Origin of the sequence: Paraburkholderia sp. J8-2, from assembly GCF_905220195.1 — a bacterium.
Lineage (GTDB): Bacteria > Pseudomonadota > Gammaproteobacteria > Burkholderiales > Burkholderiaceae > Paraburkholderia.
In genome coordinates this window covers 1-50476 of sequence record NZ_CAJMZA010000043.1, presented here as the reverse complement: position 1 = coordinate 50476, position 50476 = coordinate 1, and the positions used below count along the sequence as shown (strand labels likewise).

Genomic DNA, 50476 nt, shown 5'->3' with positions numbered 1-50476 from the left:
GGCGTAGTACTGGCGCCAGACGTCGTCGGCCTGATTGGCGAAAAGCGAAAGGCTCCCGTCCTTGCTGTAGCCCATTATCGCGGCTATCCCAGCGACCGGCGGCGCCCACAGATGCCCACGAGCGCCGGTCTCGCCGATGGCGCGCGGCTGCGTTGCCAGCCCTCACGTCTAAGCACCACACTCGCGTCGATATTGCCTGCGCCGAGGCGATTTATTGCAATTGCGCATCCGCCCATCGGGTGCGAGCTTCCTGTGTCAGCCGGATCCGGTTGGTGCGAAAACCAGCGAGGGGAGGCCGCGTGGCGGGGCGGGCAAATCGCACAACGGAACGGCTTTGAGGAAGTGAGTGTGGCATTTCCTGCCATCCGGAGGGCGCTTGTCGACCCTGAGCAGCCGCTCGACCTGAGTAGCTCAAGTGACTGCTGCTCGCCCGATATCAGCCATTCGACATCCGTGCGCCCAACGCTCCGATCCATTCATATCTGCGCTAATGCCGGCGGGCTGAATCTGCGGCGAGATCGCGGATGCAGGATAGCCGAATAAGTGCCGACGCCATAAGCTGCTCCAACTTCAGCCTGTCGAGGTACGACGTGAATCCGATTGCTGATGCCCGATGCCATTTGCCCGGTGAACCATAGAGCGCGCGGGTGGTGTACTTTCGTCCAGTCAAGTCGTATGCGTAAAGCGCAACTGAGTCTTCAAGTAGCGCAGGAACGCTTGCAGCTTCGGGGACGGCACGCGCTCCCTCGGAAACAGGGCGTTGAGATCCTGTTGCGGACCGACCCATTCGGGTCTTTCGACATTCCCCATTCACGCCACCTTTCAACGTCTCCGGGCTCCCTGCCATGTCCGTACCGCTTGAAACGCACCCGGAAACCGGCTTGCCGATTGGCACGCAGTTCGCGGCAGGATTCGGCCGGGAAGACACGTTGCTGCAACTTGCCGGGCAACTCGAGCGGGCCCGGCCGTGGGTCGATCGCCGCCCGATATTGTGGGCGGGATGCCAGTCGAAGTGACAACGACTCGGGGCGTGCGAGCGTGGCCATCTAGATGACAGAGGGCCGCGCGTATCACGCAAAAGTTGGTGCTGCTGCGGCAGCGCCGTCGCGAGCAGCTACATCTGCGTCGACGCTCGTTTGGTCGATGGAAAGACTTGGGCCGTGCCTCTGAAGGCTGGCAGCAAAGTCGATCTTCTGCGCCGTGCCCGGCGTGACAAGCAGTCCTGTGCAATGTGATTGTCCGCTCGTTCCCTCATCGTTATCGTGACACAGCTCCCGGTGTCTGATTGAGCGCGTCTCCCGGGCCTTGTGTGGCGAACGCGCACTGCGACGCCTTGATCGCATCACGATTCTCGTCCACCCATTGCAACAGCGCCCGCAAATGCGGTTCCAAGGAACGACCCAGCGGCGAAATCTCGTACATCACCGCGACGGGCGCGGTGCAGACCACCGATCGCTTGACGAATCCACTGGCTTCGAGGCGACGCAGGCATTGTGTCAAGGCCCTTGTGTGATGCCGTCGTTGGCGCGCCGTAAAGCGTTGAAGCGCATCGGGCCTCCGCACAAATGTCTTAGCACGAGCAGTGTCCACTTGCTCGTTATCTCCTCGAGCACGAGGCGGTTCAGTTCAAGCGCTTCCTGGGATAACGCGGGCATGGTCGAGGAGGCAAGTCCATTACCTATCAACGCTTCCCCGACAGTCTGCTGCGAGAAAATGCTTTCCTCGGACGCCTCGCCGATCTGTTTGACGATGGCCGGCTGGCCGGCAATGCGGATATCGCGTCATTGACGAGCACGTTCGGGCCACTGCTGAGCTTCGACGCGTGGTTGGCGGGCCCGGGCAAGTCTCTGTTCGAAGCAGCGCTCAACGCGAACGACACGACGATCGCGCTACGCTAATGACCGTCGACTGGACATCAGGGCGCCGCCACTGCCGCCGCCCGAGCTGTTGCCATAGACCACCCTCCGCGTGCAAAGGGCCGGTATCAAAGCGAAGCGGTCGTTCCAACGACTCCGTAACAGCGAAAGTACACGGCGCTTGCTGGCGGACTATAGCCCGATGCAGTGGCCCAAAGTCGTCGACCCCCAAGCGCCGTTCTCTGGGCCTATAAGCGGACGTCGACGAGCGCGGTTAGCAGGACTCCAATTGCTCCAGTCGTTCGATGTAAGCGTCGCCCCATTGCTCCATTGCCTCAAGCACGGGCGCGAGCGTTTTTCCGAACTCGGTCAACGAGTATTCGACACGCGGCGGAACCTCCGCGAAAACCTTACGTGTCACGATCCCGTTCAATTCAAGTTCACGAAGCTGCAGCGTCAAAGAGCGCTGCGTGACTGTTCCGATCAAGCGTCGCAATTCGCCGAACCGTTTCGTGCCGTTCATCAGATAGTGGACGATCAGCGGTTTCCATTTTCCGCCGGCGACGTCGACCGTTGCAGCAACGGAGCACTGATACGTAGTAACCGAAGAGGCCATGCAGACTCCCAATAGGATACTTTCTATCCCTATATATCAAAGATGTGCCTTCTTGTACAAAAACAGTCGACCGCCGATAGTCTCCGCTCTATTGCGCTGACCAACGCTCAGCGGACGACCGTGTTATTCAAGGAGGGAGATAGATGAAGGCCGCATACTACGAAAGGCAGGGCAGAGCTTCGGAAGTACTGAGGCTTGGTGATTTTCCGGTTCCGCAACCAGGTCCCGGCGAAGTTCGCGTGCGAATCCATGCGTCCGGTCTGAATCCGAGCGATATCAAGGCGCGCACCGGTTTCTCCGGTCCTGCCGCTTTCCCCATGGTCATTCCGCATCAAGATGGCGCCGGAGTGATCGACGCGGTCGGGGTCGGCGTTGCGCCGACACGCATCGGCGAACGGGTATGGCTGTTCGAAGCGCAATATCGTCGCCCATTCGGCACGGCTGCGGACTGCGCAGTCGTGCCGGCATCACAAGCCGTTTTTTTACCCGACAACGTTTCGTTTGAGGTCGGAGCCTGTTTGGGCATTCCAGCACTCACGGCTCATCGCTGCCTCTTCGCAGATGGCGTTATCAACGGGCATAGCATACTCGTCCATGGGGGCGCGGGGGCAGTCGGAACCGCAGCAATCCTGCTTGCAAAATGGGCGGGCGCGTGGGTCGCGACGACCGTCTCAACGCCTGAACAGGCGGACGCTGCGCGACGTGCGGGTGCAGACCTTGTCATCAATCGACTGTCGCAAGATGTGTCGGCGATCGTGAATTCGGCTACTGGGCAGCGAGGGGTCGGCCGGATCGTGGATGTCAGTCTGCAAGACAACCTCGAAACCGATATGAGCTGTCTGGCCGACGGCGGCATCATCAGCGCCTATGCTGTGGAGTCCGCTGCCGACCACCTGGCCCTTCCGCTGCTAAAGGCGATGATCGCAGGCTGCACGTTCCGGTTCATCTACATCTACACTGTCCCGGCGGCCGCAAAGTCCGCAGCGGTCTCAGCGATCAGCCAATGCCTCGTGCACGGAGCGTATGCACCCACGATAGGGATGCAAGTATCACTCGACGCTATCGTCGAAGCACACGAAGCTCAAGAAACGGGCCGGGTTATCGGCAAGATCATCGTGAAGCCGAATTCATAAGCACGAGCCCCACACGCCTGACTTATACGATTTCCTCAAGGCTGCCATTCAACGCGTGCAGTGGTTTACGATGACGCTCCAACGTCCTGTTCCCATACCGCCATGGAACTCCGGCATCTTCGCTATTTCATCGCTGTCGCAGAATTGCGCAGTGTGCGCTCGGCTTCCGAACAACTGCACGTGACGCAGCCGGCGATATCCCGGCAAATCCAGGATCTCGAACAGGCCATCGGCGCGGCTTTGTTCGAACGTACGCCACGAGGTCTGCTGCTCACGGCTGCGGGCGAGGCCTACTTGTCCGAGGCGCGAGAGATTCTGGCCCGCGTAGACGCCGCCAATCGCCTCGCCCGCCAGATCGCCTCCGGTTTGCGCGGTCATTTGCGCGTCGGGTTTGTCGAAAACGCGGCATGGAGTGGCATTGTCTCCAGGGCGTTGCGCGAATTCGAACAGGCAGTGCCGGAAGTCGCGCTCGAATTGCAGCCGATGAACACTCCGGAGCAACTTGAAGCGATTGCAGCGGGACGGCTCGACGGCGGTTTCTGCTATCGAGTCGGTGTGCTCCCCGAAGGCATCGCGAGCGTGCCTGTGCTCGAACAGAACGTCCTGTTGGCCGTGCCTGAAGCGTGGCCGCTCGGCAAAGCGGGGGCCGTTTCGACGGCAGACCTTCGGGAAACCCCATTTATCGCCTTTCCTCGACGCGTCTACCCGGCGTACTACGACCGCCTCCTGTCCGCGTGCGCCGAGCGCGGCCTGACGCTCGACATCCGACAGGAGGCCAGCACCGAAACGGCCATCCTTTCGCTCGTGTCCGCGGGCATGGGGGCCGCGATCGTGAACGCGGCGAATCGCGATCGTCCACCGGCACGCGTGCGTTTCGTCGATATTCAGGATTTGTCGGTGCCGTTGCCACTCGAATTCTGCTACGTAACAAACGGCGCAAACATGGCATTGGCTCGGTTCGTCGACCAGCTGAAGTAGGCGGCGCGTGGCTGCGGCGCGACGGTGGAGGAACGCGTAGCCGGTGATGCCTTCAAAGCATCACCGGCTGCAGAAAACGGCATTGGTCAGGCACTTTGTCTTCGGCGATAGTAAGACAACCGGGGCGTCGCCTCGCTGCTTACGGATCGCACCATGTCCCATCTTCCTTCGCTTATCGCCACTGACGTGGACTTCGAGCGCACCGGTTTCCAGACCGGCACGCTCAGGCTGCCCTGGTCGCACGATCGCTCGGCTTACGGGCACATTCCCATCCCGCTCGCCGTGCTCAACGCCGGAGCGGGGACAGGGCCGACCGTTCTACTCACAGGCGGCAACCACGGCGACGAATACGAAGGCCCAGTCGCACTGTTCAAGCTGCTCCAGCGGCTGCCGTCGATGGCGATCCGTGGCCGCATCATCGTGATTCCAGCGCTGAACTTCCCGGCCTTCATCAACGGCTCCCGCACTTCCCCGATTGACCACGGCAATCTGAACCGGCTTTTTCCGGGCGCACGCAACGGGCAGCCGACGGAGATGATCGCGCACTACGTCGAAACGGTATTGCTTCCACGCGCCGACGTCGTCATCGATCTTCACGCCGGCGGTGCATCTTTCGAACATGCTCCCACGCTTCTCGCGTCGCCACCCGCCGAAGGCGAGCGGCGTGCGCTCTATCTGGACCTCGTTCGCGCGTTTGGAGCACCAAACACGATGATCATGGATCTGCTCGGCGAAGATCGCACTTTCGCGGCGGCCGCCGAACGCCACGGGAAGCTATTCCTGTGCGGCGAATTCGGCGGCCACGCAGGGTGTGACGCGGCCAACCTCGCGATCGTCGAGAGCGGCCTGCTTCGCGTCCTGCACCGACTCGGCATGACGCCGGAGGCTGATCCCTCGCCGGCGGGTGAGACGCAATTTCTTCGTGTGGAAGGCGCACGCCACTATGTGTATTCGCCGATTGCGGGCGTGTTCGAGCCCGCTTTCGCACTCGGCGATCGCGTTCGCGAAGGTCAGATCGCGGGACGTCTCTTCGATCCGCACCGGCCCTGGCAAGCGCCGCTGGAGATTCGCTTCCGCGCCGACGCCACGGTGATGTGCATCCGTACTTTCGCGCGCGTGGAACCCGGCGACTGCATTGCATTGCTGGCCGCGGATACCGTTGTGGACTGAACACGGAACAACAAGAACGAGTGTGACGGACGACTCACCTACTCATCCTCCGGAGATCGTGCATGAGCGCTTATCCCCCTTCGATTCAGGCGACTGAGCACGTCGGCCGGCCGTCATCCAGCGATGTTCGACACCCGGTCTACATCGTGCTGCTGTTCTTCATCTGCTTCGCGTTCTCGTATCTGGATCGGCAGATCGTCAGCGTACTCGTGCAGCCGATCAAGCAGTCGCTCGCGCTCACCGATACTCAAATCGGCCTGCTGCAGGGTCTATCGTTCACGATGTGCTACGCAACGGCGGGCGTTTTCGTCGCGCGGCTCGTCGATCGAGCGAACCGGGTGAAGCTGATCGCCGCTTGCATTGCGATCTGGGCAATCTCGACGATGGCTTGCGGATTCGCATCGAACTTTTCCGAACTGCTCATCGCTCGTGCAGGGACCGCGATCGCAGAGGCCGCGCTGAGCCCCGCTGCATTGTCGATCTTCAGCGACATCTTCACGCCGCGTCGCGTGGCGCGCGCGAGCAGTGTCTTCATGCTTGGGCCATACGTGGGGGGCGGCGTTGCGTTGTTCGGCGGCGGCATGTTGTTGTCTGTCGCGCATGGCGACAGCAGCGCGCTACTTGCGGCGCATGGCTTCGAGCCGTGGCAAATGGTGTTCGTCGCGGTCGGGCTGCCCGGGCTCGTGTTGGCCGCGCTGGTGGCATTCACGGTTCGCGAACCGGTCCGCCAGGAGACCTTCGCTCGTGCTACGCAAGCAGGAGACGCCATGCCATCGCTGCGCGAAGTCGTGGTCGAACTGTTCGTGCGCAATCGCTTCTGCCTGCCGTACTTCGCGGCCTACGTCGCGTTGATCACGTTGTTCTACTCGCACGCCGCGTGGTTCCCGACTTTGCTGATGCGCCATTTTCATCTCGCGCCGAAGGCGGTGGGCCAGATGGCCGCACCCGCTTACGTGATCGGTGGGACACTTGGTATCGCGTGCGCGGGCATGCTTGCGACGCGAATCACTGACGAAAACACGTTGCGCAGGGTGCTGGGCTTCTCCGCCGGCGCGGTTGCTACACTGGTGCCAGCCGCGATTGCGATGCCGCTCGTCGCCGACAGCACAGTCGCGGTTCTGCTGTATGGCAGCTGTGCGTTCACCGCGAGCATCGCGATGGGCCTCGCGCCCGTACCGCTGCAAATCGCGGTGCCGAACCGCATGCGTGGTCGTTCGCTCGCTTTGCTCGTCTTCATGACCAACGCGATCAGCGGAGGCGTTGGGCCGCTGGCCGTCGGTTACCTGAACGAGCACCTCGGGCACATGGGCAACAGTCTGGGCGTCGCGCTGGCCTTGACCGGTGGGTTGTCCTCACTGATTGGCGCCGCGCTCTACATACTGGCCATGCGGCGCGTGCCGGTCGCGCATGCGCCTGCCGTAGAGCGAGGAACTCCATGACTTACTACGAACCAACGTTGCTATGAAAAACGCTTCCAATACTCATCTCGTGGGCGATGCAACCATCACTCGGGTGGATGAAACGGCCTTCGCACTCGCTCCCGATGTCTTGTTCCCGGACTGGGATCCCGCTAGCGGTCGTGTTCTGGAAGAACACTGTTCGACCGCCAGCCTCGACCTGACGAATCGACGCGTATCGATGAGAACGCATTTGTGGGTCGTTGAATTCCGCGGACTGACTATTGTCGTCGACACGGGAATCGGCAATGGGAAAACGCGGCCGTTCAGTGCACTGTTCGACCAACTCGACAATCCCGTGCTCGAGCGCTTCGAGGCGGCAGGCTTCCTGCGCGAGCGCGTCGACTATGTGCTGCTCACACATTTGCACGTCGATCATGTCGGATGGAACACGCATTGGCAAAACGACCGCTGGATGCCCGTCTTTCCGAACGCCACCTATGTATTCGGCCAGCGCGAGTGCGACTATTTCGCAAAGCCGGAAGGAGAGCCGCGGCGCATGGTATTCGAGGACAGCGTACTGCCGGTCATCGAGGCCCAACAGGCCCGCATCGTGCCGGATGAAGGGGCGGAGATTGTCGACGGCATTCGCTTTCTGCCGACGCCGGGCCACAGCATCGGGCATATGGCTATCGAAATTCGCTCACAGGGACAGACAGCATTGTTCTCCGGGGACGTGATGCACAGTCCATTGCAAGTCTATCGTCCTCAGTGGAATTCGACGTTCTGCCTCGATCAGCCACAGGCGCGAGCATCGAGACAATCGTTGCTCGAACGCGCGGCGAAAACGGGGGCGATCGTATTCCCCGCGCACTTTCCGGAAACATCAGCCGGTACGGTGCATGAAGGTCCGCACGGATTCGAATGGCGCTACTTGAGGGCGCCTCGCTCACCAGGCTGATGTCGGCGATGGTCGTGCTCGACAGCGCGCAGTCGTTGAGAGACACGGGGAGCGTCGACAACGACGACATCGATCGACTCAAGCACTCGGGGTCCCGCTTCCCGGCCGGCGCGTCGCTCGAACGGGCATCACGCCGGCAAGCGGGAACACCACCGCCTGTTGCCGCCTGAGCTAAACGACGTCCGCGTCGACCGGCGTGTAGATCGCGAGCTTAAGCGCCGGATCGTCGTTCGCCTGAAACGTTGCGTACTCGTAGCGCTGTACACCGTGCCTCGCGTGCGCAAAGACCTTCTGACCCGACGCGCCGCTGCGCACGTCGTGTGCACTCCACCATTTCGCGAACTCCTCGCTGCTCGAACCAAGGCGTCCTACCAGTTCGACGAACGCAGGATCGCCCGCATGGAGGTCGTGGCTTGTACGAAACAGCGCGATCATGCGCCGGGCTTCATTCGACCAGCTCGCGCCAAAGAGCCGCCGTGCTTCGGGTTCGAGGAACATGTAAATCATGATGTTGCGGTCTTGCGCAGCGAGACGATCGAAGCCGAGCAGTTCGGTGGCGGCCTCGTTGCACGCAAGGATGTCCCAGCGCCGACCAGTCACGTAAGCCGGAAGAGCGAGACTGGCTACCACCCGCGCGACGGCGGGCGGCACATTCTCGCGGGCGAAGGCGCGCGGTTCACTGCGCTGCGCGAGCGTGCGCAAATGGGCCACTTCGGCATTGTCGAGCTGCAATGCCCGCGCAAGCGCATCCAGCGTCGCATCCGAAGGGCTGACCGCGCGCCCTTGCTCGAGGCGGATATACCAGTCCACGCCGATGCCCGCGAGTTCCGCGACTTCCTCACGCCGGAGGCCGGGCGTGCGGCGGCGCCGGCCATCGTTGAGGCCGACGTCGCCGGGTCTCAGCTTCTTGCGCCGGGAGCGCAGAAAGTCGCCGAATGGGGTTCGCGTCGTGGCGGTCATCGTGTTCGCTTCATATCGGGTAGGACGGCAGGGTGGGACTGCGCAATCCTGGGATCGCAGCGGGCCTTGTTGCCTATTCTAAGCCTGCCAGAATCGGCCCATCCCCCTTTCTGGAAGAGTCATGAAAGCTGCCGTCCTGAAGACGCTCAACGCGCCGCTCACGATCGAACAGATACCGGATCCTTCTGCAGGCACCGGCGAAGTTATCGTAGACGTCGTTGCGGCGCCGGTGTTGTCCTATGCGCAGGAAGTGTTCAGCGGCGAACGCCGCTATCCAATCGAGTTGCCTATCGTGCCGGGCTGCGGCGCGATCGGTCGGGTCCGCACAATCGGTCCCGATGCGACGCATCTGAAACTGGGCGACTGGGTGTTCTGCGATCCGACCGTGCGCTCTCGCGACGATGCGCTCATGCCTGATATCGTGCTGCAGGGCTGGAGCGCGCGAGGCGAGGGCGGCAGGCGGTTGCAGCGGTATTTTCACGACGGCCCGTTTGCCGAGCAGCTACGGTTGCCGACAGAAAACGCGGTGCGCATCGGCGAGATCGATCCGGCTGACGCCGCGCGTTGGTGCGCGCTCAATACGTTGCTCGTACCATACGGCGGGCTGCTCGCGTCTGATCTGCGGGCCGGTGAGATCCTGCTCGTCAGCGGAGCGACTGGCAACTTCGGCAGCGCGTGCGTCGCGGTCGCGCTCGCAATGGGCGCGCGCTGCGTCGTCGCACCCGGCCGCAACGCGCAGGCACTCGAAGACCTGGAGCGCAGATTCGGCGATCGCGTGCGAACCATTTTACTGTCCGGCGACGAAGCAACGGATCGCGAACGCATGCAACGGGCGGCGCCGGGACCGATCGACTGCGTGATGGACCTGATGCCGCCGTCTGTTCCGGCGACGACGGTGCGTGCCGCGGTGATGGCGGTCCGCCCGTATGGGCGCGTGGTCCTGATGGGCGGTGTTGGCATGCTGGGCGGCGCGGGCCTCGAGCTTCCCTATCCGTGGATCATGCGCAACGACATTACGTTGCGCGGCAAGTGGATGTATCCAACGCAAGCCGTGACGTTGATGACAGGTTTGATTCGAGGTGGGCTGCTGCATCTGGGCCATTTCGATGTGACAACGTTCGCGCTCGACGATGCGAACGAGGCAGTCGCTCATGCAGCGGCGAACGGCGGCCCATTCCGGATGACGGTGATCAGCACGGCGCGTTGACGAGTGTGGTTCTTCGCAGACAATCACACAATGGGCGACCTGCCTTTGTGCCTGACAAACGCTTGTCCTGTGCTCAAGTCCACGACCCCGTCCTCAAGTTCATTCAGGAAATGTCCGCTGACGACAAAAGGAATTCGCTCCCGGCGTCATGTTGCGGCCATCTACGCCCGAGATTCGTCATCCTTGTATCGCAGGGGCGCGAAGCAGTCGACCGGTCCAGGTACCCTTGGGATAGGACTGCTCGCAACGAAACCTCGCAGCCGATACTACGCGCCGCTATGAACGCTTTGGACAGGCGGTAATGCGCTGAACTGCAGCCATTCGAACACACATCCCGAGCGTCGCTTCATGGCCGAGCCCGGAAGTCCGTCAGAAGAAGATGCGCAGCGGATCGCCCTGGCAGACGAACTTCCGTAGCCGACGGAGGCGGCGCTCGTTGGTGGTCGTGACCATGTTGATAAGTCACGCCCCGGGCTGGTAGGCTGCGAGTTGAGCCGAGATGCCGCCACCACTGTAGTCACCCATGCGTGACATCACCGACGGCGCGTAGGACAGCGTTTGCATCGGAGCCAGGCTGAGACCTTTGCGGTCGAGGTTGCCTTCTCCCCAGTTGTAGGCGCGTAACGCTGACGTGAGATCTCCCCCATAGTGGCGAATCAGCCCGGAAAGCTTTCGTGCGGCCGCCCACGCGGATTGCGAAGGGTTCATTGGGTCGACGTGATATTCCCTTGCCGTCGTCGGCATTAGCTGGAACAAGCCCCGGGCGCCGGCGTAACTGACCGCGTGGGCGTTGCCCGATGATTCCTGCTGGGCAAGTGCCCCGAGTAATCCAGTTGGCAGTCCGAATCTCCGTTCCGTGGCAGCAAAGTTCAGCTTTGAAGCCCAGACTTGAACGGCGGCGTTGAGCCTGCCGGGCCGGCGAGACTGCACGGCGACTTCAGTCGCGCTCGCCAAACTTTGCGCATCGGGCGGTGGCTTCCAGCCCGCCACCTGTCCGACGAAGATGACTCGCCTCGAACGCTCCTGTTCGCCACTGAGGTAGTCCTCGCTGTACGCGAGCAACGCGACTCCCGCCAGAACGGGACTCAGAAGTATCATCGTCAGCGCACCGGCGCCGCGCCGCAGCAGTGTGGTGAGGCGACCCAGATGCGGATGAGGATCTGGAATCCGGGTAGGGCTGCTCGGAAGGAGGGACATGTTGCCTCCGCAATAAAGCCGCACAGAGAGCAACAGGCGGATTGTTGACGCAGCTTGGAGTGTGCGCCGTGCCGGTTGCCTGGACATGTGTCCCGGTGTCGCCAGTGAGTTTTCCCTCTATTTTGAAGAGCGCGCAATTGGCCGGCGGAAACAGCGCGCGATGGCGCTCCCGGGTCAATGTGCAATCAGGGCCGGGTGAGGCGCACTCTCGGCTGGAATGTCAGGCGCGCTGCGAGGACGCCGCCGATCGCGCCGCCGAGATGGCTTTGCCATGAGATGCCGGGATAGACAGGCAGCACGCCGGACAGCAGGCTGATGCCATAGGCGACCACGACGAAGAGCGCGACCAGCATGGCGAGGAAGTGACGTGTGTAGATGCCGCGTGCGACCAGATAGCCCGCGTAGCCGAAAACGAGTCCGCTCGCGCCGATATGGACGCTATATGGGGCGCCAAGCAGCCAGGCGCAGCACCCCGCGCCAAGCATGCCCCCCGCGGTCGCCACGACAAAATTCCCGATGCGAGGCCACATTGCGAGCCACCCGAGAACCACGAGGCCGCCTGTGTTCGCCATGATGTGGCCGAGGCTAGCGTGAAGCCACGGCGCGAACAGGATCCCCTGGAGGCCGGAGACGGTGCGCGGGACGACGCCGTGGTGTGTGAGGCGCAGCGACGGGAAGGCGGCGGACAGAAAGAAGACCGCCCACATCGAGCCGATAAAGAGTGCGAGCACCACGATCCGGCTCTCGATCTGCGCGGCGAAGCTTCGATTTTTCGCTGTGTTCGGCATGGTCTGGTTGTCGGAGCGCCCGCATGGCACGCCGCAAAGGCTACAGGTACCCTGTAATGGGTTACGCGACAAGCGCTTCTTCGAAATCCGTGTTCTGCGCCGCCCCATGATGCGCCAGAATGAAGCTGCGGACCTGCGGGTACACGACGGAATGCCAGCGCTTGCCCGAGAAAATCCCATAGTGTCCGCACTTCTCGGCCGTGAAGTGGCGCCTGTCATGTGCGGCGATACCCGTGCAGAGGTCGTGCGCGGCGCGCGTCTGGCCGTCGCCGCTGATGTCGTCGAGTTCTCCTTCAACCGTCATGAGCGCCGTCGTGCTGATTGCCTGCGGCAGCACCGGTTCGCCGCGGACCGTCCAGGTGCCTTGCGCCAGGCGGAATTTCTGAAATACGGTCTGGATCGTTTCATGTCGAGCACCGCGTTGTATTCATCGTAGAAGCGGCGATGCGACTCGGCGCTCTCCTCATCGCCGCGTACCAGATTCAGGTAGTAGTCGTAGTGCGACTGCATAGGTTTTGTCGTAGTAAGGCTCGATGAGCAAACGAGATCGATATGCAAAGTACTGCTTATATAACTAGATTGTAGAATTGATCAGCCGTTGACGGATGGGTTCCGCGGGCGCACTTCATCTGTCCTTTCGCGATCGTATGCATAAGTTCAATGCCGGCCAGAAGGATCCGGGCACAGCGAAAATACTTGAAGCCCAGCATGGGCCGGGTGCGCCGCTTGATCGCCCAGTGGTCCTGTTCGACGAGGTTGTTGAGATATTTGGACCGACGGATCTTGATGGGCACCTCACGATCGGCGTTGCTCGCTTCGAGCGCGGCGAGATTGGCGCCGCTTTTGTCGATGGTCACCGTCTCGGGCGCGCCATTCTGAGCGATCGACATCTCAAAGTAACGCCCGGGCTACAGTCTTGTCCCGATGAGCGCGTAGTAGAAAGTCGATGGTGTTGCCGTCCTTGTCGACGGCCCGATAAAGATATCGCCAATCGCCCTTGACACGGATGTACGTCTCGTCCATGCGCCAGCTCTTGCTGCCCGGAAGTTTCAGTCGCGCGACCTGGTGCTGGTCGTCAAAGAAATCCTCGAGGAAACACGGTGCCGGCCCCAGTGGCTGGAATTCGAAATTACCGAAATCCTGCTGCTTGCGGAGAACGATTCGGTCATGAGTGCGCTTTTGGCATTCGAGGACATGGGGTTGTCGATCGCTCCGCGTTATCTCAGCGTCTCGTGCGGCGGAAAATCGTAAGGACGCACAAGAAATGCATCTGTTTTGCCGCGGGTTTTCAGCATTCAGGATTGCTCATCGGCCATTCTCCTGACGATCGACGCAAAACGTACCTCCAATATCGGCAAACCGTTCGCCGTGATATAGCGGCGCGCCCGTTTTTGCGGGATCATCCGGCCCTCCAGGCTGCGGGATCTCACGCTATTCACTACCCATGGAAAATGGCCTTCTACTCTTCCCGGTCGCGGCGCTTCACGTTGAGGCGTCCGGCGAGCCGCTGTGGTTTCGCCGGGCGCCCAACTCGCACGCAGCGGTCATTTCCGACTTCGGGGACGTTCCCGACGTGCTCATGCGTCTGCCCGAATGCTGGTGCGTCGTCCCCGGCGCCAGGCTCGAAGGGTTGCACGATGACGAGGACATTGCCGATGCCGACCCGCGCTTCAACGGCGCGCTCCCCGATCATCACTTCGCGGTCGTCCGCCACACCGACCGGCGCCTGAACGTCGCGCTCCTGTTGATGAACGCAGCGGAAGCCGTGCTCTTGCCCACGCGCATTTACGGTGCGCGCGAGCCGTTCGAAGGCTGTGTGCCAGGTGTTGAAGCGACCCTCGTCGAAGCAGCTGTCCAAGGCGTCTGAGCCACGGCGCGGGCCTACGGGTGATCCCTGCTAGCCAGCGCAGCGGGAAGATGCATCGCGCCGTTTTGTAAGCCCATTATTGGCATCGCAAGGCATACGTAATAATTCTACGGAACGTTTGCCGATTTGGGAGCTGTTTCAAAAACTGACTAAAGCTAATTTTCCGCAAGGCCAAAACGAATGTTCTTGCGGAGAAAAAATGCTACGAAATTGGAGACGGGCGCTGCTGATGGCGGGCGGCGCCGCGATAGCCGCCCACGCGGCCCATGTCCTCGCAACCGAGAAGGCCGAGGACCTGACGATCGCGAAGATGCCGGCGTACAGCCCGCATCAGGTGTACGTGGTGGACGTCAACTTCAGCTCGATGACGGACGCGCGCACGAATGTCCTCGACGGCGACGCCAACCGCTTCCTTGGGCAGATCGACGCCGGTTTCGCGCCGGGCTTCGCGATCAGTCCCGATCACAAGACGAGCTACGTCGCCACCACGTACTTTGCGCGCGGCTCGCACGGCGCACGTACCGATGTCGTTGAAATGACGGACAACGCGACGCTGCAAATCACGGGCGAAGTCGTGATCCCGCCGAAGCACGCGCAAAGCGTACCGTCGCCGTACAACACGTCGCTTTCGAAAGACGGCAAGTGGCTTTACGTCGCGAACATCACGCCCGCCACATCGGTCACCGTGGTCAACACGGCCACGCACCAGGTCGCCTCGGAAATCGATACGGACGGCTGCGTGCTCGCCTATCCGTCGGGGAGCGACCGCTTCACGTCACTGTGCGAAAGCGGCAAGGCGTTGACCGTCGTCCTCGGTGCGAACGGCAAGGAAAAGAGCCGCAAATTGTCAGACCCGTTCATCGATGTCGCGAAAGATCCGGCATTCGTGAACGCGTCGCGCAGCGGCAATACGTACTGGTTCGCGACGTTCAATGGCAACGTGCGCACTGCCGATTTCAGCGGCCCGGCACCCGTGTTCGGCACGCCGTGGGCGCTCGTGACGCCCGATGAGGCGAAGGCCGGCTGGCGTCCCGGCGGCCTGCAGCAAACAGCGCTGCACGTGCCGACGCAGCGTCTTTTCGTGGCGATGCACCAAGGTGCAGAGGGCTCGCACAAAGACCCGGCAAGCGAAGTCTGGGTGTTCGACCTGAAGACGCACAAGCGCATTGCGCGCTGGAAACTCGCGGACCAGAAGATCGATCCGCTGCTTTCGATCCAGGTGAGCGAAGACGCGCATCCGCTCTTTTACGGCATCACGACGACCTCCGACGTGGTCGTTGCCGACGCGGCAACGGGCAAGCTCAAGCACGTTCACAAGCAGGTCGGCGCGACGTCGTCGCTGCTGGTCAATCCGTAACGAGGCGCGAATCATGATCTCAAGTCTCGTTATCGATCCGGTCGTTTCGACTGTTGCGCTCGCAACCACATCGATTATCACTTTGGCGCTCGCGATTCCGAAGGTGATGCGCCAGTCCGATTTGCGACAAGCCGTAGCGGGCTTCCAGTTGCTGCCGCACGTGCTCGTCGCGCCGTTCGCACTCGCCTTGCCGATCGCCGAAGTGGCCGCCACGCTTGCGTGCCTCGTGCCCGCCACGCGCAGCCTGGGCGCCGCGGCGCTCGCCGCGCTCTTCGTGCTGTTTGCGTTCGCGCTCGGCATCAACGTGGCGCGAGGGCGTACCAATATCGACTGTGGCTGCAATGGCTTTCGCCAGACGGGCAGTCCCGCCGCTCACTCGATCGGATGGGCGCACGTGGCGCGGGTGTTGCTGCTGGCCACACTGGCCGTGCTCGCAGGCATGCCGCAAAGCGTGCGCACGGTCGTCTGGTTCGACTACCTGAGCGTGCTGGGCGCGACGCTCTTCGCCGTTGCCGCATTTTTTACCCTGGACGTGCTGCTCGCCAACCGTCCGAAGCTGAATCACCTGAGGAACTCGTAATGGAAAACGCACTGTTGATCTCTAATGCTCTGCTGTGGGCCGGTGTGCTCGCGCTCTGCGCCATCTCGCTCGCACTGGTGCGCCAGATCGGCATTCTGTACGAAAGGATGATGCCCGTCGGCGCACTGATGATCGACAAGGGCCCGGCGGTCGGCACTGTGGGTCCGTCGTTCGAGCTGGGCGCGCTCGATGGCCGTCAAGTCAAGGTGGGCGGAATGTCTGCCGCGGGCCGCAGCACGCTCGTATTTTTCCTCTCGCCGAGCTGCCCGGTGTGCAAGAAGCTGCTGCCGCTGCTGCCGTCGATCCAGGCGCGCGAAACGGCTACCGACATCGTGCTCGCAAGCGATGGCGACACCACGGAACACGCGGCCTTCTACAAGAAGCTCGGCCTGAGCCAGTTCCCCTATGTGCTCTCACAGGAGCTGGGCATGGCCTACCAGATCGGCAAGCTGCCCTATGCACTCCTGATCGACGAGTCGGGCAAGATCCGAGCGAAGGGCCTCGTGAATTCGCGTGAACACCTCGAAAGCCTCTTTGAAGCGAAAGAGCGCGGCGTGGCGTCGCTGCAGGAATACGTCCACGGGGATCACGCGGGTCATACGAATCACGCGGAGCAGCACGCCTGAGCACGTCATCAAAGAACAGAACGACAGGACGATAAGCATGAAATGGTTCGACAACTTCTTCGAGCTGAGAGCGCGCACCGTCGCGCAGCGCAGCTCGCGGCGCAGCGCCATGGCGACGCTTGGCCGCGCGCTGGTCGGCTCGGCGCTCGTGCCGCTCTTGCCGGTTGACCGCACCTTCGCGGCGGAGAACGCGGCCGCTGCAAGCGGCGCAAGCGCGCCGGCCGCGGGCAAAAACGACGATCCGTATAGCTGCGATTACTGGCGCTACTGCGCGATCGACGGCTGGCTGTGCAGTTGCTGCGGTGGCACGTCGAGCAGCTGCCCGCCCGGCACGACGCCTTCGCCGATCACGTGGATCGGCACCTGCCGAAATCCGCACGACAACACCGACTACATCGTGTCGTACAACGACTGCTGCGGCAAAACGTCGTGCGGGCGCTGCTTCTGCAACCGCAACGAGCGTGAGAAGCCGCTCTACAAGCTCTCGCTGGACAACGACATCAACTGGTGCATGGCAAGCGGAAACGCGAACTATCACTGCTCTGTATCCGCCTTGCTTGGAGTGGCGCAGCAATGACATCAACGATTTCCAACCAGCGCCTCGCAAAGTGGGTCATGACGTTGTGCGCGGCGAGCGCCGCGCTGATGGCGGGCGACGCGTTTGCGCAGAACGTGCAGTTTGCGCCGGGCAAGGCGTTCTTCGACACGAAGTGCGCCGTGTGCCACCAGGCGGGCGGCAGGGGGCAGGATGGTCTCGCGCCGCCGCTCACCGAACTGCCGGGCCGCTACGCCGCGAATGGCGAAGGGCGCAAACAACTCGGCCTCACGGTGCTCAACGGCATGTTCGGCCAGATCGCGATCAAGGACAAAACCTACAACTTCAAGATGCCGAGCTTCCGGACCGAATCCGACGAGGATCTCGCGAGCGTGCTCAACTACCTCGTGTTCGACGCGAATGCGAAGCATGCGGGTGCGAAGCCGTTCACGGCGGCTGAAGTGAAGGCGCTGCGCGTGACGCAGATGGACGGTGCCCAGGTGCGTGAGCATCGCGAAGCCACGCTCAAGAGCCTCGGGCTATGAAGGCGGGGCATGCACGTGTGTGGCTTGCCGCATGTGCATTCGCGCTCGGCGCGAGCGCGCATGCGCAGGAGCGCGGCTACGACGCAGCCTCTGCGCGCAATGCGTGGACGCTCAACTGCATGGGCTGCCATACGGGCGACGCGCATGCCATTCCGGGCAAGGTGCCGCCGCTCTCCAGCGAGCTAGGGCATTTCGTGCGCTTACCTGAAGGGCGCGAGTTCGTGATGCGCGTGCCAGGTGCGTCGAATTCCTCGCTGAGCGACGCGGAGCTCGCAAACGTTTTGAACTGGCTGATCGACACGAAGAACGCGGACACGCGGCCAGCAGATTTCAGGCCTTATACCGCGCAGGAAATCGCAGCACGGCGCAGGCCGGCGCTTACCGACGTCGCGAAGCATCGGGCGGCGCTGGTCGAGCGTATGCACAAAAGCGGCGATACAGCCGTAGCTGAACAGTACTAACGAAAGGCAAGAGCGGGCCGCAACGCGGTGGCCGTGCGACTCAACAGGTATTGGAGATCGAGACGATGAAAGGCAAGACGCAGATGGGAGCGATGTGTTCGGCAGCCGTACTGGCGGCCGTACTGGGCACGCTCGCGGGTGGGGCGCTGGCGGATACGGCCGGCATGGAGAAAGGCGCGAGCGCCGATGGCCGGATTCCGGCCTATGCGGGTCCGCAAGCCGCGCCGGCCGACTGGTCGTATGGCAAGGTGCGCGGCGATTACTGGAAGCACAAGGGCGAGAAGCCGCTCTTCTCGATCGACGCGAGCAACGTCGACAAGTACGCGGACAACCTCACGCCCGGCCAGGTACAGCTCATCAAGCAGAAAAAGGGCTACCGCATGGACGTGTATCCGACGCACCGCGAATGCGGCGCGCCTGATTTCGTGCAGGCCAACACGGCGCTGAACGCGACCCAGGCGAAGATGGATTCGTCGGGCGAGGGGCTGCAAAGCGCAAGCCTGCCCGGCATGCCGTTCCCCGCGCCGAAAACGGGCGCGGAAGCGATGTGGGATCACCTCGCGCGCTATCGCGGCATTGGCGCGGAGTGGCAAAAGGCGGTGACGGCGGCGTCACCGCGGCCGGGCAGCACGGACTGGATCAAGGCCGAATCGAAGCAGACGCTTTACTTCCCGTGGGGCAAGAAGGGCACCGCCACGCCGCAGCAGGCTGGCATGCTCTACGCGATCTACTTCGCCTATGAAACGCCCGCCGCGCTCGCGGGGCAGGGTCTCGTGCAGCGCGACTACTTCGACAAGGCGAGCGATACGTTCTACTACTTCACGGGTCAGCGCCGCGTGCGCCGCATGCCTGCGTATTCGTACGACGCGCCGCAAATCGGCTTCGAGAACCAGTACACGGTCGATGAACCGTGGCTCTTCAACGGTCAACTCGACCGCTTCAACTGGAAGCTCGTCGGCAAGAAGGAAATCTATGTTCCGTACGACGACTTCGGCATGTTCAACTTCAAGGCGAAGTTCGACGACGTCTTCAAGCCGGACGCCGTCAGCCCCGAAGCGCGCCGCTACGAAATGCACCGCGTCTACGTCGTGGAGGCGACGCTGAAGTCCGGCGTGCGCCACGTTGCGACGAAGAAAGTCTTCTACATCGACGAAGACAGCGGCCTTGCGGTGGCCGCCGAAGACTACGATGCCCAGGGCAAGCTCTGGAAGGTCAAGGAGGCGTATCCGATTCCGGTGTACGAGCTGCACGGCGCCTGCGACGTCGAGCCGTTCGTGCAGTACGACCTCAACAACGGCCGTTACGTGACCGACCAGTCGACCATCGGTACGGACACCGACATCCGCTGGTACGAAGACTCGAGCGATGCGCGCTTCAAGGACGACTTCTATTCGTCCGAGAACCTGCGCGCCGTGAGCGAGCGATAACGTAGCGTCCAGCATTGGCGGCGCGCGCACGGGGACGTGCGCCGCCACCCTTCATATTCGACCTGGAAGAAAGCGGGCAGGGGAAAAGCGTGATATCCAAGACAAAAATCAGCGCAGCAGTTTCATTAGTCATGCTAACGGCGGCGCAGGGGGCCTCGGCATACGAGTTCACACTCGACGACGGCGCCGTCAACGGTTCGTGGGTCTCGAACCTCACGGCGGGCGGCGGCATTCGGGTCAAGAACCCGAGCTGCTCGCTCACGGGCGACCCGAACGCGAATGGCTGCGGCGCGGGCGCGAACACGGCGCAGTGGGCATCGGGCGACGATGGCAACCTCAACTACCGCAAGGGGCAGCCGTTCAGCACGTATGTCAGCGCGACGAGCGAACTGCTGCTCACGATGCCGAGTCAAGGCGTCAAGTTCATGGTCCGCGGCACCGCCATGTACGACTTTCTGGCGAACGACACGAACAGAACGCCGCTGTCGAGCACCGCTGCCGCGCAGATTGTCTATCCGGTCGATCTGCTCGATCTCTGGGTCCAGAAGGATTTCACGCTCAACGACCGCTCGGCGCACGTGCGGCTCGGCAATCAGGTCATCAACTGGGGCGAAAGCTTTTTTGCGACCAACGGCATCAATGCGACCAACGCCGTTGATATTCAAAAGCTGCTGATTCCGGGCACCCAGCTCAAGCAGGCGCTGCTGCCCGAGCCGATGATCAGCTTCGCGGCAGGTATCACTTCGGGGCTCAGCACCGAGGCCTACTACCAGTTCAACTGGGAAAGCAACCGCTATCCGCCGGTCGGCTCCTACTGGTCTGCGGGCGACATTTTCGGGCGCGGCGCGGGCCCGTTGACGATCAGCACGACCAACGGCAACGTGAACGGCCCCGACGCGGGCACGATCGCGGGTCCGAACGCGGGTAACTCGCAGACGATCGCGGGCATCAACTCAGGCCTCGTCAACGGCGTGTATGCGGGCCCTCCGTTTAACTCGATCGGCATTCCGACCTCGACGCAGCTGCCGAACAAATACCGCCCGCAGTTCGGCGTCAAGTTCAACTATAAGCCGAAGAACGTCGACGTCAACTTCGGCTTCTATTACGAAAACTATACCGACAAGTCACCGGTCGCCTCGGCGCTGGCGAATGGCACGGAACAGTTCCAGTACCTCCAGAACCGGCAGCTGTTCGGTGCGAGTGCGAACTTTGGCGTTGGCGACTGGGCGATCGGCACCGAGCTTTCGTACCGTCCGCACGATGCGGTCGCGCTGTCCGGGTGCTTTGGCGCGGGCGGCCCGCTCGACTTCAACACGAATGGCGTGTCGGGTGTTAACTGCCAGCAGTGGGAAGACCGCAAAAAGCTGCAGTATCTGATCAACGGTCAGTTGAATCTCACGCAAAGCGAGTATCCGTTCCTGAAGCTGCTTCACGCCGACATGGCGGTGCTAACAATGGAACTCGCGTGGATCTACTACCCAGGCCTCAATTCGAACGGCGTGACGCGCACGGTCGATGGCCAGCAGGTGACGCAGGCGCCGGCGGCGGGTTACTTCACCTGGCTGAACAACGACTCAGGCCTCGGCTACCCGATCACGGCGGCGAAGGGCACGGCAAGCTCGGTCGGCGCGACGATCGACTTCAACTGGACCTATGACGGCACGATCATTCATGGCTGGCAAGTTACGCCTGGCGTGACGTTCTCTGACGCGCTGTACGGCTATACGCCAACCTTCACGGCGAACTACATGCAGGGCGCGAAGTCGGTCAACGTTTATCTGCTTTTCAATCAGAACCCGGCGGTCTGGCAGGCAGGTATCAACTTCACGGCTTTCTTCGGCGGTCACGACACCGTTGGGCAGCCGTACGCCGACCGCAATTTCGTCGGCGTCTTCGCGACACGTAATTTTTAAGCAATCGGGCGCGTGCCTTGTTGGCGCGTGCCCGAAACCGGCAGCAGACTTTGAGGGGCGCAATGTGTTGAATCGTCTGGTTGGCAAGCTCGAGGGGTTCCTGTTCGGGCATCGCGCGATCACGCTGGGCGTGATCGCCTTATTCACGGTCGTGATGGCCGTGTTCGCGCTGCAGTTGCGCATGGACGCCGGATTCGAGAAGCAGATTCCGACCGAACACGAGTACGTCAAGACCTTCCAGCAATACCGGAACGATCTGCTCGGCGCGAACCGCATCACGGTTGTGCTCAAGGCGCGCAACGGCACGATCTGGACGCGCGAAGGGCTCACCCGGCTCTACGAAATCACGCAGGCCGTGGGCTATCTGCCGAACGTCGATCGCGGCGGCGTGCAGTCGCTCTGGACACCTAACTCGTTCGTCAACGAGATCACCGAAGACGGCTTTCGCGCCGACCCGCTGATCGACGGCACGATCACGCCGGAGAGTCTCACGCCCGAGAAGATTGCCTCGATTCGCCAGTCCACCTCGGCGGGCGGCTACGTCGGCGTGCTCGTCTCGCGTGACCAGACGAGCGCTATGGTGACGGCGGAGCTGAACGAGCGCGACGCGAACGGCAAGGCCCTCGATTACGTGGCGTTCAACCACATCCTCGAAGAGAAACTGCGCAAGCCCTATGAAAACGGCGCGTATCAGGTGCAGATCATCGGCTTCGCGAAGCAGATCGGCGACATTGCCGACGGCGCTTCGGGCGTGCTGGTGTTCTGTGCGCTCGCGCTGGTGCTCACGGCGGCGGCCGTGTACTGGTACAGCCGCTCGCTGCGCTTCACGATCCTGCCTATCGCGTGCTCGCTCACGTCCCTCGTGTGGCAGTTCGGCACGCTGCGCATACTCGGCTTCGGCCTTGACCCGCTCGCGGTGCTGGTGCCGTTTCTCGTCTTCGCTATTGGCGTTTCGCACGGCATTCAGCAGATCAACTTCATCGTGCGTGAGCTGTCGCATGGACGCAGCCCGATGGAAGCCGCGCGCCACAGCTTCAGCGGCCTCTTGATCCCCGGCACGCTCGCGCTCGTTACCGCGCTCGTGTCGTTCATCACGCTGCTGCTCATTCCCATTCCGATGGTGCGCGAACTGGCGATCACGGCTTCGCTCGGTGTTGGCTACAAGATCGTGACGAATCTCGTGATGCTGCCGGTCGTTGCATCGTGTATGCATTTCACAAAGGAGTACGCGGACCGCGCGCTGGCGGCGCGCGAGCGGCGCGCGCATTGGCTGAGGCTGCTCGCGCGCCTGGCTGAGCCTCGCAATGCCGCGATCACGCTTGCCGTGACCGCGATGATTTTCGGCGTGGCGGTGTGGCAAAGCCGCGATCGTGTGGTGGGCACACTGCAGCCGGGCGCCCCCGAGTTGCGCGCCGACTCGCGCTTCAACCAGGATGCCGTTGCGATCGCAACCAGCTACGACGTCGGCCTCGACTGGCTCACGGTCGTGTTCGAGACTCCGCGCGTTGCCGACTGCACCGACCCGCGGCTCGGCATCTTCGAAGACGACTTTACCGGCTCGATGAACCGGGTACCCGGCGTCGTCTCGGTCAGCTCGTATCCGCTGATGCTGCGTACCTACAACGAGGGATATAACGAAGGCAATCCGAAGATGTTCGTGGTGCCGATCGACCCCACCAACTATGCGGCGCTGAGCGCCGAAATCAACCGGGTGCACGGCTACATGACGAAGGACTGCAAGATGACCGCAGTGCATCTGTTCCTGGCCGACCACAAGGCAGCGACGATCAACCGCGTGATCGATGCCGTGAAGACCTACCGCGCGGAGAACCATCTGGAAGGCGTGACGATCCGCCTTGCTGCCGGCAACGCAGGCGTGCTCGCCGCGACCAACGACGAAGTGGCGCGCAGCGAACTGCCGATGATGCTCTACGTCTACGCGGCCATCATCGTGCTCGTGCTGCTCGCGTATCGCGACCTGCGCGCGGTGATCGCCTGCTGCCTGCCTTTGACGGTGGCGACGTTCATCGGCTACTGGTTCATGAAGCAACTGCAGATCGGCCTCACGGTCGCGACCTTGCCGGTCATGGTGCTGGCAGTGGGTATCGGTGTGGACTACGCGTTCTACATCTACAACCGGCTGCAACTGCATCTCGCGCATGACGTGCCCGTGGTGAAGGCAGTCGAACAGTCGATTCTCGAAGTTGGCGTGGCGACGATCTTCACGGCAATCACGCTCGCTGTTGGCGTCGCGACGTGGAGCTTCTCCGCACTGAAGTTCCAGGCGGACATGGGCAAGTTGCTCGCGTTCATGTTCATCGTGAACCTCGTGATGGCGATGACGGCGCTGCCCGCGCTCGCGGTCTGGCTCACACGGCTCTTCCCGCGCCGCTCGGCGGTCAAAAGCTCGAGCTTCTTCACTCACTAGCCCGCTACGAGGACGATTCGCCATGCAACGAACAAAGGGTTCGAAGATCGCCTGCGCAGCGCTCGCACTGCTTGCGGGCCTGCAATACACACACGCCGCGCTCGCTGGCGCGGCGCCCGACAGCACGGTCGCGGTCGTCGCCGCGAAGCACCGTGCCGACGCGGAGCATTCGATGGTGCTCGGCGCGGCACTCGCCGGCAACCGCATTGTCGCAGTCGGGGAGCGCGGTGTGATCCTGCTCTCCGACGACGACGGCGTGCATTTCCGCCAGGCGCAGGCCGTGCCCGCCAACGCAACGCTCACGTCGGTCTCGTTCGTCGACGCGCAGCACGGCTGGGCGGCGGGACATTGGGGCGTCGTGCTGCACACCGACGACGGCGGCGAGCACTGGCGCGAGCAACGCGCGGATACGAGCGTCGACCAGCCGCTCTTTTCCATCGCGTTCCGCGACGAGATGCACGGCTGGGCCGTGGGCCTGTGGTCGCTGCTGATCACGACCGACGACGGCGGCGTCACGTGGAAAACGCAGCCGGTAGGCGAGGGCGCGGCCGCAGGCAAGAGCGGGCTGAACTTCTTTTCCGTGTTCGCCGGCCAGGAGAAAGACGTTTATATCGCTGCCGAGCAAGGCACCGTATTCAAGTCGAGCGACGACGGCGCAAGCTGGCAGGCGTTGCACACGGGCTATAAGGGCACGCTCTGGAGCGGCGTGGTCGCACCTGACCGCACGGTCTACGTGGGCGGACTGCGCGGCAATCTGTTCGCAAGCCAGGACGGCGGCGCGACATGGCAGTCCGTGAGTTCCGGTGCGAGCAGTTCGATCACCGGCCTCGTTGCGAATGCAACGAGTGTGGCGGGCGTGGCGCTCGATGGCTACGTGATGGTCAAGGCGGCGGGAGCGCACGATTTCGCGGCGAAGCAATTGCCTGGGCGCGACGCGCTGACCGCATTGATATTGAAGCAAGACGGTTCCACCGTCCTGTTTTCCAAAGATGGCTTAGTTGCCAAATGAGTTGCCAAATAAGTTGCCAAACAAACCAGTCAGGAGCTGAGATGCAAATCGAGGAATTGCTTGCAAACCTCCACACCCAGATGATCGTGGGTGGCCGCACCGTCCCCGCGCGCAGTGGCAAGACCTTCGCCGTGTACGACCCGGCCAGCGGCCGCGAAATCGCCCAGGTGCCCGACGGCGATGCCGATGACGTCGCGGCCGCCGTGGCCGTGGCGAAGAACGCGTTCGAATCGAACGAATGGCGCCGTATGCCTCCTGCCGCGCGCGAACACCTGCTGCTCAAGCTTGCCGATCTCGTCGAACAGCATGGCGACGAACTCGCTGCGCTGGAGACGCTCAACCAGGGCAAGCTACTCGGCTTCTCGCGCATGCTCGAAGTCGGCGGCAGCGCGCAGTGGCTGCGCTACATGGCAGGCTGGGCGACCAAGATCGAAGGCAGCACGGTCGATCTGTCGTTGAGCTTTCCGCCGGGCGTACAGTACCGCGCGTCGACGCAGCGCGTGCCGGTGGGCGTGGTCGCGGCCGTCGTGCCGTGGAACTTCCCGCTTCTGATGGCCGTGTGGAAAATCGCGCCGGCGCTCGCGTGCGGCTGCACGGTGGTGCTCAAGCCCGCCGAGGAAACGCCGCTCACCGCGATCCGCCTTGCCGAACTGGCGCTCGAAGCAGGCTTTCCGCCGGGCGTGCTCAATGTCGTGACCGGTCGTGGCGAAACGGCAGGCGCGGCGCTGGTGCGCCATCCCGATGTCGACAAGGTGACGTTCACGGGCTCGACCGAAGTGGGTCGCCTGATCGGCGCGCAGTGCGGCCGGGATATCCGCCGCGTGTCGCTCGAACTGGGCGGCAAGAGCCCCGTGATCGTGCTGGACGACTGCGATCCGCGCAAGGCCATTGAAGGCGCGGCGGGCGCGATCTTCTTCAACCACGGCCAGGTGTGCACGGCGGGCTCGCGTCTTTATGTGCCGCGCTCGATGTACGGGCAGATCGTGGAAGGCATCGCGCAAGTGGCCAACAGCCTCGTGCTCGGTTCGGGTTTCGACGAGAAGACGCAGATGGGTCCGCTCGTTTCGTCGCGCCATCGCGACAAGGTCGTCGGCATGATCGCCGAAGGCCGTGCGCAGGGCGGCGAAATCATGGCGGGCGGCGCGGCGCATGACGGCGCGGGCTATTTCGTGCGCCCGACCGTGGTCGCCAACGAAGGGCGCAAGCCGCTTTCGCTCGTGAATGAAGAAGTGTTCGGCCCGGTGCTGGTTGCCATGCCCTACGACGATCTCGAAGAGGCGATCAGCGCCGCGAATTCAAGCGAGTACGGTCTCGGCGCAAGCGTGTGGACAAACCAGCTCGACAAGGCACTGCGCGTGGTCGACCGCATGGAGGCGGGCACGGTCTGGGTCAACTCGCACAACATGGTCGACCCCGCGCTGCCGTTCGGCGGGTTCAAGTCGTCCGGTGTGGGGCGCGAACATGGCCGCGCGATCATCGACGCGTACACCGAGACGAAATCTGTCTGCTTCGCCTACTGAACCACGTTCGAGGATCAAGGCACAATGAATACGTCACCAGCGGATCTGCAGGGCCTCGCCATGCGCGAAGAGACGAATGCGAAATCACGAGCACGCCTGTGGGTCGCGATACTCGCGGGTGTGGTCGGGCCAGAGGTGTTCATCGTTCAGCCCGCGGTCGTAGAGGGCTTCGTGAAGTATCTGGGCTTCGACGCGGTCGCGGCGGGTTACGCAGCTTCGGTGGAGGTGTGGGGCATTGCGTTGAGTTCCATCCTGCTGCCGCTGTTCGCGAAGCGCGTGAACTGGCGCACGGTGATCGTGCTGTCGATTCTGCTGATGGCGTTTGGCAACGCGGCTTCGGCGTTCACGCCCGATCACAGTGTATTTCTTGTGCTGAGACTACTCGTGGGAATTGGCGCGGGCGGCCTCATTTCGCTCAGCTTCGCGGCGGTCGGGTTGACAGCCAACCCCGACCGCAACTTCGGCTACATGGTCATGTGGGTGATGATCTACGGGGCGCTGGGGTTGTGGCTCGTGCCGAGCGCGTTCGCCATTGGCGGCATGAAGCTGCTGCTGTTCTTCTTCGCCGCGTTTCCGCTCGTCGTGCTGCCATTCGTGCGCTACCTGCCGCGCGGCGGCGAAAGCGCGCCGCAATCCGATGCGAACGCAATCGAGCTGCCAAGGCCCGCGAAGGCGTCCGCCTTGCTCGCCATGCTGCTGTACTTCGTGGCGCAGGGCATCGTCTGGGCCTATCTGTTCCTCATTGGCACCGTTGACGGTCTGAGCGAGCAGCAGGTGGCCAACGCGCTCACGCTTTCGCAGTTCATGGGCGTGCTCGGTGCGTGGGCGTTCGGCGTGTGCGGCACGCGCATCGGCCGCTCGCGCGCGCTTACGGTGAGCGTGCTCGGCGGCTCGCTGTGTCTGCTCTTTCTCACCACGCACACGACCTTCGCCGTCTTCGCGCTGGTTGTTTGCATTTACAACTTCTTCTGGAACGTTGCCCAGCCCGCGTTGCTCTCGTCGATGGCCGTGTTCGACCGTAGCGGGCGCATGGTGCTGGCTGCCACCGCCATGCAGATGATCGGTCTCGCGACTGGTCCCGCGCTCGCCGCCTGGATCATGACGTCCGGCGCTTATTCTCAGGTGATCGGGTCCGGCGTTGCGTTGTTCGTCGCGAGCTGGTTCCTCATCTATTACCCGGTGCGCTCGCATGCGCGCATGCTGCGCCGCGCCGCCACCGATACGGAGACTTCCGATGCCTGATCAAGAACTGTTGCAGCGGCGCTACCGCGTGCTCGGCAAGCGCGCGCCGCTCTTCTACGACACGCCTTTGCATATCGTGCGCGGGGAAGGCGTATGGCTTTACGACGCCGAAGGCAAGCGCTATCTCGACGCCTATAACAACGTGCCGCACGTAGGCCATTGCCATCCGCGCGTGAGCGAGGCCATCGCGAAGCAGGCGTCGATGCTGAACACGAGCACGCGCTATCTGCACGAGAACATCGTGGAGTACGGCGAGCGCCTCGTTTCGACCTTCGACGCTTCCTTGCCGATGGTGATGTTCTGCTGCACAGGCAGCGAGGCCAATGAACTGGCGCTGCGCATGGCGCGGGAGTGCACCGGCAACATGGGCATTATCTGCACCGCGCACTCGTATCACGGCAATACGGCGGCGGTGGTGCAGGTCAGCTCGTTTCTTTCCACGCAGCAGCAGCGCGGCCGCTATGTGCGCACGATTCCCGTGATCGACCCGTATCGCGAGCGCGCAGGCATGAGCGAAGACGAACTCGCGAGTCGCTACGCCGAGGACGTGCAGGCCGCCATCGACGCGTTCGAGGCCGACGGCGTGCGTGTAGCAGGCCTGCTGATGTGCTCAGGCCTCTCGTGCGAGGGCTTGCCGGACGTGCCCGCGGGTTATCTCGCGCGCGCCGTGGAGAAGGTGCGGCGCGCGGGCGGCGTGTATATCTCCGACGAAGTGCAGGGCGGCTTTGGCCGTTTCGGCTCGCATTTCTGGGGACATCAGAAGCTTGGCGTCACGCCGGACATCGTCACGATGGGCAAGCCCATGGGCAACGGTCACCCGCTCGCGGGCGTGGTGGCGCGCCGGGAATTGATCGAAGACTTCGCCGAGCGCAATCCGATGTACTTCAACACGTTCGCGGGCAACCCCGTTTCGTGCGCCGCGGGCATGGCGGTGCTCGACGTGATCGCAGATGAAGGCCTTCAGCAGAACGCGCAGACCATGGGGCAATACGTGCTCGAACGTCTGCGTGCGCTGGCGCAAAAGCACGCGGCGATCGGCGACGTGCGCGGCAGCGGACTCTTCTTCGCCGTGGAAATGGTCGAAGACCGCGCGGACAAGTCGCCTGCCGGCAGCGTGGCGCGCCGCGTCGTCAACGCCATGCGCGAGCGTGGCGTGCTCATCAGCCGTATCGGCGTGCACGACAACATCCTCAAGATCCGGCCGCCCATGCCGTTCACGACGGTCCACGCCGACCAGTTGATCGACACACTCGACGCCGTGCTCAACGACCTTTGAGAGGATCGCGATGACCCATACAGAAGACGCGCGCGCGTCGGAGAACGCGTTTGCGCTGCAGCATCTTGCCGCCCAGGCGCTTGAGATGTGGGACCTCGGCGACTGCGTGATCGCGCCGATCAAGATCCGCGAGAACGCTGTGTTTCGTGTGGATGGCCGCGACGGTCGGCGCGCGGTGCTGCGCATTCACCGCCTCGGCTATCACGATGACGCAGCGCTGCACTCGGAATTCGAGTGGATGCAAGCGCTCGCGAGCGCGGGCGTCGAGGTGCCGCGCGTGGTGAAATCGCGCGCGGGGCGCCCGTTCGAGCGCGTGCATAGCGATGAACTGCCGGCAGGCCGCCAGATCGACGTGCTCGAATGGGTCGACGGGCGCCAACTCGGCGCGCTCGAATCGGGTCTCGATGGCGGCGAGGAGGACGTCGCGGGCCGCTATTACACGCTTGGCGGCATGGCGGCGCGCATGCACAACCATACGAGCGCGTGGCGGGCCCCTGCGGGCTTCAAGCGGCATAGCTGGTGTGAGGAAGGGCTCGCGGGCAGCGAGCCGCTCTGGGGCCGTTTCTGGGAACTGGAGCAACTGAGTGCGCCGCAACGGCGGTTCTTCGAGCGGGCGCGCGAGGCGCTCTGGGCTGACCTGAGCGCCTATGGCAAGGATGCCGGGCAGTTCGGCCTGATCCACGCGGATCTCGTGCCCGAGAACGTGCTCGTGGACGGCGAGCGCGTGCGCGTGATCGATTTCGACGATGCGGGCTTCGGCTGGCATTTGTTCGACGTTGCGACGTCGCTCTACTTCATCCGCGGCGAGCCGTACTTCGATACCGCGATGGAAGCCTTCGTCACGGGCTACCGCGCGCATCGTCCGCTAGTCGATGAGCAGCTGCGGCAATTGCCGCTGTTCATGGCGGCGCGCAGCACGACCTACCTCGGCTGGGTGCATGAGAAAAAGCACACGGAAACGGCCAGGACACTCACGCCGGTACTGATCGATTACGCGACTTCGGCGGTCGAGGAATATCTGCGCGGCAGGTGAGGGCAGCGCCGGGGCATGCTCCGGCGCGCGTTATTTCGGACGATTGTCCGAAGGCATGGCGTCGAAAAGCTCGCGATAGTCCTGCGTGAAATGACCCGAATGGAAAAAGCCCCAGCGCTGCGCCGCGTCGCGCACGGTGAGCTCGGCCGACGGCGCTTTGCGAAGCAACTGGTGCACGTAATTCAGGCGTATCGCGCGCATATATTCCACGGGCGATTTGCCCGTCACGAGGCGAAAGCTCGTCTGCACCGTGCGGCGGCTGATACGCAGCGATTCGCAAAGCTCGTGCACCGTCACGGGTTCCAGCGGGCGCGCAATGATCATGTCGTGCGCGCGTGCAACTACGTCGCTATGCGACATCCAGGTGATATCGGTCTTATCGTCCGGAGTGCCGCTCTCGACCACGGCATCGAGCATCTCGAAGATCTGCGCGGTCACGGTGCGTTGGGCCAGCTCCGACTCTGCGAACGCGTTCAGCGCAAATGCCTCGTCGGTTACGTAACGCCACAAGGCGATGAACTGCTCGCGCACGCCGGGTTCGAGCGGAATGACGGAAGTCTTGGTGAAAAAGCGGCTTTCGAGGCGTGCGGCCAGCTCCGGGCGCTCGCGCAGGAACGGCACCTTCACGCCAATGCCGAGTATGGCGGTCTCGCCCGGGAAATGCAGCACGAACTCGCGGTTCGCCCGCGCGCAGATCAGGGAATCAGCCGTAACGGCGCGGTCCGCGAAAGTCACCGGAGAACTCGCGTCGAGCACGATGCCGAACACGAGCATGTCGCTGGGCGTGCTGCCCTGCTGCACGATGCGGCGGTTCACGGACTCGTAGAACACGTGTATGCCGTCGCTGCCGATTTGCTGTAGGCGACCGTGGAATTGTCCACAATCGAGCTGGAAGTATTGCTGTTCCCAGCCAGAAAGCAGCGCCGCGTGTTCGCCGGCGTCGGTAAAGGTGTGATTCTCGAGCTGCATGCTGATTGCGAATAAAACGCGGTACCGATCGGGGTGGCGGCCATCCTGGTCACCATTCACTGACCGCCTGGTCGGTTAATGCCGGTGTGAGGATGACGGGCGGAACGCTTTCTCGCAAGTCCGGGATGGCCCTCTCCGGGATGCCCCTGGCTTGCGTTGGTTGACTTGTCTCCTTTCTTCGCTTCGGCTGTGTCGTGGCGCGCCACGATCGATCCCGTGCTCGCCGATCGTTTTGTCTGATGTATGCGCTCGCACCTTCTTCGTGAGGCGGCGCGGGTTGGCTAGTGGTATGCATGCAGCGTACCCGCCGCCGCGCGAGAAAAAAATGCGTGCGTGCGGCAGGGCGCCTGGTGGGTTTCCTCACCGATCTAAAGGTTTTACCAGGGTGCGATTTACGCCGCGGCGCAAGGGCGAGCCACGCGGTGGAAATTGCGGTCGAAGTAGACGAGACCGTCGCCGTCGCAGCGCACGCGAATATGGGTCGCCTTCACGAACATGACCGAATGAGAGCCGACGTCCTTGAGTTCGACGATCTCGCCTTGCAGGCTCGCGAGCGCATCGCGCAGCACGGGCACGCCATGCTCGCCTTCATCCCAGAACGGCAGGCTAAAGCGCGCGTCCATCGACAGTTGCGTAAGACCCGCGAAGTGTTTTGCCAGCAGCTCGTGCTCGCCGGGCAGCACATTCACGCATACGCGGCCGTTGCCCGCGAAGGCGGCGTGCATCGCGCTCGAGCGGTTCAGGCAGACGAGCAGCGTAGGCGGCGCGTCCGTGACGGAGCACACGGCGCTCGCGGTAATGCCGCAGCGGCCGAACGGACCGGCCGTGGTGATCACGCTGACAGCGGCGGACAAGTGCGCCATCGCGTGGCGAAAATCCTTGCGGGTGTCATGCGTCGGGAGCGTGCTGGATGTGTCGGACATGATGTGTGTTTTCCGTGCAATTGCTGATCTTGTGATTCGAGTCTGTGATTAACAGCGTACGGCAAGCACCGCGCGAAAAATACTGTCACGATTGGCCTGAGTGATGGCGTCGCTCCCGATCCTTCTAAAGATTTCACCAGGTATCGCGGAAACCGGAATGTGCGCTTTGAAATTACGCGGCGGAATTACGGGGTAATGCGCATTTTCAGGGCTTTATTGGCTGGTTATGATGGGTCATGCAACTGCGGGAGCGCGCAAATGAAATGGGACGGCACAGGGCACGTCTCGCGGCGCTTCGCAACGAACAATCTCGGAGAGAGCAGATGACTTTACCTGCTCCGGTCATCTATATCGTCGACGACGACAACGGCATGCGCACCTCGCTCGCGTGGCTGCTGGAATCGGTTGGCGTGAAATCGGAAGGTTTCGCCAACGCAGCCGATTTTCTGCGTGCATTCGATCCGGACGTCCCAGCATGTCTGGTGCTCGACGTGCGCATGCCAGAGACCAGCGGTTTTGATGTACAGGCGGAATTGAACCGACGAGGTGCGACGTTACCTATCATTTTCGTGAGCGGACACGGCGACATACCGATGTCCGTGCGCGCGCTGCAAAACGGCGCAATTGATTTCGTGGAAAAGCCGTACAACTCGCAGCAAATGCTCGATCGCGTGCAACGCGCGATGAAGCTTGCCACGCAGCGTCATGCCGCCGACCAGAAGCGGCGCGATCTGCGCAAACGCCTCGAATCGCTCACGGGGCGCGAGCGGGAAGTGCTACGCGGTGTGATCGATGGCAAGGGCAGTAAGCGCATCGCGTCGGAACTCGACATCAGCGTAAAGACGGTCGACGTGCATCGCGCGAGCATCAAGGACAAACTCGGTGCCGCGTCCATTGCGACGCTCGTGCGCGATGTGATGGCGGTATGGGACCAGGACGCGCAGACGCACACGTCGTGAGGCGGCGTGTGCGTCGCGCGTTTTGGCGCGAGAGTTGGCGCACTGGTTAGCGCATGTAAAGACCGCCGTTGATGTCCCAGCACGCTCCGTTGGCGAAGTACGCGTTGCCCGAGGCGAGCAGCACGGCGGCGTCGGCGACGTAGTCGGCGGCGCCCAGGCGCCCCACGGGAATGCTCGCAATCACTTTGTCGAGTTTGTCCGCGGGCACGCTCTCGTGCACGATAGGCAAATCGAGCGGCCCCGGCGAAATGGCATTCACGGTCACGCCAGAGGCGGCGAGATCACGCGCGAACACTTTGGTGAGCGTGATGGCGCCGCCCTTGGCCGCCGCATAGTGCGCGCCCGTTGCCGAACCGCCATTCTGGCCGGCCAGCGAAGCAATATTCACAATGCGTCCTTCGCCCTGGTTCGCGAAGTGCTGCCCGAACACCTGGCAGCCGAAGAGCACGCTGCGCAGATTGACGTCGATGACCTGATCGAACTGTTCGGCCGTGATCTCCATGACAGGCACGACCTTCGATGCACCCGCATTGTTCACGATCGCATCGACGTGGCCCCAGCGCGCGACGATCGCATCGCGCGCACTCTCGAAATCCTCTTTGCGCGTGACGTCTAGCTTCAACGCGAATGCGCTCGACGCATCGGCGCTCAACGCGCGCGCGGTGGCAGCGGCGGCATCGAATGCCACGTCGCCGAGGACGACGCGGTAGCCCGCCGCATGAAAACGCGCGGCAATCACGGCGCCGAGGCCGCGCGCCGCACCGGTAACGAGGACGACTCTGCTGGACATGGGTTTCTATTCCTTGAAAATTTCAGCTGGCGAGCGCTGCTTCGAACGCTGCAGCAACGGCGCAAACCCGTTCGTCGGCGCCATGGCGTCCTATGATCTGCAGCCCGGCCTTCAGCGGTGAGCCTTCAATGGGCAGCGGCAGACTCAGCGCCGGATGACCGCTGAGATTGAACGGGCGGATCAGCGACGACATCGCGATCACCGACACACCGCGCCGCGCATCGTCGACCGTGATCGGCAGGGCGGGAAGCGTCGGCATCACGATCACATCGACGCTGTCTAGCGCGCGATCCACGGCATCGGTAAAGCTGCGGCGCACGCGTTCCGCTGCGCTCACCTGGTCGGACGTAGTGGACGCAGCGGCGCGCAGGCGTGTTTCCAGATCCGCGCCGAGCTTGCCGCTATCCACGAGATGGCCGAATGCCGCCCACGTTTCCGCGTTGATGATCGCAAGGCCCGCATGGAACGCGTCGGCGAGGCCCGCAAGCTCGATGGCCCGAGACGAAAACCCCGCACGCTGCGGCGCGCGCGTGACGGCGGCAAGCAGGTCTGCTCGCGCATCGACTTGCGCAATACCGATACTGCACGCGGTGAGTTCTTCTCGCGCGGCTGCCTTGTCAAATGCGGGCGCGATGACGCCCATCGCCTCGACGATCATGCGCACGTCGCGGGCAAACGGGCCCACGCAATCGAGCGTCGATTCGGCGGGCGCGACGCCGCGCCGTGAAACGCGCGCGAATGTGGGCTTGAGGCCGACTACGCCGCAACATGCGGCGGGACCGCGAATCGAGCCGCCCGTGTCGGTGCCGAGCGCAGCTTCCGCGAGCCCCTGGCCGACCGCGCTCGCAGAGCCGCTCGACGAGCCGCCCGGAATGCGCGTCGCGTCTTGCGGATTGACGGGCGTGCCCGTGTAATCGTTTATGCCCGTCATGCCGAACGCCAGTTCGTGCATGTTGGCTTTGCCGACAATTTTCCACTTCGCGTCGAGCAGAAACTGCACCACGTCTGCATGCTTTTGCGCGTGCGCGGTTTCTGCGAGCGCGCGGCTCGCGCCCGTCGTGCGCATGCCCGCAATGTCGATGGTGTCCTTGATGACGATGGTGGGTCCGTCGCCTCCACGAGTGAAGGCACTGATCAATGCGCTCATCGATTCGATTTCCTTTGGGGGTCAGGCAGCCGGACGCGGCGACACGCGCCATGGCGCGTCGAAAAGCCGCTCGGTGCGAAAGTGCGCGATGAGCCACGTAGATGCATCGGGCGCAGGCACGAAGTCCACTTCGAGCCGCGCGCCGATCAGCTCCGCGTGCTCGTCCACGTAGCCCGAAGCCTGCAGCATGATCCAGCGGCCCGTCGCGCGCGCGGGCGTCACCATTTCGATGCTCTCGGACGTGAGAAAGTGCACGTTGGTCGCGAAGTACGGCGCGGGTGGCAGATAGCGCGCGAGCATCGCAACGATGGCCTCGCGGCCTTTGATACGGCCGAACTTGCTCGTATATTGCGGACCGATGCCTTCCCACACCGCATCGGCCGTGAAAAGGCTGGCGAGCGATTCGCCGTCGAGCGCGCCGCTCGGCACGTCGCACAGCGCCATGTAGAGCGCCATGGTTTTTCGTGCGGCGCTAGCGCCTTCGAGTGCGGCAAGGCGCGCTTCCAGCGCCGCAATCGTGCGTGCAGCGTCAGTGATCGTTGCCATAGGATCAAGCGGTCGCTGCGGGCGGCACGGCGAGCGCACGCCCCACACGCGCCTCGATCTTGCCGTAGCGCCACAGGTTGTATTCGCCCACCGGCGTCGTGCGATAAAGATTGCAAACGGCCACGGCCGTATCGAAGTCGGCAACGTCGGCCATGATGTAGAAGGTCCACGGCGCGCCGCCGGCCTGGCCGACCACGAGGCGGTCGTCGTCCATGATGCCGAGCACCTTGACGCCTTCCATCGCTTCTACCGCGGCGAGCATCTTGCCGTACGCCTGCCAGACTTCGCCGATCTTCTCGCGCGGCAGGTCGAAAAAGTTTTGCGTCACGCCGCAGCAGAACAGGACGCGCAGCGGAAGGGGGCGGGAAGTTTCGGACATTTGATCGATTCCTTGTGATATGTGTGATGGATACGGTTACAGATAGCCGGGAATCGGCGGCACGCCGACGAACACGGCGCCCGCACCGTCGAAATTGCCCTCGCCGAGGAACGCGTGCTGCGTCACTACCATTGCGTCGCGCAGCAAACGCTGCAACGGGTGCGTTTTGTAGATCGCCATCGTGCCGCCAAGGCGATACGCGCGATGCACCACGTCGGCGCCTTCGCGCGCGATCTGCGTAGCGGAAAGACGCAGCAGGCTGACCTGATCGGGGGTCACGGGGTTGCCGGCGAGAATGGATCGCCAGACGCTATCGGTCGACTCGTAGAAGAATGCGCGTGCCGAGCGCAGCTGTGCCTCGGCCTTTGCAAGCTCGATGCGGTAGTAAGCACGGTCCGCGAGCTGCGGCGCGCCGGTCGTCGTGCGGCGGCCGCCGGACATATGGTTCGCCACGTCGAGCGCCGCGCGCGCGAGACCGAGGTTGACGACCGCGAGCACCTGGGCCGCGTAAGCGACGGTCGGATAGCGATAGAGCGGCTCGTCCACGCAAGGCGTCCCGCCGCGCACGAAGGTCCAGTCGTCGGTGATGATCTGGTCGGTCACGCGCAGGTCGTGGCTGCCCGTGCCCTGCATGCCGACCACGTTCCAGTTTTCGACGATCTCGACCTGCTCGGGGCGGAACACGGCCGTGCGCGGCTTGTTCGGGGCGTTGCCCGCGCCGTTGCCAGTGCTGATGCCCACGCCGAGCCAGTCGGCGCCCTTGCAGCCGCTCGCGAACTTCCACGTACCGTTCACGCGCCAGCCGCCTTCAACCGGCTGTACGGTCTGCACGGGAAAGAGGCCGCCCGCGAAGGCCTGGTCGGGGCCGCTCGCGTAGATGTGCGCCTGCGTTTCGAGCGGCAGCGCGGCGAGGTAGACATTGGCCGAGCCGAAGCTCGCAACCCATGCCGCGGAGCCGTCGGCAACTGCAATCCGCTCGATCATCTCCAGGAATTCGCCAGGCGCGCGCGCGTCGCCGCCAAAGCGCCTGGGCGTGCCCGCGCGAAAGATGCCAGCGCGCTTGAAGAGATCGATGACGTCGCGTGGGACGTGCGAAAGCCGGTCGAATTCGTCGCGGCGCGCGGCCACGACGTCGATGACCTCGTCGAGCGAGAGGCGGCCGCCCGACTGCGTGGCGCAGGCCTCTGCATTGATGTCGCTATGGGACGCGACGGCGGTCGCAACTAATGCCATGGTGTTTCTCCTGAGTTCCTGAGCCGCAAGGTTGAAGGCCATGTGTATCGGGCGCAGCGCGAACGCGTGCGCACAGTCTGGAACTCAGTCTAAAAAGGCAAAAAGGGGTCATCAATTGGGACGCCGCACGCATTTTTAAGTAGCGTTCCCCGCGCGCCTAAAGAAATCTTCAGGTTCCCCGCTCCGCGCGCGGATGTTATCGTTTGGAACCACCAGGCGGGGCGTGCCGCCATATCCGGTTCACGATCATGACGTACCCCACCGAAGACGATTTCAGCCGCCTGCTCGACGCCTTGACCCTGTGCGTGCTGCTGCACGACGCCAGCACGAAGGCGATCGTCTGGGCCAATCGCGCGGCCTGCATCGCGCTGGGCTTTTCTGTCGAAGAACTGCTGCCGCTGAAGGCGCACGACATGACGCACCCCGCGCCGAAATACGCGCGCGAAATCGCCGTGGCGGCGATGGACCGCTCGATCACCGAAGGGCCGCAGGGCTATGAATGGTGCTATCGCTCGCGCACCGGGCAGGACATGCTTTCGGAAGCGATTGCGACGTATGTGCCGCTCAAGGAGCGCGCGGTCGTAATGGTGCAGTTTCGCGACATCAGTGCGGAAGAGGCGATGCGCCAGGCATTGCGGCGCCACGAAACGCGGCTGCGCGAATTCATGCAGGACCTCAGCGAAGGCGTGGCGGTGCTCAGGCTCGACGGCACGGTCGACTTCATTAGCGACTCCGGGCGTCGCGTGCTCGGCCTCGCCGCTGAACAGGCGCCGGGTTCCGTGTTCGACTACTGCAGCGAGCGCAACCGCGAACGCCTTGCCGAGCAACTCGACGACGCGCCGCTGCAGGGTCCGTCCGAGCCCCAGCGCTATCGCATGACGCGCCGCGACGGCAGCGCGTGCTGGCTGCGCATTACCTGCCGGCGGCTCGTGATCGAAGACGATCTCGACGGTCTGTTGATCCACTTCCGTGACATCTCCGACGAGGTGAGTATCGAAGACGCACGCCGCACCGAAGCACGCATGCTCGAATACGCCGGGCGTTACAACGCGATGGGAGAAATGGCCACGGCGATTGCGCACGAGTTGAGCCAGCCGCTCGCGGCGGTGCGCAATTTCATCGAAGGTGCGATAAGGCGGCTCGAACAGGCGGGGCCCGTTGAAGATGCGATTTGGGGTCTGCGCAGCGCTGACCGCCAGGCGGAGCACGCCGCACTCATCATCAAGAGCGTGCGCGAATACGTCGTGAAGCGCGAGCCAACCGAAACGCGCTCGGACCTGCGCGACATTCTCAGCGAGGTCGCTTACTTCATCGAACTGCGCGCGCGCGACGCGAGCGTGCGGATGCATATCGTGCAGCCCATGGCCGCGCTACCTGTGATGTGCGAGCGCGTGTTGATCGGGCAGGTCGTGCTCAATCTCGCGTTCAACGCGATCGACGCGCTGGCCGATGTCGATGCGGACCGGCGCGATCTCACGCTCGCTTGCGAGGAGAAAGACGGCAGGGCGCTCGTGAGCGTGATCGACAACGGACCGGGCGTGCCCGCCGGTGCGCATGGCCGCCTCTTCGACGGCTTTTCGTCGTCGAAGGCGGGCGGCAACGGCATCGGCCTCTCGCTGTGCAAGAACATCGTTACGCGGCACCACGGCGCAATCTGGGCGCAGCCCGCGCCGGGCGGCGGGCTCGAATGCTGCTTCGCGCTGCCGCTCATCCCCGCAGGTTAGCGCCCGAGCGAACGGGCCGTTTTGCCGCCAAGGCCAAAGTCGGTATTCGGGATGTCCTTGATGATTACACGCGTGGCATCGAGCGCAGAGTCGAGCACCTCGGCGCTTGTCGTTGCGAGCGCATCGATCAACGCGGCTTTCTGTTCTAACGTGCGCCCTGCAATCAGGATCGCGACGATCACCGGCAGCGAAGGTGGCGCGCCATCGGCGGCACGCTTGCCGCCGATACCATAGTGCGTGTCAGCCAGTTCGCTCAGCAATATGCGCACGGATTCGGCGGGCGCGCCGATCGCTTCGACGGTGGCTTCGGTCAGACGCGCGATCAACTGCGCCTTGCGTGCTTGCGCGTGGCCAGCGGGCAAATAGACTTCGAGTGTAGGCATGGAGTCGAATGGCAGAAGGGCGCGCAAGCCGAGCCGCGCGCCCCTGTTTTTAGAGCAGGAATCCGATCGCGCTCAGCGCTTCGGTCGAATCGATCAGGCGGACCACCTTTTGCAGAAGCTTCGGCTCGCCGCTCGCGAAGCTGATGCGGTGCGTGAGGTCCGCCGCGAAGATCGTATTCGCGCCGCGCTTGTACGCCACGATGATCTGCGCCGACTTCACTTCCACGGTATCGGCCGCATCGCTCGAGAGCGTGAAGCGCGAAACCGTGCGCACCGTGCGTGCCGCATCGCTCGCCGATGCCGAATAGCCCGACGTCATACGCTGTACACGCATTTCGCGCATGTGCTGGTCGTCGTAGGCGTAGTTCAGCGTGGCGGCGAAGTCGATTGTGTTCGGGTCGATCGGCACGACGTAATGGCCCTTCGGGTCCCACAGTTCGAGCCAGGCGCTGTATTCGCGGCGGTCCAGCATTTCTGCTTCGCGCCAGATGAACTGCACGGCGCGCGTAAAGGTCTCTTGCGAGTTGAGTACGTTTCGATCGTCCATCATGCCTCCATCATGGCGCGCCACTGTGCATACGCTTCGCGCATGCCGGTTTCGTCGGTGGCGTGCGCGGTCTTTTCTCCGTTCGGTGCCGTGGTTTCGCGGTTCAGGCCGCGATTCACTAGGATCGGCGTGCCGGGGCCGGCGTGGGAGCCGCGCTGCACGCGCTCCCAGGCTTCGGCGTCGTCGGGGCTGCCAAAGCCGAACGGGCCCTGGAAGTGTTCGTGAATGCGCAGGCGCACGCGGTTGGCCTCCTCGGGGCCGCCATCCATGGCGAGCGCCACGTGGCGGATTTCCGTTTCCTCTGCCGAAATGGGCCGCAGCACGCGGAAGAACGCCATCGAGAGCGCGAGGTTCGGGAAGAGGTTCAGGTTGAAGCCCACACCCATGAGCGAGCGTACGATGCGGCGCACTTCTTCGGGCGTGTGGCGCCCGGCCAGTTGCGCGGCCAGTTCCTGAAAACGCTCGGGCAGCGGCGCGCCATCGTCCTGGTCGAGGTCGACGAGTTCGGGCACGAGCACGGCCAGGCTGTGGCCATTGCCGAGCGAGCGGCAGAAGGCCTGATCGCTCGTCATGAAGCTCGTGATCGCCGCAGCCGTTTCGTCGTCGATCGACTTCATCCACGACTTGTGCACCACAGGAAAGTGATAGAGGTCCGTGGTGTTCTCGAGCTGGATCTTCCAGTTGCCCTTGAACTTGAACTTGTGTTCGCCGTTGGCTTTCACGGGGTATCCCGCGCCCTGCTTCATGAAGAGGTCGATCCAGGGCTTCGCGCCGCCGAGGAAGTCTTCGAGGGGTTCGATATCCTTGTTGAAGCTCGCGAAGATGAGCCCCTGATAGATGCCGACGCGCAGCTTTTCAAGCGGCAAGTCTCCCTTTTCGCACACCCCTTCGTAGCCGTCGCCATAGGGCAGTGCGCGCAGCGTGCCGTCGAGCGCATACGACCAGCTATGGTACGGGCACGTGAAGCCCTTGGCGTTGCCCTTGTGTTCTTCGCACACGGTCGCACCGCGATGGCGGCAGCGATTTTGCAGCACGTTCACCGTGCCCGTCTTGTCGCGCACGACGATAACCGGCTGCCGGCCGATGGTCGTGGTGCGGAAGTCGCCTGCGTTGGGCAGTTCGCTTTCGTGCGCAACCCAGATCCACGTCTTGTAGAAAATGCGCTCGAGTTCCGCTTCGAACAGCGCCGGATCGTAGTACAGCGAAGGCGCGATGCGGTCCGTCTCTACGCGGCCGCGCAGCGTACTCGTGTCGATGGTCTGCCAGTTATCGCTCATGATGTCGGAGTATCGGGGTGATCGCGATGTCTCGCGAGGAGGTTAAAGCGCAGGTCGTGCACCGCCTGTGCGTTGATTGAAGTCTCACGCCTGGTGCTTCATGCGTCAAATCGATCTAAAATTGAACCTCACATAAACGCGGCTGATAAAACCATGCCATCACTCGACAACGTCGATCTGAACTTGCTGCGGGTCTTTCAGGCCATCGTCGAGGAGCGCAGCCTGACGAAGGCTGGCGAGCGGCTCGCGCTCTCGCAGCCCGCCATCAGCTATTCGCTATCGCGCCTGCGCTCGCTGTTCGACGATCCGCTCTTCATCCGCACGCGTGCCGGCATGCAGCCAACGCCGGTCGCGCTGGAACTCGCCGCGATCGTCGGCCGTGCCCTCGACACGGTGCGCGAGGCGCTGCGCTACGCCGAGCGCTTCGATCCGGCGGTGAGCACGCGCACGTTCAGGCTCTCGCTCTCGGACGCGGGAGAAATGGCTTATTTGCCGCCGATTTGCGAAGCGCTCCATCGCGAGGCACCGCGGATGCGCGTATGCGTCGAGCCACTGCCGGTGGACGAGATCGAGGACGCCCTACGTTCGAGCCGCCTCGATTTCGCGATCGGCAATCTGCCCGAGCTGACCTCGCGCACACGCCATCAATTGCTATTCGAAGAGACCTACGTGTGTATGACGCGCCGCAGGCGCGGCTTGCCGCGCGGCGAGACGCTGAGCCTCGCGCAGTTCGTCGAGGCCTCGCATGTGCAGGTGAGGTCCGTCGAGCACAGCCATCACGCGTTGGACGACGCGCTGCGCTCGCAGGGCGTGGGCAGAAATATCGCGCTGGAATTGCCGCACTTCGTCGCACTGCCAGGCGTGCTCGCCGTGACCGACCTGTACGCGACGCTGCCGCGCCGTCTCGCGCACATCTTCAACGCGGACGGACGCTTCCAGATCTACGCGCTGCCCGTGACCATGCCGGTCGCAGCCGTGACCATGCACTGGCATGAGCACTTCCACGATGACGAAGGCATTGCGTGGATGCGCGAGCTGATTCAGGCCATCATGCAGCGGTTCGACAAGGAGAAGCGCTGAACACGGCGATGCTCAGAGATCGAGCACGAGAACCGGCGAGCGTGAGCGCGAAATGCAGCAACAGATGACCTTGTTGCTCGCGCGCTCGGCCTTGCTCAGACAGTGGTCGCGATGTTCGGGCTCGCCCGTCACGACGTCGACCATGCAAGTGCCGCATACGCCTTCCCCGCACGACGTATCGACCTCGATGCCGATGGTTGCGAGCGCATCGACTATCGAAGTGTTCTTTTCCACGCGCACGGTTTGTCCCGTGCTGGCCACCTGCACGTCGAATGCATCGAGCGCTGCATCGCTTGCGGGCGACGCGGGCTCTGCCGCGAAACGTTCGAGATGGATCGCGTCGTCGGGCAAGCGCTGTTCGGCCACCGCGACCACGCGCTCCATGAACGCGGAAGGCCCGCACGTATAAACGTGCGTGCCCGTCTCGGCCGTAGCGAGACACCACGCGAGTGCACCGTCCAGCGCGTCGGGCTCCACGCCGTAGTGCAGCTTCGCGTAGGGCGCAAATGGCGCGCGCGCGAGCAGCGGCAGGAACGCCGCGTGTTCCGCACTGCGCGCGAAGTAGTGCAATTCAAAGGGCGCATTCTGCTTGATGAGGTGATACGCCATTGACAAAAGCGGCGTGATGCCGATGCCGGCTCCAATCAGCACGTGCCGCTGCGCTCCGGGCGCAAGCTGGAACAGGTTGCGCGGCGCGCCGACCGCTAGCTCGCTACCGACTGCCACGTCGTCGTGCAACGAACTGGAGCCGCCTCGCGATGCACTCTCGCGCTTCACTGCGAAGAGCTGTACGTCGCGCTGGTCCGGGTCGCCACAGAGCGAGTACTGGCGCGTGATGCCGGACGGTGCCGTGACGTCGATATGCGCGCCCGGTTCGTAAGCGTCGAACGGCTTGCCGTCGAGGCGCGAAATGCTGAACGAGCGAATGCCTTGTGCTTCGTCGCACAAGGCGTCGACGCGAACCTTGAATGAAGTGGCTTGCATGATGAGGCCGATCGCTGAAATAGCGGTAGTTTCTGGATGCTGGACTGAATGGACCATTCGCGCGCGAGGCGCGAGGCGTTGAACCGAGCATACGGCCGCCCGGAAGATCGGGCAAATCGATAAAAAATGGCCGACCGCATCAATGCCATTGATAATACTGGCGCGGGAGGCGCATGTTCATCTCAGGCGCGCGTGGCGCTCAACGTCGCCTCGATGCCTGCGTCTGCGCGCTGCGCGTGCGCGTCCTCGCGCGCGAGGCTCAGGCGGAACTGCCGGCAGCCGAAGCCCAGCAGCACGGTCGCGAGCAACGCCGCGACAAGGCTCACGATCGACATCGATTGCCCAACTGCAAGCGGCGAACCGAACACCTTGTCGGTCAACAACGCGACGAGCGTCGTGCCAATGCCAAGGCCGATCAGGTTCGACACGAGCAGGAACACGGCGGAGATCTGCGCGCGCATCTGGTTCGGCGCGAGCGTTTGCATCGCGGCGGTCGAAGTCGGCATCGGGAACGAGGCGAAGAACATCGCGATCACGAGCAGCGTCAGCGAGCCGCCAAGGCTGTTCACCTGTGTAAAAGCGGCGGCGGGCAGGGCCATTGCCGCCGCGCCGATACAGCCCGCAAGCATGGGGCCGTCGCTGCGGCCGCGGCGCAGGAGCCAGTCGTTGAGCCAGCCGCCGCAGAACACGCCGGTCGTGTTGGCCACGAGCAGGATCGTGCCGAGCGTATAGCCCGCCTCCACCGGCGACATGCCGAAGCGGCGGATGTAGAACGCCGGGGTCCAGCTCATGAGGCAGAACAGCGTCATCGCGTAAAACGAGAAGCCGACGTAGTGGCAGAAAAACGTTTTGCCATGCGAGCGGATGAAGCGCGCGGAATCGGCAAGCGAAACACGCCGCGCTTTGCCGCTCACGTCCTGCACGAGCCCCTTGCGCTGCGGGTCGCGCACCGTGAGGATGAAGACGAGGCCCACGAGAAGGCCGGGCAGTCCCACAATAAAGAACGTGACCTGCCAGCCATGCACCGAACCGACGAAGGGCAGCGTGACCATCGAAGCCTGCTTGAGCAGCGCGATCACATAGCCGCCAATCAAAAATGCAATGCCGCCGCCAATGAACGAGCCGAGCGAATAGACACCTGCCGCCCGGCCGAGTTTCTCCTTGGGGAAGTAGTCGGCAAGCATGGAGTAGGTGCCCGGCGAGAGCGAAGCTTCGCCCACGCCCACGCTCATGCGCGCAAGAAACATGTGCAGAAAGTTCTGGCTGATGCCGCAAGCCGCCGTAGCGACGCTCCAGAGCGCGATGCCGGTAGCGATGATGCGAGGCCGCGCGAAGCGGTCGGCGAGATACGCGAGAGGAATGCCCATCACGGCATAGAAGAGCGAGAACGCGAAGCCGTGCACGAGGCTGAACTGCGTATCCGTGAGGTGCAGGTCGCGCTTGATCGGCTCGATCATGAGCGCCAGCACCTGGCGGTCGACGAAGGAAAAGACATAGGCAAGCATGCAGATCAGCACTACGTACCACTCATACGTGTAGCGTCTGGCGCTTTTTGCGCCGGCTGGCGCGCTGGCGGGGGTGGGGGTCATGGCGTATCTCCGATGTGTCGGTCGTGTGGTCTCAGGTGCATGCACTCTGGTGGACCAGCGTACGCAAACAAATTTCGCAGATATAGGCGCAAGTTTCCCAAACGCCTGCTCGCAACTACCGAGCGCTCTAAAGAAATCACCAGGGGCGTCCCCGGGAAATCGCGTACTGACGGGGGCTGGAGGCTGTACTTTGCGCGTGCCGCCGCGTTCATGAACGAGATCTATAAGTGATATATGGCCCGCTTGATCGACGCCGGATATTGGCCTTTCTAGACTCGCCCCGATTCCTCACGACTCGCGGGACGACAACAATGACCAACTGGAAGTGGTGTATTTCAATCGTGGGCATGGCGGCGGTGCCCGCGCTCGCGCAATCGAGCCTCACGCTTTACGGCCGTATCGACACGTCGATCGAATATGCGAACTTCGGGCCGAACCACGTGGTGCGCATGGGCACTGGCAATCTCTTCGCGACGCAATGGGGTTTGAAGGGCGTGGAGGATCTCGGCGGCGGCTATGCCACGATCTTCAAGCTCGAAAACGGCTTCAATTCGGCGACGGGCGCGATCAGCGGCAACGGCTCCCTGTTTGGCCGCGAAGCGTGGGTCGGGCTCACCGGACCTTTTGGCGGCCTGCAGGCCGGCGAGACGTATACGATTCTCCATACGTCGTTCGTGACCTACAGTTTGCCGGGATATGGCGCGGGTCTCGCATGGGGCAACGCGTCGAACAACTTCGTCCAGCCCTGGTTCCTGCGCACGAGCAACACGCTGCGCTACACGTCGCCACGCTTTGGCGGGTTGCTACTGCGCGCCACGGCTTCGCGCGGCGCGAATGGCGCGAGCAACGTGCCTTCGACACTCGGCGACACCTATGGCGCCGGAATCAACTACGCGAACGGGCCGCTTTCGATCGACGTCGATTACATGCAGCAGAAGTTCAGCACGGCAACGGCCGCGACGCTCTCGCCGACGAGTCCCACCGGCACCGGCAACTACGCGCTCGGCGCGATCTCGTACGATTTCGGCTTCGTGAAGCCGGCGTTCATCTATTTGCGGCACCGCGGCGGCCCCGACGTGACGACGGCGGTGGCGAGCGCGTATTCGAACCCGCACAACGACTTTTTCGAATTGAACGCGACGGTGCCGATCGGCCGCGCGTCGCTGCTCGTGAGCTACGGTCACTATCACAAGATCGCGGACAGCGAAGGCAATGCCGATTCATATGGCCTGCGCTTCGACTATCCGCTCTCGAAGCGCACCGTGCTCTACACGGGCGCGGCGATGGTCCACAACGGCGAGCATGCCGCGTTCTCGATCAACGGCGCGGGCGGCGGCGCGGTGCCGGTGGGCAAGCCGGGCGCCACCGCAAGCTCGATCGTGGCGGGCATTCTCACGTCGTTCTAAACGAGCCGCTCGCCTTCATGCGTTGAGGGCGGCCGGAGACTGGGCGGAATCGCGAGCCAGCTGTCGTACGGCTCGCGCGTGCCGATGCGAAATAGCTCCATCAATAGCGCGCGCAGCCAGCGGTGGCCCGGATCGGCGTCGAAGCGACGATGCCAGTATGCGTTGACGGGCCACACCGACGCATTGGCGATCTCGAACGCGGCCATCTCGCCGAGCGGAGCGAAGGCGCGCGCAACGGTTCGCGGCAGGATGAGCGCGTAGTCGCAGCGATAGAGTATGGCCGGCACGACCATGAAGTTCGGCACGGCTACCCGGACGCGCGAAGTGAGCCCGTGTTGTTCGAGCAGCGCCATCGACTGCGGGTGCGAGCTCACCGAAATGAACTGCAATGCAGGCGGCACGGTTGTATCAAGCACGAAATGCTCGTCGAGTCCGCAACGCTCGGCCACACGGCGGGCCATCATCAGGACATAGCGCTCCTGCAGCAGTTCGCTGCGATGGAAATGCGTGAATGCATGGGGGAAGTGGCCCATCGCAAAGTCGATGCGGCCCGACTCCACCGCTACGTTGAACTGGCTTTCCTCGATATGCAGCGTCTCGATGACGACGCCGGGCGCGCGCTCGTCGAGTTCACGCATCAAGGTGGGCAGGAACGCAGTCTCCGCGAAATCGCTCATGTGGAGCCGAAAGGTGCGGCGCGACGTGGCGGGCGAGAACTGGGCGCCCTCGTCGAGCACGGCCTGGAGGATGGCGAGCGCGCGGTCGATTGAGGCCGCGAGACGCTGCGCGCGCGGCGTGGGTTCGACGCCGCCGCCCGTGCGCACGAAGAGGGCATCATGAAACAGGAGCCGCAGCCGGCCGAGCGCATGGCTCACGGAGGGCTGCGTGATACCCAGGCGCAACGCCGCGCGCCCGACATGCTTCTCCGCGTAGACCGCATTGAAGGTCTTGAGCAGGTTCAGGTCGAGATCCTGCACGCGCAGCGCGTCGGTGGGCTCGTCGCCCGGGGGCGCAATGAAGTCGCTGGGGTTCGGCATGGGTGTGTGCTTTACTGGCCGCGCTTCGCGGTCGCAGAAGGCGGATAACCGTAGCGCCGCGCATACGCCTTCGCGAAGTGGCCGAAACTGTGCACGCCGTGCTCGAGCAACACGTCGGTCACGCTGCGCTCGGGATCGGCTTTCAGCGCGCGATGCACGGCTTCGATACGCCGCTCACGGATAAAGTCGGCGGGTGACTGGTCGAGAAACTGGCTGAAACCATTTTGCAGCGTACGCGGCGACACGCCCGCCACCTGGGCGAGCGTCGCAATGGAAAGCGTTTCGCCGAGATGCGCCTCAATATACTCGCGTGCGCGCTTCACGTGCGCGGGCAGCGGCGGCTTCGCGCCGCGCGCGAGCATTTCACTGTACGAATGAGGTAGTTGCATGAGCAACAGTGTGGCGAGCCACTGCGTGAGTTCGGGACCGAGCAGGCTGTCGCGCGCGCTCGGCTCGATCTGTTCACACAAGGTGCACAAATACCGCAGTGTGGAATGAAACACGGCGGCGCCGCTGTGCGTGCGGCTAATGTCCAGTTCGAACACGAGCGGACGTCGCAGTGAGTTTTGCAGCATCTCCGCGAGCTTGATTTCGAGCGCGGCGCGATCGACGCGCAGCAGCAGGCTGCGGCATGCGGTGTCGGTGCTGATGCGGCTTTTGCGTGACGGCGACGACACACTGAGGCTGCCCGCCGAAAGCGAGGCACGCTCACTGCCCGATTCCAGCTCGCAACGGCCCGCAAGCGTCGCGCGAAAGAGGTAATGATGGTCGAGTTCGCCCGCGTCGATATGCGTCTCGCGGCCGTAGCACAACTCGAGCATGCTCGCGCGATGCATCGCGACGCCATAGAGTTCCGCGTTCAACGGCTCGCGGCCCGACACCTCCATGCGGTGCTCGCAAAGCAGCTTCGCCACTTCGCGTTCGACATCCTCGCGCGCGCGGGAAGCGCCGAGCCGGTTGCTGTGTGTGCGGGGAATCGCTATTTCCATCGTTTAATGGCCTCGAAGTGACAGCAGAGCCTCTGCGCCTATGATCCGATGGTCAATAAGTCTGCGCAAGAACGGATTCACCCGCATACGTCGCGCGAATCCGTTGCCGGAGTTGAATAGCGTTTGCGCGTGTTGACGCGCAGCGCGCGAGCCGCCCCTTTAATCTCGACACTGACCAATGAAGCAAGGGATTGCACAAGGAGGCAGGACATGAAGGTTAGCGTACTGGGTGGCGGGCATGGGTGCTTTGCGGCTGCAATCGACATGCTCGAAAAGGGCCACGACGTGACGTGGTGGCGGCGCGATACGGCCGCATGCGCGCGTTTGCGCGAGCTGGGCGAACTGAACGTGAAGGACTGGCGCGGCAAGCGGCGGGTACCCGTTGGCGAGGCGCGTGGCGCGATACGCCTTGCCGACGATCTCGGCAGCGCAGTGCGCGAGGCGCGGCTCATCGTGATCCCGCTGCCGTCCACCACGCACGAATCGCTGGCAAGCCAGCTTGCGCCTCACCTGGCCGATGATCAGGTAGTCTTTCTGCCGCCAGGCACGTTCGGCAGCTACGTGTTCGCGAAGGCGATGGCCGATGCGGGCAACCGCGCGCGCGTGGCGTTCACGGAAACGGGCACGCTGCCGTATCTCGTGCGGCGCCACGGCGAAAACGACGTGGTCATCAGCGCCTACGCCACACGCCTGCCGACCGGCGTGTTCCCCGCCAACGCGGCCGAATGGGCGCTCCCCGTGCTCAAGGAGGGCTACCCGAGCGTCGAGCCGATCGAGGACGCGCTAAGCGGTGCGCTGATGAACGCGGGGCCCGTGATCCACCCGCCGCTCATCATGATGAACGCGGGGCCGCTCGAGCATTTCGAGGCGTGGGATATTCACAATGAAGGCACGAAGCCGTCGATTCGCCGCGTGACGGATGCGCTCGACGCCGAGCGCATGGCGGTGCGCGAAGCGCTCGGATACGGCGCGCCGCATTTTCCGCTCGCCGACCACTATGCGAGCGAGGGCGACGAATGGATGTATGGGCGCGGCGCGCACGGCAAGCTCACGGACAGCGGCGACTGGCGCGAGCGCATCGACCTGAAGGCGCACCGCTACATGCTGGAAGACACGCGGCTCGGCCTCTCGTTCATCGTTTCGGTGGGGCGCTGGGCCGGGGTGCCGACACCAGTCGGCCAGGGATTGCTGAGCATAGCGAGCGCGGTTTCGGGACGCGACCTGTACAGCGAGGGCCGCACGCTCGAAAACCTCGGGCTGGCCTCGCTTTCGCGCGAATCGATGCGCGGCCTGCTGGCGCGGGGGCTCGCATGACGCACAGTGCCGTCGACGTGAAGCGCGTCCACGTGCTCGGCGCGGGACGCATGGGGCAGGGCATCGCGCTCGCGTTCGCATTTGCCGGATTGCACGTGACGCTCATCGATTTCAAGGAGCGCAACGAACAATCGCGTGCCGCATTTGCGGCGGCCGCGCGTGCCGAAATCGCGCGGCAATTGCTGACGCTGGTCGAGTCTGGACGTATCGACGCCAGCGGGGCCGATGAAGCGCTCGCGCGTGTCGAAGTGCTCGATCGCGTCGGCGCCGAGGCCACGCTTGCTGGCTGCGAGGTCGTGTTCGAGGCGGTACCCGAAGTGATGGCGGCTAAGGAGGCGGCGTTCGCATGGCTCTGCGCGCATGTCGATGATGCGGCAACGATCGCATCCACGACATCGACGTTTCTCGTCACCGATCTGCAAAAGGTGGTCACGCAACCGCAGCGGCTCGTCAACGCTCACTGGCTCAACCCTGCGCACCTGATGCCGCTCGTCGAGATCAGCCGAAGCAGCCTCACGCACGACGCGGTCGTCGCGCGGATGAAGGGCCTGCTGCTGCGCGTGGGCAAGGTGCCTGTGGAATGTGCGCCGTCTGCCGGCTATATCGTGCCGCGCCTCCAGGCGCTTGTGATGAACGAGGCGGCGCGCATGGTGGAAGAGGGCGTGGCCAGCGCGCACGACATCGACATGGCCGTGCGTACGGGCTTTGGCCTGCGCTTTTCGATCCTCGGGTTGCTCGAGTTCATCGACTGGGGCGGCTGCGACATACTTTATTACGCGTCGCATTACCTCGCGAAGGAGATCGGTCAGCGCTTCGAACCGGCCGCCATCGTCACGCGGCATATGGAAGAAGGGCGCGACGGCATCCGCGACGGCAAGGGCTTCTACGACTACACGGATGTTGAAGTGCCCGAGTACGTGAAGCATCGACTCGGCGAGTTTGGGCGATTGCTCGAGCATCTCGAGCTTGCGCCGCACTACAACTCGGCAATTGCGCCATGAAAATCCATGTCATGGATGATACTCGCCATATATGATTGATTTGACAGATGTGGCACCGGTCTTTAACTTCTGGTCTGCATTCCCACGGGTAGTTAATACGACATCCTAATGACTTCA

The 50476-nt window shown here is 63.3% G+C and carries 47 protein-coding genes and 4 pseudogenes; 30 read left to right on the top strand and 21 right to left on the bottom strand.

What is annotated here, in order from left to right:
* Positions 1-788: 788 nt before the first annotated feature.
* Positions 789-1016 (top strand): annotated as a pseudogene (locus U5A52_RS39700) (amidase family protein); the annotation flags it as partial.
* A gap of 241 nt (positions 1017-1257) precedes the next feature.
* On the opposite strand, the pseudogene U5A52_RS39695 reads toward U5A52_RS39700, so the two are convergent.
* Both U5A52_RS39695 and U5A52_RS39690 read right to left on the bottom strand, forming a co-directional pair.
* A pseudogene (locus U5A52_RS39695) lies at positions 1258-1655 on the bottom strand (winged helix-turn-helix transcriptional regulator).
* Between the two features lie 475 nt (positions 1656-2130).
* Complete coding sequence (locus U5A52_RS39690; RefSeq protein WP_321939657.1) at positions 2131-2472, bottom strand: helix-turn-helix domain-containing protein; 342 nt, start codon at positions 2470-2472, stop codon at positions 2131-2133.
* Between the two features lie 143 nt (positions 2473-2615).
* Between U5A52_RS39690 and U5A52_RS39685 the strand changes: the two genes are divergently transcribed.
* The 6 genes from U5A52_RS39685 to U5A52_RS39660 all read left to right on the top strand — a co-directional run bounded on the left by U5A52_RS39685 (position 2616) and on the right by U5A52_RS39660 (position 8281).
* Positions 2616-3605, top strand: a complete 990-nt coding sequence (locus U5A52_RS39685) for an NADPH:quinone reductase (RefSeq protein ID WP_321939656.1) — start codon at positions 2616-2618, stop codon at positions 3603-3605.
* 102 nt (positions 3606-3707) lie between these two features.
* Positions 3708-4583 carry a LysR family transcriptional regulator gene (locus U5A52_RS39680; RefSeq protein ID WP_321939655.1) on the top strand — a complete coding sequence of 292 codons (876 nt, stop codon included), beginning with the start codon at positions 3708-3710 and terminating at the stop codon, positions 4581-4583.
* Between the two features lie 153 nt (positions 4584-4736).
* Complete coding sequence (locus tag U5A52_RS39675; protein WP_321917518.1) at positions 4737-5753, top strand: succinylglutamate desuccinylase/aspartoacylase family protein; 1017 nt, start codon at positions 4737-4739, stop codon at positions 5751-5753.
* A gap of 62 nt (positions 5754-5815) precedes the next feature.
* Complete coding sequence (locus U5A52_RS39670; protein WP_321917516.1) at positions 5816-7192, top strand: MFS transporter; 1377 nt, start codon at positions 5816-5818, stop codon at positions 7190-7192.
* A 22-nt stretch (positions 7193-7214) separates the two neighbouring features.
* On the top strand, positions 7215-8111 hold the full coding sequence (locus U5A52_RS39665; RefSeq protein ID WP_321917514.1) for an MBL fold metallo-hydrolase: 897 nt from the start codon (positions 7215-7217) through the stop codon (positions 8109-8111).
* Entirely contained in the window at positions 8075-8281 is a 207-nt protein-coding gene (locus tag U5A52_RS39660) for a hypothetical protein (protein WP_321939653.1), read from the top strand. The genes U5A52_RS39665 and U5A52_RS39660 overlap by 37 nt, the downstream gene beginning before the upstream one ends.
* Position 8282: 1 nt before the next feature.
* Here U5A52_RS39660 and U5A52_RS39655 read toward each other — a convergent pair whose 3' ends face one another.
* Positions 8283-9071, bottom strand: coding sequence for a helix-turn-helix transcriptional regulator (locus U5A52_RS39655; protein ID WP_321939652.1), 789 nt, complete (start codon positions 9069-9071; stop codon positions 8283-8285).
* A 121-nt stretch (positions 9072-9192) separates the two neighbouring features.
* On the opposite strand from U5A52_RS39655, the gene U5A52_RS39650 reads away from it, so the two are divergent.
* A complete protein-coding gene (locus U5A52_RS39650) occupies positions 9193-10278 on the top strand; it encodes a zinc-binding dehydrogenase (protein ID WP_321939650.1) in 1086 nt (361 codons plus the stop codon).
* Between the two features lie 462 nt (positions 10279-10740).
* Here the strand turns inward: U5A52_RS39650 and U5A52_RS39645 are convergent, their stop codons facing one another.
* From U5A52_RS39645 to U5A52_RS39630, 4 genes and pseudogenes are all read right to left on the bottom strand, one after another.
* Positions 10741-11475: a lytic transglycosylase domain-containing protein gene (locus U5A52_RS39645; protein ID WP_321917509.1), complete on the bottom strand. Its 735-nt coding sequence runs from the start codon at positions 11473-11475 to the stop codon at positions 10741-10743.
* 185 nt (positions 11476-11660) lie between these two features.
* A complete protein-coding gene (locus U5A52_RS39640; RefSeq protein ID WP_321917507.1) occupies positions 11661-12263 on the bottom strand; it encodes a rhomboid family intramembrane serine protease in 603 nt (200 codons plus the stop codon).
* Between the two features lie 61 nt (positions 12264-12324).
* A pseudogene (locus tag U5A52_RS39635) lies at positions 12325-12767 on the bottom strand (polyhydroxyalkanoate depolymerase); the annotation flags it as partial.
* Between the two features lie 62 nt (positions 12768-12829).
* A pseudogene (locus tag U5A52_RS39630) lies at positions 12830-13313 on the bottom strand (IS6 family transposase); the annotation flags it as partial.
* 15 nt (positions 13314-13328) lie between these two features.
* Here U5A52_RS39630 and U5A52_RS39625 point away from each other — a divergent pair.
* The 16 genes from U5A52_RS39625 (at position 13329) to U5A52_RS39550 (ending at position 30082) form a co-directional block, all read left to right on the top strand.
* Positions 13329-13514: a hypothetical protein gene (locus tag U5A52_RS39625; protein WP_321939648.1), complete on the top strand. Its 186-nt coding sequence runs from the start codon at positions 13329-13331 to the stop codon at positions 13512-13514.
* 193 nt (positions 13515-13707) lie between these two features.
* Positions 13708-14130, top strand: a complete 423-nt coding sequence (locus U5A52_RS39620; protein WP_321939645.1) for a hypothetical protein — start codon at positions 13708-13710, stop codon at positions 14128-14130.
* A gap of 199 nt (positions 14131-14329) precedes the next feature.
* Positions 14330-15487 (top strand): amine dehydrogenase large subunit, encoded by a 1158-nt coding sequence (locus tag U5A52_RS39615; RefSeq protein WP_415774127.1) that lies wholly within the window; start codon positions 14330-14332, stop codon positions 15485-15487.
* 13 nt (positions 15488-15500) lie between these two features.
* Complete coding sequence (locus U5A52_RS39610) at positions 15501-16067, top strand: MauE/DoxX family redox-associated membrane protein (RefSeq protein ID WP_321939642.1); 567 nt, start codon at positions 15501-15503, stop codon at positions 16065-16067.
* A complete protein-coding gene (gene mauD / locus U5A52_RS39605; protein WP_321939640.1) occupies positions 16067-16693 on the top strand; it encodes a methylamine dehydrogenase accessory protein MauD in 627 nt (208 codons plus the stop codon). Before U5A52_RS39610 ends, mauD begins: the two co-directional genes overlap by 1 nt.
* A 37-nt stretch (positions 16694-16730) precedes the next feature.
* Positions 16731-17270, top strand: coding sequence for a methylamine dehydrogenase light chain (locus U5A52_RS39600; protein ID WP_233885774.1), 540 nt, complete (start codon positions 16731-16733; stop codon positions 17268-17270).
* A complete protein-coding gene (locus U5A52_RS39595) occupies positions 17267-17773 on the top strand; it encodes a cytochrome c (RefSeq protein ID WP_321939638.1) in 507 nt (168 codons plus the stop codon). Before U5A52_RS39600 ends, U5A52_RS39595 begins: the two co-directional genes overlap by 4 nt.
* Positions 17770-18234, top strand: coding sequence for a cytochrome c (locus U5A52_RS39590; protein WP_321917494.1), 465 nt, complete (start codon positions 17770-17772; stop codon positions 18232-18234). Before U5A52_RS39595 ends, U5A52_RS39590 begins: the two co-directional genes overlap by 4 nt.
* A 65-nt stretch (positions 18235-18299) precedes the next feature.
* Positions 18300-19661: a DUF1329 domain-containing protein gene (locus U5A52_RS39585; protein WP_321917493.1), complete on the top strand. Its 1362-nt coding sequence runs from the start codon at positions 18300-18302 to the stop codon at positions 19659-19661.
* Positions 19662-19750: 89 nt separating this feature from the next.
* The gene (locus U5A52_RS39580) at positions 19751-21574 is read left to right on the top strand and encodes a DUF1302 domain-containing protein (protein WP_415774126.1); all 1824 of its coding nucleotides are present in this window, start codon (positions 19751-19753) and stop codon (positions 21572-21574) included.
* 64 nt (positions 21575-21638) lie between these two features.
* On the top strand, positions 21639-24002 hold the full coding sequence (locus U5A52_RS39575; RefSeq protein ID WP_321939636.1) for an efflux RND transporter permease subunit: 2364 nt from the start codon (positions 21639-21641) through the stop codon (positions 24000-24002).
* A gap of 22 nt (positions 24003-24024) precedes the next feature.
* Positions 24025-25011: a WD40/YVTN/BNR-like repeat-containing protein gene (locus U5A52_RS39570; protein WP_321939635.1), complete on the top strand. Its 987-nt coding sequence runs from the start codon at positions 24025-24027 to the stop codon at positions 25009-25011.
* A gap of 41 nt (positions 25012-25052) precedes the next feature.
* On the top strand, positions 25053-26531 hold the full coding sequence (gene styD / locus U5A52_RS39565) for a phenylacetaldehyde dehydrogenase StyD (RefSeq protein WP_321917490.1): 1479 nt from the start codon (positions 25053-25055) through the stop codon (positions 26529-26531).
* A gap of 24 nt (positions 26532-26555) precedes the next feature.
* Complete coding sequence (locus U5A52_RS39560; protein WP_321917488.1) at positions 26556-27773, top strand: MFS transporter; 1218 nt, start codon at positions 26556-26558, stop codon at positions 27771-27773.
* Entirely contained in the window at positions 27766-29049 is a 1284-nt protein-coding gene (locus tag U5A52_RS39555) for an aminotransferase class III-fold pyridoxal phosphate-dependent enzyme (RefSeq protein WP_321939634.1), read from the top strand. Before U5A52_RS39560 ends, U5A52_RS39555 begins: the two co-directional genes overlap by 8 nt.
* Positions 29050-29059: 10 nt before the next feature.
* A complete protein-coding gene (locus tag U5A52_RS39550; protein WP_321939632.1) occupies positions 29060-30082 on the top strand; it encodes a phosphotransferase enzyme family protein in 1023 nt (340 codons plus the stop codon).
* A 30-nt stretch (positions 30083-30112) separates the two neighbouring features.
* On the opposite strand, the gene U5A52_RS39545 is transcribed toward U5A52_RS39550, so the two are convergent.
* Together U5A52_RS39545 and hpaC are read right to left on the bottom strand one after the other, a co-directional pair.
* On the bottom strand, positions 30113-31051 hold the full coding sequence (locus tag U5A52_RS39545; protein WP_321917482.1) for a helix-turn-helix domain-containing protein: 939 nt from the start codon (positions 31049-31051) through the stop codon (positions 30113-30115).
* A 392-nt stretch (positions 31052-31443) separates the two neighbouring features.
* Positions 31444-31974: a 4-hydroxyphenylacetate 3-monooxygenase, reductase component gene (hpaC, locus tag U5A52_RS39540; RefSeq protein ID WP_321917480.1), complete on the bottom strand. Its 531-nt coding sequence runs from the start codon at positions 31972-31974 to the stop codon at positions 31444-31446.
* A 323-nt stretch (positions 31975-32297) separates the two neighbouring features.
* Between hpaC and U5A52_RS39535 the strand changes: the two genes are divergently transcribed.
* Positions 32298-32933, top strand: a complete 636-nt coding sequence (locus U5A52_RS39535) for a response regulator transcription factor (RefSeq protein WP_321917479.1) — start codon at positions 32298-32300, stop codon at positions 32931-32933.
* A 46-nt stretch (positions 32934-32979) separates the two neighbouring features.
* On the opposite strand, the gene U5A52_RS39530 is transcribed toward U5A52_RS39535, so the two are convergent.
* The 5 genes from U5A52_RS39530 to U5A52_RS39510 are packed head-to-tail and all read right to left on the bottom strand — an operon-like array spanning position 32980 to position 37028.
* Positions 32980-33723 carry an SDR family NAD(P)-dependent oxidoreductase gene (locus tag U5A52_RS39530; RefSeq protein ID WP_321917478.1) on the bottom strand — a complete coding sequence of 248 codons (744 nt, stop codon included), beginning with the start codon at positions 33721-33723 and terminating at the stop codon, positions 32980-32982.
* 22 nt (positions 33724-33745) lie between these two features.
* On the bottom strand, positions 33746-34870 hold the full coding sequence (locus tag U5A52_RS39525; protein ID WP_321939630.1) for an amidase: 1125 nt from the start codon (positions 34868-34870) through the stop codon (positions 33746-33748).
* Positions 34871-34891: 21 nt separating this feature from the next.
* Positions 34892-35416, bottom strand: a complete 525-nt coding sequence (locus tag U5A52_RS39520) for a nuclear transport factor 2 family protein (RefSeq protein ID WP_321939627.1) — start codon at positions 35414-35416, stop codon at positions 34892-34894.
* A gap of 4 nt (positions 35417-35420) precedes the next feature.
* Positions 35421-35795, bottom strand: coding sequence for a hypothetical protein (locus U5A52_RS39515; protein WP_321917475.1), 375 nt, complete (start codon positions 35793-35795; stop codon positions 35421-35423).
* A gap of 36 nt (positions 35796-35831) precedes the next feature.
* The gene (locus U5A52_RS39510) at positions 35832-37028 is read right to left on the bottom strand and encodes an acyl-CoA dehydrogenase family protein (RefSeq protein ID WP_321939625.1); all 1197 of its coding nucleotides are present in this window, start codon (positions 37026-37028) and stop codon (positions 35832-35834) included.
* A gap of 248 nt (positions 37029-37276) precedes the next feature.
* Between U5A52_RS39510 and U5A52_RS39505 the strand changes: the two genes are divergently transcribed.
* A complete protein-coding gene (locus U5A52_RS39505; RefSeq protein ID WP_321939623.1) occupies positions 37277-38752 on the top strand; it encodes a sensor histidine kinase in 1476 nt (491 codons plus the stop codon).
* On the opposite strand, the gene U5A52_RS39500 is transcribed toward U5A52_RS39505, so the two are convergent.
* From U5A52_RS39500 to U5A52_RS39490, 3 genes are read right to left on the bottom strand one after another with little or no spacing between them, the layout of a single operon-like run.
* A complete protein-coding gene (locus U5A52_RS39500; RefSeq protein WP_321917471.1) occupies positions 38749-39135 on the bottom strand; it encodes a 2-hydroxymuconate tautomerase family protein in 387 nt (128 codons plus the stop codon). The genes U5A52_RS39505 and U5A52_RS39500 overlap by 4 nt on opposite strands.
* A gap of 49 nt (positions 39136-39184) precedes the next feature.
* Positions 39185-39685 carry an aromatic-ring-hydroxylating dioxygenase subunit beta gene (locus U5A52_RS39495; RefSeq protein WP_321917470.1) on the bottom strand — a complete coding sequence of 167 codons (501 nt, stop codon included), beginning with the start codon at positions 39683-39685 and terminating at the stop codon, positions 39185-39187.
* Positions 39682-40959 (bottom strand): aromatic ring-hydroxylating dioxygenase subunit alpha, encoded by a 1278-nt coding sequence (locus U5A52_RS39490; protein WP_321917469.1) that lies wholly within the window; start codon positions 40957-40959, stop codon positions 39682-39684. Before U5A52_RS39490 ends, U5A52_RS39495 begins: the two co-directional genes overlap by 4 nt.
* A 153-nt stretch (positions 40960-41112) precedes the next feature.
* On the opposite strand from U5A52_RS39490, the gene U5A52_RS39485 reads away from it, so the two are divergent.
* Positions 41113-42039 (top strand): LysR family transcriptional regulator, encoded by a 927-nt coding sequence (locus U5A52_RS39485; RefSeq protein ID WP_321917468.1) that lies wholly within the window; start codon positions 41113-41115, stop codon positions 42037-42039.
* 12 nt (positions 42040-42051) lie between these two features.
* Here U5A52_RS39485 and U5A52_RS39480 read toward each other — a convergent pair whose 3' ends face one another.
* Together U5A52_RS39480 and U5A52_RS39475 are read right to left on the bottom strand one after the other, a co-directional pair.
* Positions 42052-43023 carry a PDR/VanB family oxidoreductase gene (locus tag U5A52_RS39480; RefSeq protein WP_321917467.1) on the bottom strand — a complete coding sequence of 324 codons (972 nt, stop codon included), beginning with the start codon at positions 43021-43023 and terminating at the stop codon, positions 42052-42054.
* A 182-nt stretch (positions 43024-43205) separates the two neighbouring features.
* Complete coding sequence (locus tag U5A52_RS39475; RefSeq protein ID WP_321917466.1) at positions 43206-44612, bottom strand: MFS transporter; 1407 nt, start codon at positions 44610-44612, stop codon at positions 43206-43208.
* A 311-nt stretch (positions 44613-44923) separates the two neighbouring features.
* On the opposite strand from U5A52_RS39475, the gene U5A52_RS39470 reads away from it, so the two are divergent.
* The gene (locus U5A52_RS39470) at positions 44924-46018 is read left to right on the top strand and encodes a porin (RefSeq protein WP_321917465.1); all 1095 of its coding nucleotides are present in this window, start codon (positions 44924-44926) and stop codon (positions 46016-46018) included.
* Here U5A52_RS39470 and U5A52_RS39465 read toward each other — a convergent pair.
* Both U5A52_RS39465 and U5A52_RS39460 read right to left on the bottom strand, forming a co-directional pair.
* Positions 46015-47055 carry a LysR family transcriptional regulator gene (locus tag U5A52_RS39465; RefSeq protein WP_321939621.1) on the bottom strand — a complete coding sequence of 347 codons (1041 nt, stop codon included), beginning with the start codon at positions 47053-47055 and terminating at the stop codon, positions 46015-46017. The genes U5A52_RS39470 and U5A52_RS39465 overlap by 4 nt on opposite strands.
* A gap of 11 nt (positions 47056-47066) precedes the next feature.
* Positions 47067-48044, bottom strand: a complete 978-nt coding sequence (locus tag U5A52_RS39460; RefSeq protein WP_321939619.1) for an AraC family transcriptional regulator — start codon at positions 48042-48044, stop codon at positions 47067-47069.
* A gap of 210 nt (positions 48045-48254) precedes the next feature.
* Here U5A52_RS39460 and U5A52_RS39455 point away from each other — a divergent pair, with 210 nt between their 5' ends.
* Positions 48255-49358 (top strand): NAD/NADP-dependent octopine/nopaline dehydrogenase family protein, encoded by a 1104-nt coding sequence (locus U5A52_RS39455; protein ID WP_321939617.1) that lies wholly within the window; start codon positions 48255-48257, stop codon positions 49356-49358.
* Entirely contained in the window at positions 49355-50359 is a 1005-nt protein-coding gene (locus U5A52_RS39450; RefSeq protein WP_321939615.1) for a 3-hydroxybutyryl-CoA dehydrogenase, read from the top strand. The genes U5A52_RS39455 and U5A52_RS39450 overlap by 4 nt, the downstream gene beginning before the upstream one ends.
* Positions 50360-50476 lie beyond the last annotated feature (117 nt).

Bases quoted from the DNA above. Each gene is read 5' to 3' on its own strand.
- U5A52_RS39495 (WP_321917470.1), bottom strand. From the start codon at position 39,685: ATGATGGACGATCGAAACGTACTCAACTCGCAAGAGACCTTTACGCGC.
- U5A52_RS39490 (WP_321917469.1), bottom strand. From the start codon at position 40,959: ATGAGCGATAACTGGCAGACCATCGACACGAGTACGCTGCGCGGCCGC.
- U5A52_RS39525 (WP_321939630.1), bottom strand. From the start codon at position 34,870: ATGAGCGCATTGATCAGTGCCTTCACTCGTGGAGGCGACGGACCCACC.
- U5A52_RS39620 (WP_321939645.1), top strand. From the start codon at position 13,708: ATGGAAAATGGCCTTCTACTCTTCCCGGTCGCGGCGCTTCACGTTGAG.
- U5A52_RS39690 (WP_321939657.1), bottom strand. From the start codon at position 2,472: ATGGCCTCTTCGGTTACTACGTATCAGTGCTCCGTTGCTGCAACGGTC.
- U5A52_RS39640 (WP_321917507.1), bottom strand. From the start codon at position 12,263: ATGCCGAACACAGCGAAAAATCGAAGCTTCGCCGCGCAGATCGAGAGC.
- U5A52_RS39510 (WP_321939625.1), bottom strand. From the start codon at position 37,028: ATGGCATTAGTTGCGACCGCCGTCGCGTCCCATAGCGACATCAATGCA.
- U5A52_RS39500 (WP_321917471.1), bottom strand. From the start codon at position 39,135: ATGCCTACACTCGAAGTCTATTTGCCCGCTGGCCACGCGCAAGCACGC.
- U5A52_RS39610 (WP_321939642.1), top strand. From the start codon at position 15,501: ATGATCTCAAGTCTCGTTATCGATCCGGTCGTTTCGACTGTTGCGCTC.
- U5A52_RS39570 (WP_321939635.1), top strand. From the start codon at position 24,025: ATGCAACGAACAAAGGGTTCGAAGATCGCCTGCGCAGCGCTCGCACTG.
- U5A52_RS39655 (WP_321939652.1), bottom strand. From the start codon at position 9,071: ATGACCGCCACGACGCGAACCCCATTCGGCGACTTTCTGCGCTCCCGG.
- U5A52_RS39475 (WP_321917466.1), bottom strand. From the start codon at position 44,612: ATGACCCCCACCCCCGCCAGCGCGCCAGCCGGCGCAAAAAGCGCCAGA.
- U5A52_RS39450 (WP_321939615.1), top strand. From the start codon at position 49,355: ATGACGCACAGTGCCGTCGACGTGAAGCGCGTCCACGTGCTCGGCGCG.
- U5A52_RS39530 (WP_321917478.1), bottom strand. From the start codon at position 33,723: ATGTCCAGCAGAGTCGTCCTCGTTACCGGTGCGGCGCGCGGCCTCGGC.
- U5A52_RS39595 (WP_321939638.1), top strand. From the start codon at position 17,267: ATGACATCAACGATTTCCAACCAGCGCCTCGCAAAGTGGGTCATGACG.
- U5A52_RS39585 (WP_321917493.1), top strand. From the start codon at position 18,300: ATGAAAGGCAAGACGCAGATGGGAGCGATGTGTTCGGCAGCCGTACTG.
- U5A52_RS39480 (WP_321917467.1), bottom strand. From the start codon at position 43,023: ATGCAAGCCACTTCATTCAAGGTTCGCGTCGACGCCTTGTGCGACGAA.
- U5A52_RS39505 (WP_321939623.1), top strand. From the start codon at position 37,277: ATGACGTACCCCACCGAAGACGATTTCAGCCGCCTGCTCGACGCCTTG.
- U5A52_RS39535 (WP_321917479.1), top strand. From the start codon at position 32,298: ATGACTTTACCTGCTCCGGTCATCTATATCGTCGACGACGACAACGGC.
- U5A52_RS39645 (WP_321917509.1), bottom strand. From the start codon at position 11,475: ATGTCCCTCCTTCCGAGCAGCCCTACCCGGATTCCAGATCCTCATCCG.
- mauD (WP_321939640.1), top strand. From the start codon at position 16,067: ATGGAAAACGCACTGTTGATCTCTAATGCTCTGCTGTGGGCCGGTGTG.
- U5A52_RS39600 (WP_233885774.1), top strand. From the start codon at position 16,731: ATGAAATGGTTCGACAACTTCTTCGAGCTGAGAGCGCGCACCGTCGCG.
- U5A52_RS39660 (WP_321939653.1), top strand. From the start codon at position 8,075: ATGGCGCTACTTGAGGGCGCCTCGCTCACCAGGCTGATGTCGGCGATG.
- styD (WP_321917490.1), top strand. From the start codon at position 25,053: ATGCAAATCGAGGAATTGCTTGCAAACCTCCACACCCAGATGATCGTG.
- U5A52_RS39520 (WP_321939627.1), bottom strand. From the start codon at position 35,416: ATGGCAACGATCACTGACGCTGCACGCACGATTGCGGCGCTGGAAGCG.
- U5A52_RS39470 (WP_321917465.1), top strand. From the start codon at position 44,924: ATGACCAACTGGAAGTGGTGTATTTCAATCGTGGGCATGGCGGCGGTG.
- hpaC (WP_321917480.1), bottom strand. From the start codon at position 31,974: ATGTCCGACACATCCAGCACGCTCCCGACGCATGACACCCGCAAGGAT.
- U5A52_RS39665 (WP_321917514.1), top strand. From the start codon at position 7,215: ATGAAAAACGCTTCCAATACTCATCTCGTGGGCGATGCAACCATCACT.
- U5A52_RS39485 (WP_321917468.1), top strand. From the start codon at position 41,113: ATGCCATCACTCGACAACGTCGATCTGAACTTGCTGCGGGTCTTTCAG.
- U5A52_RS39680 (WP_321939655.1), top strand. From the start codon at position 3,708: ATGGAACTCCGGCATCTTCGCTATTTCATCGCTGTCGCAGAATTGCGC.
- U5A52_RS39650 (WP_321939650.1), top strand. From the start codon at position 9,193: ATGAAAGCTGCCGTCCTGAAGACGCTCAACGCGCCGCTCACGATCGAA.
- U5A52_RS39590 (WP_321917494.1), top strand. From the start codon at position 17,770: ATGAAGGCGGGGCATGCACGTGTGTGGCTTGCCGCATGTGCATTCGCG.
- U5A52_RS39455 (WP_321939617.1), top strand. From the start codon at position 48,255: ATGAAGGTTAGCGTACTGGGTGGCGGGCATGGGTGCTTTGCGGCTGCA.
- U5A52_RS39465 (WP_321939621.1), bottom strand. From the start codon at position 47,055: ATGCCGAACCCCAGCGACTTCATTGCGCCCCCGGGCGACGAGCCCACC.
- U5A52_RS39550 (WP_321939632.1), top strand. From the start codon at position 29,060: ATGACCCATACAGAAGACGCGCGCGCGTCGGAGAACGCGTTTGCGCTG.
- U5A52_RS39670 (WP_321917516.1), top strand. From the start codon at position 5,816: ATGAGCGCTTATCCCCCTTCGATTCAGGCGACTGAGCACGTCGGCCGG.
- U5A52_RS39560 (WP_321917488.1), top strand. From the start codon at position 26,556: ATGAATACGTCACCAGCGGATCTGCAGGGCCTCGCCATGCGCGAAGAG.
- U5A52_RS39460 (WP_321939619.1), bottom strand. From the start codon at position 48,044: ATGGAAATAGCGATTCCCCGCACACACAGCAACCGGCTCGGCGCTTCC.
- U5A52_RS39615 (WP_415774127.1), top strand. From the start codon at position 14,330: ATGCTACGAAATTGGAGACGGGCGCTGCTGATGGCGGGCGGCGCCGCG.
- U5A52_RS39545 (WP_321917482.1), bottom strand. From the start codon at position 31,051: ATGCAGCTCGAGAATCACACCTTTACCGACGCCGGCGAACACGCGGCG.
- U5A52_RS39515 (WP_321917475.1), bottom strand. From the start codon at position 35,795: ATGTCCGAAACTTCCCGCCCCCTTCCGCTGCGCGTCCTGTTCTGCTGC.
- U5A52_RS39685 (WP_321939656.1), top strand. From the start codon at position 2,616: ATGAAGGCCGCATACTACGAAAGGCAGGGCAGAGCTTCGGAAGTACTG.
- U5A52_RS39555 (WP_321939634.1), top strand. From the start codon at position 27,766: ATGCCTGATCAAGAACTGTTGCAGCGGCGCTACCGCGTGCTCGGCAAG.
- U5A52_RS39675 (WP_321917518.1), top strand. From the start codon at position 4,737: ATGTCCCATCTTCCTTCGCTTATCGCCACTGACGTGGACTTCGAGCGC.